At 41.6% G+C, this 57,671-nt stretch carries 44 protein-coding genes (1 of these 44 running past the window's edge); 19 read left to right on the top strand and 25 right to left on the bottom strand.

Translation table 11 applies throughout. The features are described from left to right. The 3 genes from V7L31_RS05990 to dnaA all read right to left on the bottom strand — a co-directional run. Nucleotides 1-194, bottom strand: partial view of a PAS domain-containing sensor histidine kinase gene (locus V7L31_RS05990; protein WP_334695400.1) — the 5' portion only. It extends 1,660 nt beyond the left edge of the window; 194 of the gene's 1,854 nt are visible here — the first part of the coding sequence; its start codon is at nt 192-194; the stop codon falls past the left edge of the window. A gap of 63 nt (nt 195-257) precedes the next feature. Further along, nucleotides 258-2,933 (bottom strand): sensor histidine kinase, encoded by a 2,676-nt coding sequence (locus V7L31_RS05985; protein WP_334695399.1) that lies wholly within the window; start codon nt 2,931-2,933, stop codon nt 258-260. Nucleotides 2,934-3,321: 388 nt separating this feature from the next. After that, nucleotides 3,322-4,704 carry a chromosomal replication initiator protein DnaA gene (gene dnaA, locus V7L31_RS05980; RefSeq protein WP_334695398.1) on the bottom strand — a complete coding sequence of 461 codons (1,383 nt, stop codon included), beginning with the start codon at nt 4,702-4,704 and terminating at the stop codon, nt 3,322-3,324. A gap of 151 nt (nt 4,705-4,855) precedes the next feature. Here dnaA and V7L31_RS05975 point away from each other — a divergent pair, with 151 nt between their 5' ends. Next, entirely contained in the window at nt 4,856-6,118 is a 1,263-nt protein-coding gene (locus V7L31_RS05975) for an HhoA/HhoB/HtrA family serine endopeptidase (protein ID WP_334695397.1), read from the top strand. A 79-nt stretch (nt 6,119-6,197) separates the two neighbouring features. Continuing rightward, entirely contained in the window at nt 6,198-6,728 is a 531-nt protein-coding gene (gene def / locus V7L31_RS05970) for a peptide deformylase (protein WP_334695396.1), read from the top strand. Between the two features lie 230 nt (nt 6,729-6,958). On the opposite strand, the gene V7L31_RS05965 is transcribed toward def, so the two are convergent. Continuing rightward, nucleotides 6,959-8,650, bottom strand: coding sequence for an NAD-binding protein (locus tag V7L31_RS05965; RefSeq protein ID WP_334695395.1), 1,692 nt, complete (start codon nt 8,648-8,650; stop codon nt 6,959-6,961). Nucleotides 8,651-8,960: 310 nt separating this feature from the next. Between V7L31_RS05965 and V7L31_RS05960 the strand changes: the two genes are divergently transcribed. Then, on the top strand, nt 8,961-12,563 hold the full coding sequence (locus tag V7L31_RS05960; RefSeq protein WP_334695394.1) for an AAA-like domain-containing protein: 3,603 nt from the start codon (nt 8,961-8,963) through the stop codon (nt 12,561-12,563). A gap of 401 nt (nt 12,564-12,964) precedes the next feature. On the opposite strand, the gene V7L31_RS05955 is transcribed toward V7L31_RS05960, so the two are convergent. The 3 genes from V7L31_RS05955 to V7L31_RS05945 all read right to left on the bottom strand — a co-directional run bounded on the left by V7L31_RS05955 (nt 12,965) and on the right by V7L31_RS05945 (nt 16,147). Continuing rightward, complete coding sequence (locus tag V7L31_RS05955) at nt 12,965-14,068, bottom strand: response regulator (protein ID WP_334695393.1); 1,104 nt, start codon at nt 14,066-14,068, stop codon at nt 12,965-12,967. Between the two features lie 677 nt (nt 14,069-14,745). Next, nucleotides 14,746-14,886, bottom strand: coding sequence for a hypothetical protein (locus tag V7L31_RS05950; protein ID WP_334695392.1), 141 nt, complete (start codon nt 14,884-14,886; stop codon nt 14,746-14,748). Between the two features lie 769 nt (nt 14,887-15,655). Beyond that, the gene (locus V7L31_RS05945) at nt 15,656-16,147 is read right to left on the bottom strand and encodes a hypothetical protein (RefSeq protein WP_334695391.1); all 492 of its coding nucleotides are present in this window, start codon (nt 16,145-16,147) and stop codon (nt 15,656-15,658) included. A gap of 1,694 nt (nt 16,148-17,841) precedes the next feature. Between V7L31_RS05945 and V7L31_RS05940 the strand changes: the two genes are divergently transcribed. From V7L31_RS05940 to V7L31_RS05920, 5 genes are all read left to right on the top strand, one after another. Continuing rightward, nucleotides 17,842-19,071, top strand: a complete 1,230-nt coding sequence (locus V7L31_RS05940) for a sedoheptulose 7-phosphate cyclase (protein ID WP_334695390.1) — start codon at nt 17,842-17,844, stop codon at nt 19,069-19,071. A gap of 4 nt (nt 19,072-19,075) precedes the next feature. Continuing rightward, entirely contained in the window at nt 19,076-19,909 is an 834-nt protein-coding gene (locus V7L31_RS05935) for an O-methyltransferase (protein ID WP_334695389.1), read from the top strand. Between the two features lie 280 nt (nt 19,910-20,189). Then, nucleotides 20,190-21,218, top strand: coding sequence for a D-alanine--D-alanine ligase family protein (locus V7L31_RS05930; RefSeq protein WP_334695388.1), 1,029 nt, complete (start codon nt 20,190-20,192; stop codon nt 21,216-21,218). A gap of 16 nt (nt 21,219-21,234) precedes the next feature. After that, the gene (locus V7L31_RS05925) at nt 21,235-22,614 is read left to right on the top strand and encodes an ATP-grasp enzyme (RefSeq protein ID WP_334695387.1); all 1,380 of its coding nucleotides are present in this window, start codon (nt 21,235-21,237) and stop codon (nt 22,612-22,614) included. Between the two features lie 259 nt (nt 22,615-22,873). Then, entirely contained in the window at nt 22,874-24,202 is a 1,329-nt protein-coding gene (locus V7L31_RS05920; RefSeq protein WP_334695386.1) for an ATP-grasp enzyme, read from the top strand. A gap of 222 nt (nt 24,203-24,424) precedes the next feature. Here V7L31_RS05920 and V7L31_RS05915 read toward each other — a convergent pair whose 3' ends face one another. Both V7L31_RS05915 and V7L31_RS05910 read right to left on the bottom strand, forming a co-directional pair. After that, on the bottom strand, nt 24,425-27,010 hold the full coding sequence (locus V7L31_RS05915) for a GAF domain-containing protein (protein WP_334695385.1): 2,586 nt from the start codon (nt 27,008-27,010) through the stop codon (nt 24,425-24,427). Between the two features lie 363 nt (nt 27,011-27,373). Further along, nucleotides 27,374-27,514, bottom strand: coding sequence for a hypothetical protein (locus V7L31_RS05910; protein WP_334695384.1), 141 nt, complete (start codon nt 27,512-27,514; stop codon nt 27,374-27,376). 445 nt (nt 27,515-27,959) lie between these two features. Between V7L31_RS05910 and V7L31_RS05905 the strand changes: the two genes are divergently transcribed. The 3 genes from V7L31_RS05905 (at nt 27,960) to V7L31_RS05895 (ending at nt 32,491) form a co-directional block, all read left to right on the top strand. Further along, complete coding sequence (locus tag V7L31_RS05905) at nt 27,960-28,853, top strand: hypothetical protein (RefSeq protein ID WP_334695383.1); 894 nt, start codon at nt 27,960-27,962, stop codon at nt 28,851-28,853. Between the two features lie 12 nt (nt 28,854-28,865). After that, complete coding sequence (locus V7L31_RS05900) at nt 28,866-29,843, top strand: SDR family NAD(P)-dependent oxidoreductase (protein ID WP_334695382.1); 978 nt, start codon at nt 28,866-28,868, stop codon at nt 29,841-29,843. A gap of 311 nt (nt 29,844-30,154) precedes the next feature. Then, nucleotides 30,155-32,491: a cation:proton antiporter domain-containing protein gene (locus tag V7L31_RS05895; RefSeq protein WP_334695381.1), complete on the top strand. Its 2,337-nt coding sequence runs from the start codon at nt 30,155-30,157 to the stop codon at nt 32,489-32,491. Between the two features lie 222 nt (nt 32,492-32,713). Here V7L31_RS05895 and V7L31_RS05890 read toward each other — a convergent pair whose 3' ends face one another. Beyond that, nucleotides 32,714-33,835 (bottom strand): glycosyltransferase, encoded by a 1,122-nt coding sequence (locus tag V7L31_RS05890; protein WP_334695380.1) that lies wholly within the window; start codon nt 33,833-33,835, stop codon nt 32,714-32,716. Between the two features lie 579 nt (nt 33,836-34,414). Here V7L31_RS05890 and V7L31_RS05885 point away from each other — a divergent pair. After that, nucleotides 34,415-34,546, top strand: a complete 132-nt coding sequence (locus tag V7L31_RS05885) for a zinc ribbon domain-containing protein (RefSeq protein WP_442944364.1) — start codon at nt 34,415-34,417, stop codon at nt 34,544-34,546. A 137-nt stretch (nt 34,547-34,683) separates the two neighbouring features. Here the strand turns inward: V7L31_RS05885 and V7L31_RS05880 are convergent, their stop codons facing one another. Next, nucleotides 34,684-34,902 (bottom strand): Hfq-related RNA-binding protein, encoded by a 219-nt coding sequence (locus V7L31_RS05880; protein WP_334695379.1) that lies wholly within the window; start codon nt 34,900-34,902, stop codon nt 34,684-34,686. A 69-nt stretch (nt 34,903-34,971) separates the two neighbouring features. Between V7L31_RS05880 and dapF the strand changes: the two genes are divergently transcribed. After that, on the top strand, nt 34,972-35,829 hold the full coding sequence (dapF, locus tag V7L31_RS05875; RefSeq protein WP_334695378.1) for a diaminopimelate epimerase: 858 nt from the start codon (nt 34,972-34,974) through the stop codon (nt 35,827-35,829). Between the two features lie 255 nt (nt 35,830-36,084). Here the strand turns inward: dapF and V7L31_RS05870 are convergent, their stop codons facing one another. Next, nucleotides 36,085-36,825: an SDR family oxidoreductase gene (locus V7L31_RS05870; RefSeq protein ID WP_334695377.1), complete on the bottom strand. Its 741-nt coding sequence runs from the start codon at nt 36,823-36,825 to the stop codon at nt 36,085-36,087. A gap of 154 nt (nt 36,826-36,979) precedes the next feature. Beyond that, nucleotides 36,980-38,287: an efflux RND transporter periplasmic adaptor subunit gene (locus tag V7L31_RS05865; protein ID WP_334695376.1), complete on the bottom strand. Its 1,308-nt coding sequence runs from the start codon at nt 38,285-38,287 to the stop codon at nt 36,980-36,982. A gap of 522 nt (nt 38,288-38,809) precedes the next feature. On the opposite strand from V7L31_RS05865, the gene V7L31_RS05860 reads away from it, so the two are divergent. Further along, nucleotides 38,810-39,655, top strand: a complete 846-nt coding sequence (locus tag V7L31_RS05860; protein ID WP_334695375.1) for an endonuclease/exonuclease/phosphatase family protein — start codon at nt 38,810-38,812, stop codon at nt 39,653-39,655. Nucleotide 39,656: 1 nt separating this feature from the next. Beyond that, entirely contained in the window at nt 39,657-41,099 is a 1,443-nt protein-coding gene (gene cls / locus V7L31_RS05855; protein ID WP_334695374.1) for a cardiolipin synthase, read from the top strand. A gap of 515 nt (nt 41,100-41,614) precedes the next feature. Here the strand turns inward: cls and V7L31_RS05850 are convergent. The 8 genes from V7L31_RS05850 to V7L31_RS05815 form a co-directional block, all read right to left on the bottom strand. After that, nucleotides 41,615-43,249 carry a mucoidy inhibitor MuiA family protein gene (locus V7L31_RS05850; protein ID WP_334695373.1) on the bottom strand — a complete coding sequence of 545 codons (1,635 nt, stop codon included), beginning with the start codon at nt 43,247-43,249 and terminating at the stop codon, nt 41,615-41,617. Nucleotides 43,250-43,455: 206 nt separating this feature from the next. Continuing rightward, the gene (locus V7L31_RS05845; protein WP_334695372.1) at nt 43,456-44,397 is read right to left on the bottom strand and encodes a LysR family transcriptional regulator; all 942 of its coding nucleotides are present in this window, start codon (nt 44,395-44,397) and stop codon (nt 43,456-43,458) included. Between the two features lie 244 nt (nt 44,398-44,641). Next, nucleotides 44,642-45,430 carry a BMC domain-containing protein gene (locus V7L31_RS05840; RefSeq protein WP_334695371.1) on the bottom strand — a complete coding sequence of 263 codons (789 nt, stop codon included), beginning with the start codon at nt 45,428-45,430 and terminating at the stop codon, nt 44,642-44,644. A 57-nt stretch (nt 45,431-45,487) separates the two neighbouring features. After that, a complete protein-coding gene (locus V7L31_RS05835) occupies nt 45,488-46,261 on the bottom strand; it encodes a transferase (protein ID WP_334695370.1) in 774 nt (257 codons plus the stop codon). Between the two features lie 166 nt (nt 46,262-46,427). Next, the gene (locus tag V7L31_RS05830) at nt 46,428-48,428 is read right to left on the bottom strand and encodes a ribulose bisphosphate carboxylase small subunit (protein ID WP_334695369.1); all 2,001 of its coding nucleotides are present in this window, start codon (nt 48,426-48,428) and stop codon (nt 46,428-46,430) included. Between the two features lie 94 nt (nt 48,429-48,522). Beyond that, entirely contained in the window at nt 48,523-48,825 is a 303-nt protein-coding gene (locus V7L31_RS05825; protein WP_334695368.1) for a EutN/CcmL family microcompartment protein, read from the bottom strand. Nucleotides 48,826-48,831: 6 nt separating this feature from the next. Further along, nucleotides 48,832-49,176, bottom strand: coding sequence for a carbon dioxide-concentrating mechanism protein CcmK (locus V7L31_RS05820; protein WP_010995041.1), 345 nt, complete (start codon nt 49,174-49,176; stop codon nt 48,832-48,834). Nucleotides 49,177-49,270: 94 nt separating this feature from the next. Then, nucleotides 49,271-49,579, bottom strand: a complete 309-nt coding sequence (locus V7L31_RS05815; protein ID WP_012410633.1) for a carbon dioxide-concentrating mechanism protein CcmK — start codon at nt 49,577-49,579, stop codon at nt 49,271-49,273. Between the two features lie 658 nt (nt 49,580-50,237). On the opposite strand from V7L31_RS05815, the gene V7L31_RS05810 reads away from it, so the two are divergent. The 4 genes from V7L31_RS05810 (at nt 50,238) to V7L31_RS05795 (ending at nt 55,816) form a co-directional block, all read left to right on the top strand. Further along, the gene (locus tag V7L31_RS05810) at nt 50,238-52,094 is read left to right on the top strand and encodes an NAD(P)H-quinone oxidoreductase subunit F (protein ID WP_334695367.1); all 1,857 of its coding nucleotides are present in this window, start codon (nt 50,238-50,240) and stop codon (nt 52,092-52,094) included. 81 nt (nt 52,095-52,175) lie between these two features. After that, nucleotides 52,176-53,681: an NADH-quinone oxidoreductase subunit M gene (locus tag V7L31_RS05805; RefSeq protein WP_334695366.1), complete on the top strand. Its 1,506-nt coding sequence runs from the start codon at nt 52,176-52,178 to the stop codon at nt 53,679-53,681. 127 nt (nt 53,682-53,808) lie between these two features. Then, nucleotides 53,809-54,939: a CO2 hydration protein gene (locus V7L31_RS05800; RefSeq protein ID WP_334695365.1), complete on the top strand. Its 1,131-nt coding sequence runs from the start codon at nt 53,809-53,811 to the stop codon at nt 54,937-54,939. Nucleotides 54,940-54,961: 22 nt separating this feature from the next. Then, nucleotides 54,962-55,816 carry an oxygenase MpaB family protein gene (locus tag V7L31_RS05795; protein ID WP_334695364.1) on the top strand — a complete coding sequence of 285 codons (855 nt, stop codon included), beginning with the start codon at nt 54,962-54,964 and terminating at the stop codon, nt 55,814-55,816. Here V7L31_RS05795 and V7L31_RS05790 read toward each other — a convergent pair. The 4 genes from V7L31_RS05790 to V7L31_RS05775 are packed head-to-tail and all read right to left on the bottom strand — an operon-like array spanning nt 55,813 to nt 57,317. Beyond that, nucleotides 55,813-56,514 carry a Uma2 family endonuclease gene (locus V7L31_RS05790; RefSeq protein ID WP_114082846.1) on the bottom strand — a complete coding sequence of 234 codons (702 nt, stop codon included), beginning with the start codon at nt 56,512-56,514 and terminating at the stop codon, nt 55,813-55,815. The two genes, V7L31_RS05795 and V7L31_RS05790, sit on opposite strands and share 4 nt — an antisense overlap. 4 nt (nt 56,515-56,518) lie before the next feature. After that, nucleotides 56,519-56,782 carry a DUF3368 domain-containing protein gene (locus V7L31_RS05785; protein WP_334695363.1) on the bottom strand — a complete coding sequence of 88 codons (264 nt, stop codon included), beginning with the start codon at nt 56,780-56,782 and terminating at the stop codon, nt 56,519-56,521. Then, the gene (locus V7L31_RS05780) at nt 56,775-57,032 is read right to left on the bottom strand and encodes a hypothetical protein (RefSeq protein ID WP_334695362.1); all 258 of its coding nucleotides are present in this window, start codon (nt 57,030-57,032) and stop codon (nt 56,775-56,777) included. Before V7L31_RS05780 ends, V7L31_RS05785 begins: the two co-directional genes overlap by 8 nt. 33 nt (nt 57,033-57,065) lie before the next feature. Next, a complete protein-coding gene (locus V7L31_RS05775) occupies nt 57,066-57,317 on the bottom strand; it encodes a UPF0175 family protein (protein WP_334695361.1) in 252 nt (83 codons plus the stop codon). Nucleotides 57,318-57,671 lie beyond the last annotated feature (354 nt).

Genomic DNA, 57,671 nt, shown 5'->3' with positions numbered 1-57,671 from the left:
CGCAAAGTAAAAGAAAACAGACAAATCAGCGCCAGCCATAACCATAAACGTAATCTCTGCCACAAGAAACGGTTACGCCAAGCTTTGTAAAGAGTAGTGATTTGATCTGTTGTTGGTGCAGAAAAGGTTTTTCTCCACCAGCTTTGCACTGTTCTAAATGGAGTAGCCATTAGCATCCGAGCAACTTTGCCCATACCTTGAGGGTGTTTCCCTTACTCAACATTGCCATAATTAACACCCTCTCATTTTTTGGTGATTTATGGGTGAATTGTCGCAGATGAAGTTGCTAAAGGTAGTGTAAACCAAAAAGTTAATCCCCGCTTGCGGTTACTAATAACACCAATGTTGCCGCCATGCGCCTTAATAATTTTCCGACAAAGATACATTTTTAAGCCAATGCTTGTAGAGCAACAGTCTTGGGGATCGCGGACATGGAGATCGAAGAGGCGATCGCACTCTAGTTTACTCATTACTACACCGTCATCTTGAATCTGAGTGCGAATCATTCCCGCCTCAACGGTGGCACTGAGGGTAAGGTTTAATCCTGGTGGATTATTGTGCAAGCTATGTGTGATTAAATTTATCAAAACTTTTTGCAACTTAGTCCCATCTGCCATTACTAACGGTAAATCGGCAGGAACCAAGTTCTTCAGAGTCGCTTGATTTTGTGTCAGCATTGGTTCCAACTGGGCAAATGTTCCTCCCAGTATGGTGCTAAGTTGCACGGGTTCGTGTTTGATTTCAATACCCTGTTTTTCACAGGAATTAATTTCTAGCAATGAGTTAATCATTGTTAGTTGGCGATCGTTGCCTTGAACCATCCGCTCGATAATTGAGCGAGATATTGGGATTGGGGATTGGGGATTGGGGATTGAGGAAGGTGGGGTCCCCTCTGAGGATAAGGGGTAATGGGGATTGAGAAGAGACAAGGGAGAGACATCTTCAATAACTCGTCCTTGTGCCCTTTTTACCTGCTCCCCAGTCCCTAGCCCCCAGCCCCCAGCCCCTACTCCCTGATTTAACAAATTCTTTAATACCATCAAGTTACCCATTACCGAAGTTCGTAAATCGTGGGCAACAGTATGCAAAACAACATCTTTGACGCGATGCAAGTTTTCAACTTCTTGCATTTTCTGTTGCAATTGTGCTGTTCGTTCTTCTACTTGGTGTTCTAAATTAGTGTTAAGTTCTGCTAATTTTTGGTATATCTGGCTTTGGTGAATGGCGATCGCTACCTGTTCTGACATCTGCTGTAACAAATCAATTTCTATTGGCTGCCAATGACGTGAACCGGAGCATTGATTGGCAATTAAGGCCCCAAATAATTCGTCACCTAGCATAATTGGTATAGCCAGACTAGCTTTCGTTTGGAATTTCTCGCAGTGTGCTTTGACTTTCGGAGATATGGTTAGTTGCGTTATGTCTTCAACGACACGCACGAAATTATCTTTTAGTAAGTTTCGCAATTCTTGTAGATAAGCTTCGTCATTAGTAGACCAACCTGAGACTGATGGATACTTGGGATCTACTGATTCGGCAAGAGTTCTGATTCCCAAGTTGGCATTGTTTAAAGCAATAAAAACTCGATCTGCTTGCAAAAATTGCCTGACTTCCGTCACGGTGGTTTGCAGAATTTCTTCTAAGTTAAGGGAAGACCGAATTCGCACCAGGGTTTCTGCCAACAAGCGATCGCGTTGGGCACAAAGGCGTAATTGTGCTTCTACCTGTTTGCGTTCTGTAATGTCGTGATGCACTGCTAAAATGCAGGAAATGCCATTTAAATCAATGACTTCGGCTGAAAGCAGCGCTGTAATTATCTCGCCGGACTTTTGCCGAAATTCAATTTCCAAGTTCCGAGCCACTCCTGTAGTTTGCAACTCTTGTACTAAGTTTTGGCGATCGCGATCGTGTACCCAAAGATTTAACTCAAAAGCAGTTTTACCAATCGCCTCATCTCGTTCATAACCTGAGAGTTCCACAAAACTGTCGTTAACTTCGATGAAACGTCCTTCTTGGAGCGTGCTAATGGTAATTGAATCGGGGCTACAACTAAAAGCTTTGGCAAATTTTTGAGCAAGATTTTGTAAAGCGACTTCTCCTTGTTTCCGATCTGTGATATCTCGAACAATTGCTAAGACTTCATCTTGACCACTTACTACCAACCGCGCCTCATAATCTCTGATTCCCAAAGGCGTTGGTAGTTTATATTCACAAGTTTGTAAAGTTCCAGAATCTAAAGTTTTAGCAATGGCTACTTGGCTAATAGCTGCAACATCACTAGGCAATAACTCTTCCAAATGTTTGCCAACTATTTCTTCTCGCGAAAGAGTGACATTTGCTCCGTCATTTTTCAAATCTAGATACTCGCCATCACGGCTGATACGAAACATCAAATCAGGGATAGCATCTAAAATGGCTTGATAGCGCGCCTCACTCGCTTGCAATTTTTCTTGGGCTTGTTTTTGCTCTGTAATATCCATAACTAAGCCATTCCAAAGCAAATTGCCTGCTTCTTGTAGTATGGGTTGCGAAGTAACTTGAATCCATTTAAGTTTTCCACTAGGTGTAACGATCTGACCTTCCCAATACAAAGGTTTACCAGTGGTGCGACAAACAGTAATAGATTCTACAAAAGCTTGTATATCCTGTGGATGAATCAGTCTATATAGCACCTGATAGTCTGCCTGTATAGCTTCTGGTTCTAATTCATACAAATATTTACAACCAGAACTAATATAAGGGATAAATATAGAACCATCCTGCCGTTGCAGAATTTGAAAAATTATCCCCGGTAAATTGGCAGCAGTTGTTTCCAAGAGAGTGATCTTCTCTGGTGAAAAATCTGCTTTATGCGGTGATTTTACAGTTTCATCCACTCTTAGACCCTTTGATATATAAGCAATTGGCATAATATTCAAGGCAATCATAGCCATTGTGAAAGTTTTTTAGCTGTCGGCAAGATCACTAACAGCAAAAAAAAGTGGCTCTACTTTCAGAGTAGTTCTGGATGTTGCGATCGCATACACCCAATCGGGTGAACCATTTGTCAGGGTTAGAATCAGTTCAGTTGTAGTCGTTAGGCAAGTTGCTTTACATCTGTGGAAAACTTGTGGAAAAACTCTGATATTTTTCCACAAGGTAATTATACTTAATTAAGTTTAACCAGGAAAATACGAAGTTTTCCACAGTTTTTTCCACAATTTCAGTTAAATTTAATCAATTTTTATACGTTACTTAATATTCTTGACTAATTCTTGACTAATTCTTGAGCCATCTAGACAAATGATTCAGAGTGCGGGTTGTGGAAAACTTGATCTATTTTTATGATGGTTTTCGGGAACGGCTAGTGATATTGATGCGATCGCTCAGTTGGCGTAGGGTTTGTGCTAGAGTGCGATCGCTCTGGTGAAGTTGGGTAATTTTCTCACAACTGTAAATCACCGTTGTATGGTCTTTACCACCAAATTCCTCGCCAATTCTCGGCAAACTCAAGGATGTATGTTGACGCATTAAATACATCCCTATTTGACGCGCCCAGCTAATCTCTCTTCGGCGCGAGTTTCCTTTAAGGTCGTCTATTAAAACATCAAAATTATCCGCCACAACCTTTAAAATCGCTTCTGGGGTAGCTGCCATTTTTTCATTAGGCGGTTCTAAAACTGGTGTAATATTTTCTACCGTCATCGGTAAGCCCCAAATAGAAATATAAGCCACCGCCCGAATTAAAGCTCCTTCTAATTCTCGAATATTAGAAGTATAGTTAGAAGCAATATACTCAATCACATCGCGGGGAAGCAGAATATTTTCATCTTCAGCTTTTTTCTGCAAAATTGCCATTCTCGTTTCTAAATCCGGCTTTTGGATATCCGCGATTAACCCCATAGAAAACCGAGAACAAAGACGTTCTTGTAAACTAGGAATCTGGTTAGGAGGACGGTCAGAAGCAATGACAACTTGTTTTCCAGCCTCATGTAAAGTATTAAAAGTATAAAAAAATTCTTCTTGAGTGTATTCTTTTCCTTCTAAAAACTGAATATCATCAACTAATAAAAGATCCGCGGCTCGGTAATGCTCTCGGAAACTCTGCATACTATCCTTCCGAATCGCTGTAATTAAATCATTAGTAAACTGCTCAGTAGAAACATAAAATATTTTACAATCAGGACAAATTTCCCAGCGATAATGACCAATAGCCTGCATGAGATGAGTTTTGCCCAAACCGACGCCACCGCATAAAAACAAAGGATTGAACTCTTTCCCTGGAGATTCTGCAACTGCCAAAGAAGCTGCGTGAGCCATCCGATTGTTAGCACCAACTACAAATCTGGAAAAGACATATTTAGAGTTTAGTTCAGTAGTTTTATGATTGTGATTAGGAACAGCTTCAGAAATAGTATTGGGATTTGGTGATTCCCAAGAAACCTCTCGTTCACTAAAATGAGAAACTTCTTCACCTTGAGCAACAGTAATGTAAATTCCTACCGGATGACCGAGAATATCTTGTACTACATGAGCAATGGTATTGATGTAATACTTCTGCAACCAATTACGAGCAAATGGGTTAGGAGTGCGAATAACCAAGCAATTATTTTCTAATCGCTCCGCACTAGCAGTTTTAATCCAAGTTTCAAAGGTAGGTCGGGATAATTCAAGCTTTAGGCGCTCTAGTACCTGACTCCACAGACTTTCTATGGGAATTTCCATTATCCACCACGTCACAATAGAAGAGAAAGCATCAATTTAGCATTGAGACACGCTAGACCTAAAATAAGCTTTTAAGTTGTAATCATTTTGGGACATACCCAGTAGGCAAGATCCTAACACCCACTGACTGACAAGGGAGAAGCAACGACACATGAAGACAACAAACCATCACTCAGCGCCCAAAAAGATAAATACCAGGTCTTTACCCCACAGATGGGGGGTAAATAATATTCTGGGAATGCTCTCATCCGGGGTAGCAGTGGTGTTCCTGGGGAGCTGCTCTCTTCTACCTGCTAAGACAATTGAGGCTCAACAAAACCAGACTCAAGCCCAAAAGACAATAGAACCCAATTCGGCAATTGTCCCCCCGCCGATTTTCTCTTCATCTGGAGATCCTAATTTTATAGTGAAAGTAGTGCAACAAGTGGGGCCTGCGGTAGTTCGCATTGATTCTTCTCGAACAATTACTTCTCGCGTACCAGACGAATTTAACAACGATCCATTTTTCCGGCGGTTTTTTGGAGAGGGAACCCCACAGGCTAGACAACGTGTAGAGCGGGGTAGTGGCTCTGGATTTATTATTAATTCTTCAGGTCAAATTGTCACCAATTCTCATGTAGTAGATGGTGCTGATAGAGTGACTGTCACACTTAAAGATGGCCGGACTTTTGATGGTAAAGTTTTGGGTGAAGATCCGGTAACGGATGTGGCTACGATTAAAATTGATGCGAATAATCTGCCAACTTTATCTGTGGGTAACTCCGACGCTTTGCAACCAGGAGAGGCTGTAATTGCCATCGGTAATCCATTAGGCTTGAATAATACCGTCACTTCTGGGATTATTAGTGCTACAGGTCGTTCTAGTAGCGACATCGGCGCTAGTGATAAGCGGGTTGATTACATCCAAACGGATGCTGCGATTAACCCTGGTAATTCTGGTGGCCCATTGCTCAATGCTCGTGGTCAAGTGATTGCGATGAACACAGCGATTATTCGAGGCGCTCAAGGTTTGGGATTTGCTATCCCCATTAACACTGTGCAAAGAATTGCCCAAGAATTAATCGCTACAGGTAAGGTGGATCATCCTTATTTGGGTGTTCAGATGGTGACATTGACACCAGAAAATAAAGAAAGAATCAAAAACGTCGCAGGCGATCGCTTAAATCTTACAGCAGATGAGGGCGTTTTGCTGGTAGAGATTGTGCCGCGATCGCCTGCATCTATAGCCGGACTACGAGTTGGTGATGTAATCAAAAGCATTAACAGCCAGCCTGTAACTAAAATTGAAGAAGTACAAAAGCTAGTAGAAAAGAGCAAAATCGGTACTAAATTACCAATAGAAGTAGAACGCAATGGCAAAATTGTCCAAGTAGGAGTCCAACCTGCTGCTTTGCCCGTAAGACGTGAAGGATGATGTTAGTCATTAGTCATTAGTCATTCGTCATTAGCCCAATTCCCAATGCCCAATGACCATTAATTAAAGGAGTTTTATCATGACTGAATTAGCGCCAATAATTCAATTAGGGAATCCAACATTACGCCAAAAAGCTGCTTGGGTTGAGAATATTCAAGATGAGCAAATCCAAAAATTAATTGAAGACTTAATCGCCACCGTGGCCAAGGCTAACGGCGTGGGAATTGCTGCGCCTCAAGTAGCACAATCCTATCGTTTATTTATCGTGGCTTCCCGTCCTAATGCCAGGTATCCCCACGCCCCAGAAATGGAACCTACAGCCATGATTAATCCCAAAATCATTGCCCATTCAACTGAAGTTGTCAAAGATTGGGAAGGTTGTTTAAGTGTTCCTGGAATTAGGGGGTTAGTTCCTCGGTATAAATCTATTGAAATGGAATACACTGACTCTCAAGGCAATTTACAAAAACAAGAATTAACCGATTTTATCGCTCGGATTTTTCAACACGAGTACGATCATCTTGACGGGATCGTATTTGTAGATCGCCTAGAAAATACTCTCGATATGATTACTGAGCAGGAATATCAACAACGAGTAGTTAACAAATAAATGAGAGTGAGGACAATACGGTTAGGTTAAGGTTTTCTGATGAAAATTTTAGATTGCTAAAGATACTAGAAATCATCACAAAGACGCGATAAATCGCCGTCTCTACAATAACCAGTTTTTTGTAGAGACGGCGATTCATCGCGTTTCTGGCCTTAACCGAACAGTATTAGGTGTAGGAAGTGTTATGTTACAGCAGTTTTCATGTATTTAAAACTGGTATTACGAATTATTTAAATGTGTGATTCACAAACTCGCTCGTCTCGCCACAATTGATATAGCCGCGTTGCTGGCATTGTCATATATAAAACGTCACCATCACTGAGATTGGTTTCTAACAAATCCCAGCCATGAAGGGTTTGGTGATTAGTTTCTACGTACAAAGGTACACAGTCAGCAGACATGGCTACATCTTTCACCCACTGACCACAAAAGGCGTGTGAAGCTGTAATCACAGTGGCAAAAGCCACCCAAAGACTATCTGCTGTGATGCCATTGCCGAGGATGCGTCCCCCTAGTGCAGCAGCAGCAAAAGCTGGGGCTGCTAGTTCAGCCGGACTCAGTACGGCCTCGAAGCCAAATAGCTGTTGCGCTATGCCAGCAAAATCGGGATCGGCATAATGAACAATCACTGGAATGCTGGGTGTCAAACCTTTGGCTTTGAGGGCAATTTCTAGATTGGTAGCATCATTACTAGTCACAGCTAGCACTGCGGCGGCAGATTCTATATTGCTGGCTTTGAGTATTGTACGAAAGCTAGCATCGCCCTGAATCACGGGAATACCCAGTTCGCGGGCGGTGTTGATATATTTACTGTTGGAGTCGGGTTCAACTACTACAACTTCATGTCCGCTGGCGTGGAGTTGCTGGACAATTCTCACGCCAATGCCACTCAAGCCACAGACAATGTAGTGCGATCGCTGGGGAATTCGGGCTGCATCCCAAAATTGCTTAAAGCGGCTTCCTAAGACAAAATCGGTGAGCATGGCATACCAAATACCAATCACCACTGCTCCAACCAGCATCATCACAACAGTAAATAACTTAATACTGTTAGGAGCATTCTCTACTACTTTATCATTACCACCAGCTCCGGTAATCATGCCTACAGAAAAATATAGAGCATCAACAGGAGACAAACTCAACTCAGCCGACATATAGGTGAATGTAGCGATCGCAATCACCGCCAATAGTGCAATCGCACCCAGCACTACCGATCGCCCGTGTTCTTGAAACTGCCTAAAATTAGTCATAACTTTCAGCAGTTTTCTAATCAACGATCGCCGGGGAGAACGGATGCGGGGTTGAGTGCCTATAATTATGCGATCGCCTACTTGGATTTCTTGTCCAGAGATGACAGCTGACACCAAATCCATCTCGCCTTTGACTGGCAAATAATAAATTAGCATCCGCGATCGGTCTTCCCACAATTCACTCAGCTTTCGACCCTTCCAGAAGTGATTTTCATCAATGTATTCTTCGTGAATTGGCCAATTTTGCTGAAATAATTTGATTTGTCCGATCGCTCGGTTTCCCATTGCTGCAAAGGTGAATACGGGTGCTGCTAATCCGACAACACTCATACTCAAATGGTCTGGCAAACTTTGATCTAAGCGCTCTCCTAAATTTGTATTATAAAAACGGTTGATAATCCGAATCTGGGGATTCAGTACCCGCGCCTGCATCATAATAGACAAATTCAAAGCATCTTTAGATCCAGCGATTACTATAGTATGTGCCTGTTCAATTCCTGCTGCTGTTAGGGTAGAAGCTGCTTGTAAATCGCCAACAATCACATCTCCTGCCGTTTCGCCAGGGATAGATTGATGATGAATACCAACAACGAAGGCTCCCTGATGTCTCAGCAGACGAAAGGTTTTATATCCGGTACGTCCTAAGCCACAAACAATAATTCGGGGTTTCATGAAACGGCAGCATCTTTCTACAGGTAGGGCTGCATTTCTAGTTATTTACGAATATTGTTGCCTACTTTCTTAGAATATAACTGTAGCTGACAACACGATTGCTTGAAAAAGGGACTGGGGATTGGGGACTGGGGATTGGGGATTGGGAATTGGGAATTGGGGACTGGGATTATAAAGGTATAAAGATAAGAGCAAAAGGTTTTAATTTTTCTTTCTGTCTCCCTAAACAAAATTCAGAATTCAGAATTCAGAATTCAGAATTCTTCACTTATTGTTTTTATATCTTCCTTTTTTCTAATCACACTTTTGCATGAGATACCAAGTTGGCGGTAGCCTCCACAGTGACGATCCCACTTATGTTGTGCGTCAGTCAGACGAAAAGCTTTATACCAGTCTAAAAGGTGGTGATTTTTGCTATGTCTTTAACTCTCGCCAAATGGGTAAGTCATCGCTACTACAGCGAATAAGTCGTCGTCTCAAGTCAGAAGGCTATAAATGTGTTTACCTAGATGTAACTCAATTGGGTAGTGAGGATACCACATCAGCACAATGGTATAAAGGAATCATTGTTAGCATGTTCTACGGGTTAAATCTGGCGGAACACGTCAACTTTAAGCAATGGTGGGATATACAAGTAGGTCTTTCTCCTGTACAAAAACTACACCAGTTTGTTGAAGAAGTTTTGCTGCCAAATGTCAAGAGCGATTTTGAAACAGACGGCAAAGCCAAAGGCATTTTCATTTTCATTGATGAAATTGATAGTTTGCTGAGTTTGAATTTTCCGGTCAATGACTTTTTTGCCTGGATTCGTCATTGCTACAATCAGCAAGCACACGACCCAAATTTTCAACGCCTGGGATTTGCATTGTTTGGAGTAGCTAGTCCATCTGACCTAATTGCTGACAAACGCCGGACACCTTTTAATATTGGGACGGCTATAGAGTTATACGGCTTTCGATTGCCTGAAGCTAGCCCATTGCTAAATGGGTTAAAGGAGGCAATCAGTCAACCAGAAGTGGTGCTGCAAGAGGTGATTTACTGGACAGGGGGACAACCGTTTCTCACTCAAAAACTCTGCCAGTTGGTTCTCCAAACTGCCTCAAACTCATCAGATCGGAAAATTGTTTTATCGCCAAAAACTGAGGCGTATTGGGTAGAAGAATTGGTGCGATCGCACATTATTCAACACTGGGAATCACAAGATGAACCCGAACACCTCCGCACTATTCGCGATCGCTTACTTTTCAACCAACAACAAGCCGGACGATTGTTGAGTCTTTATCAACAGGTATTGCAAGCAGAGGAAATCGAGGACAAGGGGACGCCGGGATGGGGAGATGCAAAAAATAAAGACACTAACGACTCCTTACATCCTCTACCTCCAATATCCCCCGTGCCTATTGATGATAGTCGAGAACAAACGGAGCTTTTACTATCGGGATTGGTTGAGAAATACAATGGCTATCTCAGAATTAAAAATCCGATCTACCGCAGTATTTTTAATTCCGAATGGGTGTTAAGACAGTTGGACAATCTGCGTCCTTATTCACAGCCATTCAATGCTTGGGTAGCATCAGATTTTCAAGATGAGTCACGCCTGCTAAGGGGAAATGCCTTACAAGAGGTATTGGATTGGACTCAGCGTAAAAGTCTCAGCGATTTAGACTATCGATTTTTAGCAGCTAGCCAGGAATTGGAACGTCGAGAATTCCAACAAAAATTAGAAGTAGAACGGCTGAAAGAAACCGAGGCGAGATTGGCAAGTGAACAAAAAAGCGCCCGCCATCAGCAACGACTACTAATAGGGGTAAGTATAGCTCTAGTAGCAGCTATTATCCTGGGGATCGCAACCCTCTATGCCGATCGACAAGCATCATTGAGTGAGGTACGGGCGATCGCAGCTGCCTCCAATGGTAGTTTTAATTCTAATCAACGCTTAGATGCACTGGTACAAGCAATCCAAGCTAGACGGAAATTTCAACAGCTCGATCTGCAAAATTTTGCAGATGCCAATGCTCTGGATCTCCAAACCGACAAAGTGTTACAACAAGCTGTCTACGGTGCTGATGAATTCAACCACCTGTCAGGGCATCAAGGGATTGTCTTAGGGGTTGATTTTAGCCCCGATGGTCAGTGGATTGTCTCATCTAGCATCGATCGCACAGTCAAGCTGTGGAAGCGGGATGGAACACTAGTAAAAACATTACCACATACTGCAACCATCCAAAGTGTCCGTTTTAGCCCAGACAGCCAGCTGATAGTGGCTGCCGGTATTGATGGCGCTATCCGTCTTTGGACGATTGATGGTAAATTATTAACTATTCTCAAAGGGCATAAATCTGCGGTGTGGCGAGTTGCTTTTAGCCCAGATGGAAAAACTATCGCTTCTGCCAGTGGCGATTTTAGCGTTAAGCTTTGGCAACTAGATGGCACTTTAATTAGAACTATTAAACATGAACGTGGTGTATGGGGAATTGCTTTTAGCCTCGATGGTCAAACCCTCGCTTCTAGTATGGTAGGCGGCACGAATCAGCTGTGGCGATTGGATGGAACACTAATCAAAACATTCACAGCCGGAAAGGCAACTGTTTGGAGTGTAGCTTTTAGCCCTGATGGACAAACTTTAGTATCTGGCGGTGCAGATAAGATGGTGCGATTGTGGAATCGAGAAGGCACTCTCCTGAGAACTTTTAAAGGACACAACGCTGAAATATTTAGTGTAGCCTTTAGCCCTGATGGACAGACCATTGCTTCTGGTGGCGCTGATAAAACCGTGAGACTCTGGCGGGTAGATGGTACTCTATTAAGAACTTTGCAGGGGCATACCGCAAATGTTCAAACCGTCGCCTTCAGTCCTGACGGAGAAACCGTCGCCTCTGCCAGTCACGATAACACTGTCAAACTCTGGAGAGTCCACTCACCCTTAGTTAAGCTACTCAATGGTCATCAAGAAATGGTCTGGCGGGTGGCATTTAGCCCTGATGGGCAACGCCTAGCCTCTGTTGCTGGCAAAGAAGTCAAACTCTGGAAACGCGATGGTTCTTTAGCTAAAACTATTGTTGAAGACGATTCCCGAATGCTTAGTCTCGCCTTTAGCCCCGATGGTCGGACTTTAGCGATCGTTGGTTCTAAGGGTGTTGTGAGACTATGGGAACTAGACCGCAATCAGCGAACCATTTTGAAGGGGCCAGGTATCGGTCTTTTAGGGGTTAGCTATAGTCCAGATGGTAATCGGCTAGTGACTGTGGGTTTTGATTACAAACTGAGACTCTGGCAACGCGATTCTAATGGAGAGTTCCAATTGCACCAAGATATCCAGGCGCATACAGGCCGAATTTGGGACATTGTTTATAGTCAAGATGGGCAGTTTATCGCCTCTGCCAGTGCTGATGGCACTGTTAAACTTTGGACTTCAGAAAATCGCGAACGCCTCTTAGAGAAACCCAATCGCATCTTAGAAGGGCACAAGAGTGAAGTTTTTGGAGTTGCCATTAGCCCCAATAATCAATTTATTGCCTCCGCTGGTGGAGATGGTTGTCTGCGACTTTGGAAACGCGATGGCACTCTTGTGAGAATTTTTGATGGTAAAAGTATTGGTTTAACGAGAGTAGCATTTAGTCCAGATGGTAAAATGTTGGCGGCGGCAGGTTTTGACAATACGATCAAAATCTGGAAGATCGATGGTAGTTTGCTTGTCACCCTGAATGGACATACTTCTAATGTGAGCAGTGTTGCCTTTAGCCCCGATGGCAAAACCCTCGCCTCTGGTGGAGATGACCAACTTGTGATTTTATGGGATCTACAACAAATTTTCCATCTCAACTTGCTGAAATATAGTTGTGAGTGGGTTCAAGATTATTTAAAAACTAATATGACAGTGGAAAAGAGCGATCGCTCTCTTTGCAATCACTAACAAAACTTCCACAAAAATTTTAACTAATTTATGGAAAACACTGTAGGGGTAATTCATAAATTACCCCTACAGGTGGGATAAAGCATTGTACAATGCCAAACAAGAGGGGGGCGATCGCTATTATAATGAGTGAAATATTCTTTATGGTAATACCTTCATCTTCGGCATTACTACACCAGCAACAATTTTAGCGCCGTTTCTTCTAAGATTATTTCTAGAGCTTTTTTAGCACTAGCTGTCTTAATAAAATTTTGTTCTCTATCTGTAAGATAATAACTAATTAATTTAAATTCACTCAGACAATCTTCTATAAATAAAATGGTAGCAATCCAGATAATACTCAACCTCAAATCTCCAAAATCATAGGTTATTTAAGTAGAGTTGCTTTTTATCACAGGAAATTAAACAATATGTTGAAAAATTACTTTTAGTAAATCTCCTTGTGTAAAAGGCTTAGTTAAATAGCCTGATGCTCTGACCATCTTAGCTTTAGCTCTATCTATAAATCCTACTTTTTCTGACACCAGAATCACAGGTGTATTCTTAAAGTGCGAGTGTTTACGCAGTAAAGAACAGAGTTCATATCCGTCTAAATTAGGCATCGAAATATCCAACAAAATTATATCGGGTTTTATACGGACAATCTGCATTAAAGCTTTTAACGAATCGGTAACTCCCATAACAGAAAATGTTTGCTCATCTAAATAACTTTTAATAGCATTCATGACTGTAGGATTGTCATCAATACAAAAGATTGTGTAGATTTTTTTGTCAGCAGGCGGTTGAATAATTTGCTGACCCCTGTATTCATTACTCCTAATAGAGTAGGCTGCTGGTTTATAGCTGTTTATTTCAGGCAATTTTGGTGTAGTTTTGGCTTTAGATTGTAGCTCATTTATTTGGAAAAATTGTGAGGGATGCGATTGAGAACTTGGTGATGTTTGACGATAAGCTACTTCTCTACGAGAGTCTTGGTCAAAGCTTTGGGGTGTTAGACATTGTTCAACTAGTAAGCGGAGATTTAGATGACAAAACTTTGGCATATCATCCAGAAAGCTTTCAGGAATAAATTCATAACTCCCCTCCTCTAAGTTCAGAAATGACTCCAGAACTTCTAGCGCCAATTGCTCTATCAGCATTGCTGCTTGAGCAGGACTGATATATTTCTGATTGACTAACCAACAAATAGCTAAATAATCTGGATTCGGTATTGCCTGATTTTCAATACCAGTTTCAAATATCGCCCGCAATTGGTCTTTGATTCCGTGAGGGAGAGTAGAAATTTCCTGACTCAAGCACTGCAAATTTCTGTAAAGCGGCTCAAACATTTTCTCTGAGTAGCAAGCATAAATTAGTTTACCCTCATCTACATATATTGACCAAGAGCCTGATGTACTAAACACCTGCAAACAACCAGTAACCGACTTACCAGTGATTTTTTTTAACAACGGTAGGGGCTGAAGCTTTTGGAAAAATCTGTATCTACTAATCGGAAGTGTCTTCATTGGAATTGCTTTGGAATAAAATTAATATTTGCAGGCGAAATTAGTGAATAACCTTTTCGGAATTCACTGCGACTTTGTTAGAAGCACTATCAGATAAATATAGTGGTCACATTAGAGTTAGTACAGAGATTCCACACCCCCCAACTCTTAATTTACCAATCTCTGTTAAGCTATAATCCGCGAGTTACAACTAAACCAATTTATGCTACTGACCAATAGCAAAATTGCCCGACTAGTTGCCAGGATATAGTATTTCAAAAATTAGATTGGTTTTCTGTATCTTTAGCTAATCTAGCCAATCTAACAGTAACTCAAGTGCCACCTATACACAATTGGCTCTCGCCCATCAGTCACAAAAGCATCATTGCTATCCGTATTTTGCAGCCTAAAATTACAGATACTTTAGTTCTCTTGCAAAATTTCTTTTGCTCACAATACTAAAATCTAAAGTAACCCAAATCTACTGTCATATAGACGTAAATGTTACTAAATCAAGGCTTTTAGGCATTCAGTCCGCACTGATGAACTATGTTTTTGCAGTCGTGACGAAAGTGGTAGGGTACTTTTTTAAGAAGTTTATTCTTGAGGGAAACTCCTTCTAGAGAAAAAGTATGATTAAAAACTAAGCATTCAAAAAACTCAATATCTTACTTAGGTTGGTGATTGTAGAGCAACTCTTAATGTTGGGATTGGGCAAAATTATCGCACAACAAGAATGGTAAACCTCCGGCCAAGGATGAGTTAGCTGATAATTGTCGCCATGATGGTGTGTAGTGAGATGCACAGGCAGACAAATCAGCAGAAGGGAATCTCTTCATAAGTACTGCAAACGGGTTCTAATGTTGTGTGGGGCTGGGGCTAAATAGTCACCTGCACAATTTAGAGTGACAAATTCAAGAATTTACAGCGAAATTCTTCATTGGTAGTAAATACCTGCAAAATAGCTGTTTTCAACTAGATGGTAGATAACAAGCAAAGTACTCACTAAAATTCAGGTTACTATAATTTTCAAAAAAAGTTAGCAGAAATATATAAACTTCATGATAAATCGGTAAAGCAAACATGAAAACTAATTAATAGCATCTTCCAGAAAATTGTCATAAATATTTATTTGTTCGGATGTTCGGAAAGGTTGAAAATGTACAGTGAAAGATAATTATATAAGAGTCCGATTTGTTTTTTGAAATACACGTAGCGTATGAAAACTTAAAATAGTGCATTAGACGTAGGTTGGGTGGAGCGGAGCGCAACCCAACATATAGGACTCATATCTGATTTTTGAACAAGATTTCAGATAAAACCCTTATAAAACAGGCTTTTCAGTCTCAGTATATTTCAAAAACCAAATATGAGTCCTTCCTATATCAGGATGTTGGGTTACGCAAAGCCTCCACCCAACCTACAATTTTTTTATTGAAAATGTACAGTAAATGATAATTATAAATGCTTATTTAATTACACAATTACTCTAAATATTTTTGTTTTTCTACTTAAGATATATGTAGCAAAAAGACGCAAATAAATGATTTGCGTCTTTGGCGTGAGATTTATAATTAGACATTCTCACTGTTATATTTCTCCATCGACTTAAACTTTTTCCCGCCAACACCAGGTTAAAAGCGTACCAGATGCTACCAGCTTAACTACTTCCAGTAGCCAATAACTGCCGTGCAGTAAATTCATTGTCGATGGAATAGCAGCAGCAGCTTCAAATAGGTTGAGTTGAACTCCTATGGCGCACATCTGCGGAGTTAAGAAATAGGTGTCAAGCATAGCTATAGTTAGCAACAGCCCAGATAAAACAATACTGCCAATACGCCAGTGATATTGAGTTTTTCTTAAAGCTAGTGCCCCAGTCAATACGATCGCAGCAGATAATAACTCCATCCGATTGAAGTTCCAAAAAATCGTATAGCCTGCTGTCGTAAAACCAGCTTGGCTCATCATTCCAGAAAGATAAAGGCTAGGCATAATTACCCAGTCTAAGACTAGACTTGCACTGAGCCAAAAGCCCAAAGTCAATATGATTGCGGTTTGCCAAATTGGTCGTTTGAATTCAAGGTTAGAAATAGCAGTCATAAAATAATTGCGTGTGTTGTATTTCTTTAGTTTCTAACTTTACTCGCAGTTTGACAAGAAATATCAACTAACCTTTACAAAGCGATCGCTACTTAATTATGAACTCAATCCCAAGATTTTTTAAACTTAGTTGAGAAATATTAAGATTTTATAAAAAGTAATTTAAATAGATTTTGTCTGTTAGAAATACTCAATTTTTTATATCACAAGTAACTAAGCGATCGCACTCGCAAATTCCCACATCTAGTACGACAGTAAAATTGTCTATTTTAAACGCAGACATGATATAAAAACAGTGTGTTTCATTATGTCTGAGAGTGCGCCACCTGCGATCGCATATCCTGGTAGTAGTTTTCTATTTATGGCAATTAGTCGCAATCTTCTACCCGCGAACCATACCCGCAAAAGATAAAACAGGAGTCAACCCCTTCTCTGCGAGACGCTACGCGAACGCAGAATCCAAAATTACAATCCCCATAAATAAATTTAGGGGCTTGAAACTGACTCCTGAATTCTTTCTATAGAATATCTTGCTGTATAAAGTATCTATCTTTAGACAGATTATTTGCAGATGTCTGCTTATTCAGTACACTTCGCACGGTGGATTGACTTAAATATATTTACAGATGTTATGATTTGTATTATTGTAATGTTATGATTTGTGTTGTACTTTTCAGTTACCAAGTAGTAAATTGTTGCTATTGGTAACTGAAAAGGGTTAATTTAGCGATAATAAGGCAATTAAAGCAAACTGAGAACCCTCTAACAGACAGAACCATTCCTTAGAAAAGTTAAATTTTTGTTACAAAAGCCTTAGATATATCTAAACTCTGAATTTTCAGGAGTTACTGAGGTAGGGAGATAAATCACTGAGTATTAAATTAACTCAAACAAAAAGTTATTATACTTATGCTCCAAATGAAATGCAGTGAGTCATCTGTGTTTTTAGCCATTTTCTGGTTTAAGACTAATGCAAAAACACAGCGAGATTGGGATTAATCATGTTTGTGATATCAAATGTCAGTCTAGAGATAGACAATTATAAATAAGATGAGTAGTTTACTGAGATATGAGTTTTGTAAAATCTAACGATCGGAAAATTGCTAGAGACAAATATATTGGAGTTAATAGAAATTTAGTGAGCTTCCTAAAAGTCTACTGTTATTCCGAAACAAATAGAGTGTAAAAGATTTAGTAATATAAGGCTTTAGATTAGTGCTAAAAAACAGCGAACTAACAATTAATCAGGGTTCTAACCTCAAATTGAAACTTGGAGAACAACGATATCATCAGTTGTCTAGGCTAGAATTTTTGCGGAATCGGACAGTTGGAAAGCCACTATATTTAAATATAGTGGAATAAATCTGAATTCAGATTAATTTCCCCAATTTAAAGTCAATAACCCACAGAAAAAGCAGGCAATTACTATGCAATATATTGCTAGGGGGCTAATTGACTTGTTTTTGGTTATCCCGTATTAAAGGTTAACCAATTTACAGAATTTACTCAAATGAATGGTGTTGTTTAAAAACATTACCAGTCAGTCATAGAAGCTAGCTTTTTATTGAAAGCTAATTTTTTCCTGTCTTTTATCTGAAAAGGTAAAAATCATAGTTGCTTGCTGGCAGACATTAGGGTAAATCGCAATTATTACCGAAATCTCGCAATTTTTTAATTGGAATAAGGGCAACACAATGAATAAGGTTCAAGCATCATTTGAAGCTACGGAAGCTGCGTTTCACGTGCAAGGTTACGAAAAAATCGATTTTAGTCTTGTCTATGTGAACGGTGCGTTTGATATTGAAAACAGAGAAATTGCAGATAGCTACGCAAAATTTGGTCGCTGTCTGACTGTAATTGATGCCAATGTTCATGAGCTTTATGGCGATCAGATCAGGTCATATTTTAGACACTATGACATTGAACTGACGGTATTTCCGATCATCATTACAGAGCCAGCTAAAACCCTGGCAAGCTTTGAAAAAATCGTTGATGCTTTTTCGGACTTCGGCTTAGTTCGTAAAGAACCAGTCTTAGTTGTCGGTGGTGGTCTAGTTACTGATGTGGCTGGGTTTGCTTGCGCTTCCTACCGTCGCAAGAGCAACTATATTCGCATCCCTACCACGTTGATTGGTTTAATCGATGCAGGTGTGGCGATTAAGGTAGCAGTTAATCATCGCAAGTTGAAAAATCGCTTGGGAGCATATCATGCACCTTTGAAAGTGATCCTGGATTTCTCATTCTTGAAAACCTTGCCAACGGCTCAAGTTCGCAATGGGATGGCAGAGTTGGTGAAAATTGCGGTAGTTTCTAACTCCGAAGTCTTTGAACTGCTATACGAATATGGCGAAGAACTGCTGTCTACCCACTTTGGACACGTGAATGCGACACCAGAAATTAAAGAGATTGCCCATAAAGTCAACTACGAGGCAATCAAAACCATGTTGGAGTTAGAAACTCCTAACTTGCATGAAATAGACCTCGATCGCGTCATCGCCTACGGTCACACTTGGAGTCCTACCCTAGAATTAGCACCTCAGATACCCCTATATCATGGTCATGCGGTCAATATAGATATGGCTTTGTCTGCAACCATTGCAGCACAACGGGGCTATATCACCACAGGAGAGCGCGATCGCATCCTAGACTTGATGAGTCGTATCGGTTTATCACTCGATCATCCTCTACTAGATGGAGATTTGCTCTGGGATGCTACCCAGTCTATAAGCTTGACACGAGATGGTAAACAACGTGCAGCTATGCCTTCTCCGATTGGTGAGTGCTTCTTTGCCAACGATTTGACTCGTGAAGAACTTGATGCAGCCCTAGCTGAACACAAACGTCTTTGTGCTAAATACCCTCGTGGCGGAGAAGGTGTTGACGCATACATCGAAAGTCAAAAAGGCAAGCTAGTGGGGGTGTGAAGATATGACCAGTGTTTTAGGACGAGAAACAGCTAGACCGATAACGCCACATAGCATTTTAGTAGCCCAGCTACAGCAAACCCTCAAATTAGCAGAAGAGAACAACATTCCCGTAGAGATATTAGATTCTTTGCGGCAGGGAGTTCAATTAGCGGCGGGTTTAGATCCCTACTTAGATGATTACACCACGCCCGAATCGAGCGCATTGACAGCATTGGCGCAGAAAACTAGCAAAGAAGACTGGAGCAAACGCTTCAGCGATGGGGAAACAGTGCGTCAACTAGAGCAGGAAATGCTCTCAGGACATCTGGAAGGACAGACATTGAAAATGTTTGTCCATATCACCAAGGCAAAGCGCATTCTAGAAGTAGGAATGTTCACAGGGTATTCAGCTTTAGCAATGGCAGAAGCATTACCAAGTGATGGGCAACTGATCGGTTGCGAAGTAGATACCTACGTTGCTGAATTTGCTCAAGCTTGCTTTAGTGAGTCTCCCCACGGCGACAAAATTGTTGTGGAAGTAGCACCTGCCTTAGAGACACTCCACAAGCTAGCTGCCAGAAATGAAGTATTCGATCTAATCTTCATTGATGCGGATAAAAAAGAGTATGTAGATTACTTCCAGACCATTTTGGATAGTAACTTACTGACTCCCGACGGGTTCATTTGTGTGGATAACACATTGTTGCAGGGACAAGTTTACCTACCACCCGAACAACGTACTGTTAATGGTGAAGCGATCGCTCAGTTCAATCGTGTTGTCGCCGCCGATCCTCGTGTAGAGCAAGTTCTCTTACCCATCCGAGATGGTATAACCCTGATTAGACGCGTTGTGTAATCTACAAATGAGCAGAGAAGTTTAGACTTCAAAGGGATGAAGAAGATAAGAAGGAATAATTTCCGCTTACTTCCTCATCTCTTCTCAAGAAATTTTTGCGATCGTAGTAGGGAACTCCAAGAAATAAATTATTCCACTTTGTGGGGTGGGCATCTTGCCCGCCCAGTCTGTATGGCGGGCGAGACGCCCACCCCACAAGAACCCCACAAGAGTTAATTGAATATTTTTTTATTTGGAAGTCCTTTGTATAAAAATACAACGGTACTTAGGAAGATGAATCATGCCAGTACTTCGTATCCTTCATTTAGTTGGATCTGCATACAATGATTTTTACTGTCAGTTGTCACGCAATTACGCCCAAAGCTGTCTGGTAGCTACAGCAAATCCATCGCTCTATGACTTTCTGATTGCATACATCACACTTGATGGTCAATGGCGATTTCCTTCCTCTCTCAGTCCAGAAGATATTGCTGCCGCTAAACCGATGCCTCTATCAGATGCCATACAGTTTATAACAGCGCAAAACATTGACCTGATGTTGCCACAAATGTTTTGTCTCCCTGGAATGACTGACTACCGGGCATTATTCGACTTGCTTAAGATCCCTTATATAGGCAATACTCCAGATGTGATGGCAATCACGGCTCACAAAGCCAGAACTAAAGCAATTGTCGCAGCAGCAGGGGTGAAAGTACCTCGTGGAGAATTGCTCCGCCAAGGAGACGTTCCGACAATTACACCTCCAGTAGTCATCAAACCCGCAAATGCCGACAACTCTTTGGGAGTGTCCTTAGTCAAAGAAAAGAGTGAGTATGACGCTGCCTTGAAGAAAGCATTTGAATTTGCTTCGGAGGTGATTGTAGAAACATTCATTGAAGCCGGTCGAGAAGTCAGATGCGGCGCCATTGTCAAAGATGGGGAGCTAATTGGTTTACCCCTTGAAGAGTATCAAATAGACCCGCAAACCAGACCCATCCGCAGCTATACTGACAAATTCAAAATACCAATCGAGGGCGACTTAGCTTCAACTGCTAAAAATTATGTTCCAGGTTGGATTGTAGATATTAATGACCCGATTACCCAAAAGGTTCAGCAAGAAGTTAAGAAGTGTCATTTGGCTTTGGGCTGTCGCCATTATAGTTTATTTGACTTTCGGATCGACCCACAGGGACAACCTTGGTTTTTAGAAGCTGGATTATTTTGTATTTTTGACCACAACGCGGTGATTGCCTGTACGGCGAACGCAGCGGGAATTCCTTTAAATGAGTTATTTACAACGGCAATCAATGAAGCGTTGAGTATAATCTAATGTCACAATTACAACTATGAGGGAGAAGATTTTTGCAATATTCCAAAACTTGGGTACTCTTGCATTACTGGCGATCGCATTTCCCTTTAACTGCATCGTCGTACTAGCATTGCTACTGTGGAATTTTTTCAGCCGATCGAATGCTAATCTTGTGGTTTTGAACGAGAATCCTAAAAATATCTTGATCGGTGGCGGTAAAATGACCAAAACCCTTCAGCTGGCGCGATCGTTTCACGCTGCTGGGCATCGAGTCATTTTATTCGATCTCGAAAAATACTGGTTCAGTGGTTATCGATTTTCTAACTCTGTGGCTGGCTTTTACACGGTTCCTGACTCATACGAAGACAAAGATGGCTATACTCAAGCCGTGCGTGCGATCGCTAAAAAGGAAAACATAGACTTTTTTGTGCCGGTAGGTATTTTTGCTGCCAGCTACTTTGACTCGGAGCGCAAGCCAGTGTTATCAGGCTATTGTGAGAATTTCCACTTCGATGCTGATACAATGAGTATGCTCGATAACAAGTTTACCTTTGCGGAAATTGCCCGCTCACTGTCGCTATCTGTTGCAAAAACCTTCTTAATTACAGATTCCGAACAAGTTCTTAAATTCGACTTTACCAACGAAAAGCGCAAGTACATTCTCAAAAGTATTGTCTATGACTCTGTTTTACGCTTGGATCTAACTAAGCTACCAATGGATTCTCAAGGGAAAATGGCGCTTCATGTCAAAAGTAAGCCAATTAGTAAAGATAAGCCTTGGGTATTGCAAGAGTTTATTCCTGGAACAGAATACTGTACTCACAGCACAGTGAGAAATGGTGAATTAACGGTACACTGCTGCTGCAAATCATCTGCTTTTCAAGTCAATTACGAAAACGTCGATCGCCCAGAAATTAAAGAATGGGTGAGTCATTTTGTCAAAGAACTACAACTGACTGGACAAATTTCTTTTGACTTCATTCAGGCGGAAGATGGAACGGTTTATGCGATCGAGTGCAACGCCCGTACTCACTCTGCAATTACAATGTATTATAACCATCCAGGTTTAGCGGCTGCCTATCTTAGTAAAGAGCCTCCATCTGAACCTCTGCAACCTCGGAGTGATAGTAAGCCTATTTATTGGCTTTATCACGAACTTTGGCGACTTAATGAAATTAGATCGTTAAATCAGTTGCAAAAGTGGTTTAAAAATATTTGGCAAGGAAAGGATGCAATCTTTGAAGTCAACGACCCACTACCGTTTTTAATGGTACATCACTGGTACATTCCTTTACTATTACTCGATAGTTTGCGCTCCTTAAGAACTTGGGTGAGGATTGATTTTTGCATCGGCAAACTCATACAGTTTGGAGAAGACGTAAAATATAAAGCCTCTATCTCTGCAACCCCTGAGTGATACAGCAGTATGAGGTACAAAGTCACTGCTTTTGAGGCAGAAGGCAGAAGAATAATTTGATTTGTGAATTCTTTGTTCTGTACCTCATTTAGTTGCAAACTGCTGTAATAAGCCTATTTATTGGCTTGCTCACGAACTTTGGAGATTTAATGAATTAAATCCTTAAAAAGGAAGCAAGAGCAGGATCGCATCTCCTTGTCTCTTTAACTTCTTCCTATGCACCAGCCACGGATTCCACTATCATGTCAAAATTCTAACTATGAGAAAGCATATTTTTGTAGTGTTCCAAAACTTGGGCACTCTTGTATTACTGGCACTGGCATTTCCCTTAAACTGCATTGTTGTCTTAACATCGCTACTATGGAACTTTGTTAAGCAACCATTCGGTAAGTCAATTGTTGTCAACCCCAATTCCAAAAATATCTTGATTGCTGGCGCGAGAATGACTAAAACTCTTCAGCTAGCGCGTTCATTTCATGCTGCTGGGCATCGGGTTATTATAATTGACATTGAGAAATTCTGGTCAAGTGGTAATAAATATTCCAACTCTGTTGCAGGTTTTTATACCGTTCCCGATCCCAGCAAAGACTTAGAAGGCTACGTTGAAAGCCTACACGCGATCGCCAAAACAGAAAAGATCGACTTTTTTATCCCGGTAGCCATTTTTTCCGTCATTCACTACGATCGAGGCCAGCCACCATTACCAGATTTTTGTGAATTTTTCCACTTCGATGCTGATGTCACAAAGCTCCTGGATGATAAGTTTGCCTTTTCTGAAACAGCGCGATCGTTCGGTTTATCTGTCCCCAAATCCTTCAAGATTACCGATCCCGAACAAGTCCTCAACTTCGACTTTTCTCAGGAGAAGCGCAAATACATTCTTAAAAGCATCCCCTACGATCAAATACGTCGCTTGAATCTCACCAAGCTACCTTGCGATACCCCGTCAGAAACCGCAGCATTTGTCAATAGTCTGCCCATTAGCGAGAAAAACCCCTGGATTATGCAGGAATTTATCCCTGGAAAGGAATACTGCACTCACACTACCGCGCGAGATGGAGAGTCGAGAATGTACTGCTGCTGTGAGTCATCCGCCTTTCAAGTCAACTACGAAAACGTCGAGCAGCTAGAAATTATGCAATGGGCGAGTCATTTTACCAAAGAATTGGGAAAAACCGGACAACTTTCCTTTGACTTCATCGAGGCAGAAGACGGAACTGTTTACGCGATTGAGTGTAACCCCCGGACTCACTCCGCCATTACTATGTTTTACAATCATCCAGGAGTAGCGGATGCCTATCTTGGTAAAGAACCTCTGGCTGAATCTTTGCAACCTCTTGCTGATAGTAAGCCAACCTATTGGCTGTATCACGAAGTTTGGCGACTAAATGAGATTAGATCGTTTAAGCAACTGCAAACCTGGGTAAGAAACATCAGACGGGGGAAAGAAGCAGTGTTTGAAGTGAGCGATCCCTTACCCTTCCTGATAGTACATCACTGGCAGATTCCCTTACTCATTCTCGACAACTTACGAAGACTCAAAGGTTGGATAAGAATAGATTTTAATATGGGCGAGCTTATAGAGTGATAAGCTAATCAGCATTAAAGTTGCATAATCAGGGCGGGCAAGATGCCCACCCCACAAGACATTGAGAAAATTTTAATATGCAAATTAAATGTGTTTTAGCTTAAATAGGAGGAAAAGCCCCCTTTTTTAAGGGGAGTTGGGGGAGCTCCGAAAGCCAAATATACTAACCGAACCGTATTGACATTAGAGCGGGCTTTCTTAATTTTGAATTGTGAATTGGTATTATTTTTCCTGAAATGTCCAGACTCCTTCATCCCAATCTGATTCTGTTGGGGGTGATTGTAACCAATGTTGACAACGCAATAAGTGCAACATTGCAGCTTTGTCCTGGCTATCGGCTGCCAAAACATTAGCAAACTCCGCTCTAGCACGAGAAAACTGCCGCTTGAGGTAATACTCACGTCCTTTATGATAATGCTCAATTACTTGCAATTTTTCGCTTTCAATTGGATTGGAACGCAAACCCAATAATTCATATATGGCTACTGGTTCGTTTCTACCTTTAACACGAATGTAATCTAGTTCTCTTGCCCAAATTTGATCTTGGCATGGTTGAAAAGTATTATGGCTAATAATAATATCGCAACCATACTGCTTACTAACACTTTCTAAGCGGGAGCCAAGATTAACGCCATCACCAATAGCGGTAAATTCCATCCGCTTACTAGAGCCGATATTTCCACTAATCACGGTATCGGAGTTGATGCCAATGCCGATTTTAATTTTGGGCTTATCATCTGTATGGCGACGTTGATTAAATTCGTGCAGGCGAACGCGCATTTCTAAAGATGTTTGCACTGCCATCCATGCGTGTTCTTCTAATGGTAGAGGAGAACCAAAGACAGCCATGATAGCGTCGCCGATGTATTTGTCAAGAGTGCCTTTATGTTTAAAGACTGCTTCCACCATTGATTCAAAATATTCATTGAGCATACTTACCACTTCTTCTGCTTCTAAGTTTTCTGTCAAAGTGGTGTAGCCACGAATATCCGAAAATAAGATCGAAACTTCTTTGCGATCGCCTCCTAGTTTAGCATCATCTAATTTCAGCAATTCTTCCGCTAATTCCTGGGTCATGTAGCGGTACATCGTACTCTTGAGCCGCTTTTCATCACTGATATCTTCCATCACCACCAGCGCCCCCCGGACTTGCTCTTGGTCGCTAGCATCGGCAATGGTGTTAATCGACAAATTAATACTATGCTGTTCTGTACCAGTGCTAATAAGTGTGCGATCGGGGTAATATTGCTGACGACCCTTTAAGTCAACTGCATGTAAAGCATCCTGATACCACTTGCTAAAGTCACCTTCTTTGATGCCAATGACATCATTAACTAATTTACCTTCTAAACGGTCATTTATTCCCAGCCCTAGCAAACGTTGGGCGCTTTCATTGGCAGCGATAATTAACCCAGTTTTATCAGTGGAAACTACTCCATTGGAAAGACTACGCAGAATATCCCGTTGCATTTGTTCTTGTTGCTTGACTGTGGCAAACAACTGGGCATTTTGCAGCGCTACTCCCGCTTGAATATTAAAAGCTTCCATGAATTCTTCATCGTTGCGGTCAAAGCTAGCTTGGAAGCAGTCGGGAGCTTTCGGCCAATCAGCTGGATTATAAGGGGGAAAATCACCATTTTTCTTTTTATTTACGAGTTGGGTAACGCCAATCAGTTGTTGATCGGCATTAAACACTGGCATACAAAGTAAGCTACAGGTGCGATAGCCATTTTGCTGATCTAGTTGTTGGGCTGTTTCTGAGTCAGGATCGTAGTACAAATCAAAGCCAATATTCAGCTTTTTGCCAGAAACCGCGACGATCCCAGCAAAACCTTTACCTACGGGGACTCGCAACTCTTTTGTTGAACCATCATCTTGAGTGATTTTCGTCCACAATTCATGCCGATCGCGGTCTATTAACCATAGTGTACTGCGATCGGCATTCATCAGTTCCTTAGCTTCATCCATCACCCGTTTGAGGGTGTCTTCTAAATCGAGACTACTTTGAGAAAGGGACTTAATTGCCTTCATCAGCGCCGCCACCGCTCTTTGTTTTTGGGTAGCTACATAAAAAGAGCGCGAAGACTCTAAAATCAGGCGAATTGAAGGGGCAAATTCTTGAAATAATTGTTCGTCAGCACAGCTAAAACCTTTGGTATCAATGCGCTGTGCAAGTGCAGCATCGTGGTTATTTCCAGATTTTAATTTATTCAGTAATTGCACTACTGCAACTAATTGCCCATGTTCATTTAAGAGTGGCAAAGCTAACATAGTGTAGGTGCGATAGCCAGTTCTTTTTTCTTGTTCTTGGGCAAAATGCGATCGCGGATCGTTATAAAAATCAAAGGGAATATTAATAACTTCTTTAAAAGTGGCAACTTCACCACCAATGCCTTTATTTGCGGGGATGCGAATTTCTAAAGAGCGACCGCCTTCACCCTCAGCTAAAATTGACCAGAGTTCTTGTTTTTCTTCATCCAATAAAAATATCGTTGTTCGGTCTGCTCCCAGTAATTCCCCGGTTTTTAAGGTAATCGAATGCAACATTTCTTGCAGAATGGTTTCAAACCCATGAGAATCCAGCATTGACAGGGTTTGATGGACAATCTGTAATTTTTGCTCGACATCCTTAACTACTTGTTTAAAGGTATCCTGAGTCAGGGGAGCAAGAAACGTAGAAAAAGTTCCTTGTCTTGTGGCAAGAGCGCCCACAGGAGCAGAATTCGCTTGTAATTCGAGGTTTTCTTGGTTGTGAACACCAATAATCACATCAGTGGTCTCCCCATAACTTCCTTGATACGCTGACATAACTGGTATTTTATATAGCAGGATGAGATTTTAGATTTAACAATGAGATTAAATTTATGTAAGTGGTGTTAAAAGCAACAGTTCCTCGACATTATCCATAGTTTAATCGCTTGTTCAGCCAGCGTCATCCTGTGAAGTTAGGCAGAAGTTGATTACTAATAAGGATGAGTTGACCAAAACCCCTTCCCACAAATGATAAATAGAGGGTCAGACCCCTCATATAAATGAGAAAACAATGTTTTTGACAAGCGATCGATTGTTAGTCTTGCCTTGTAATTACGTTGTCGAGGCAGACAAATTAACATTCCCGTCTCTGTAGGGCACGATCTATTTTCTTGAAAATTATAAGTAATATTACTGACATTAGATTAGGTCTAGCTCAACTGCGATCGCAGATATAAATAGACCACACAGTAGGGGCACAGCAATGCTCATCGGTGTCAACTTAACACGAAACCGCTTGTCCGCCGGGAATTGAAATTCCCGTCTCATAGCTAAAGTCATCTGAAGATGACTAAATATCGCCAAAAATCTCCAGTCTACTTCAGTAGACTTAAGCTATTAGCCCGAAAATTTATTTTTGAAGTAATAAGTAATAAGTAATAAGTAATACTCATTACTCATTACTCATTACTCATTACTCATTACTTATTTATTTCCGGGCGGGCATGGAAGCGAACAGATAAGCTATTTCCATCTGAAGTTGACACCAATGAGCATTGCTGTGCCCTGACGACAGAAGTGGTTCAATAATCTGTTGTGATGTCTGTGGCAAATAACCAGATTGTAGATATTTATTTTTATCCAGATAAAGTTAATTAAAAATATTAAGCACAATATTATTTCAGCCAAACATAAATATAAAATCAGATGCAATCTTTGAGTTTATCCCATATTTACATGGGATAGAACATATACCCGATTGTTGGAAATCCACAGGATTATTTTGATGAAAAAATTGAAGGCTCAACTACTTTTAGGCTTGACAGGCGCATTTTTAGCAGTAGGATACTCTGGGTTGTTGGCTAGAGAAATTCCCATACAGAATACATCAAATCTGAGAAAAAGTCTCTTAGCACAATCAGAAATTAACCCAAATGTCAATGAGTATCTGGATAAAAATAAACCAGAGAGTTATCAAGCTCTTAAAAAGCAGTTAAATGAAGCGATTGAAGATGCAAAAAGACCGAGTAAAGATAAAGTGGTAAACAATCTTTGGCCATTATCAAAAAGTAATGCTCAAATAAAGTGGAGAGAGAATAACGGCAAAATTGAATATCTAATGGCGAATTGGAAATATGTCAAAAACCCAACTGAAGATTGGAAAGTAGGTACAAAAAAAAGTATAGAAGCACGGAATTGGTTAACAGCCGTTCCTCAAGTTAAAGAATTTTGTCAAAATTGTAAGGGTATCGGCATAAATATTCCCGGTAATATTATGCTTTCTCTGAGATTACAGCAGTATTTAGGCTTAATTTTAAATAGAAACTCAAAGAAGACGCATTTCATAGAAATGTGGGTGAAAGCCGAAGATTTAAGTAGACCATGCGTCGATCCAGAAATTAATGATTCTAGTTGTAATGTTTTTAATATCCCGATTCCTGCTAGTTATCCGATTTTGCAAGAGATATACACAACTTCTTATGCAGCGGCTAATCAAGAACATTATCCTTGGACAGGTTTAGGTTATACCTATGATTGGGGAAATCCGAAAAAACCTCGTGCAGGAGCTAGTGAGTTTCTCATTGATGGAACTAAAGAAAAACCGATAGAAGTAGAAGTTGTTTCAGTCACAGCGACGAAAGAATATTGTAATAATCAATATTTAACGGTCAAAAATTAGAAATGAGCTATCATGAAACACCTCGAAGGGAAAGTGGCTTTGGTAACAGGTGCTACGCGGGGACTTGGTAGGGGAATTGCCATTGGCCTTGGTGAAGCAGGTGCAACTGTATACGTAACGGGCCGTAGCCTCAATAACTCTTCTAGTGATGGGGTTTCAGGGAGTCTTAGCGAAACTCAATTAGCCATTGAGGAAGTCGGTGGTGTATGCATTCCCGTCCAAGTAGACCACAGCGATGATGAGCAGGTACGCTTGCTGTTCGATCGCATTCAAGATGAGCAGAATGGACAACTCGATCTACTGGTAAATAATGCTTACTCAGGAGTTCAGGCAATAAGAGACGCTTTTGGGCAAACATTTTGGGATTGTGAGCCTAGTCTTTGGGATGCTAGTAATAATGTTGGTCTTCGTAGCCACTATGTTGCAAGTATTTTTGCTGCCCGAATGATGACTAAGCGTCACTCTGGACTAATTTGCACCATTTCTTCGTGGGGTGGGATGTCTTATATTTTTAATACAGCTTATGGAGTTGGCAAAGCAGCTTGCGATCGCCTAGCTGCTAACATGGCTGTTGAACTCAAACCCCATAACGTCACTTCTGTTTCAATTTGGCCGGGTATTGTTGGTACTGAGCTTTTTTCGCGTTTTGCTTCTGAGATGAATCAAACCAATGGTACTGAAAAGAATTTCTCATTTTTAAGTGATCGCTACAATTGGGAAACTCCCTTATTCACTGGACGGGCGATCGCTGCACTTGCTGGTGAAGCAAATGTTATCCGCCATACAGGACGTGTGCAAATTGTTGCCGAACTGGCTAAAAAATATAATCTTGTCGATGAAAATGGCGATCTTCCTGCCTCATTACGCTCTCTGCGTTTTGTGTTGCCCGCCGCATTGCCCGTACTGAGAAAGTATTCATGGCTTATACCTGATATTAAAATGCCGTGGTCACTGCTATTATTGAGTACCCTCGGCTCACCTAAAATTTAATGAGGATTGGGCATTCGGGTAAAAAATATCCAATTAACTCTTGTGGGGTGGGCGACACGAGAGCCCAGTCTATAGGGCGGGCGAGACGCCCACCCCACAATATTGGATAATTTGTTTCCTGGAGTTCCTTTATTGTAGAGACGGCGATTCATCGCGTCTCTTGCCTTAACCGAACCGTATTACGGAATGAGGGGACAAGAGGACAAGGGAATAACCAATCCCCAATCTCCTTTTCCCAAACAAGCTGTTTGAGGGCATAAAACTTTGTATCCTGAATTAATAGGTCTTAATTAATAGTTTTTTTAAAACTGGTGCAAGAAGATTTTAGGCTAATTGTTGATTTAGTTTCAGTTCTAGCCGTTGCAGCCTGTGGTGGACTGTTGGCAGCACTTCTGCGACAACCGGTGTTGCTAGGATATCTTATTGGCGGGATGATCATTGGGCCAGCCGGACTGGGATTGATTAAAGAAGTCATTCAAGTAGAGACTCTGGCACAGTTCGGGGTCGCCTTTTTGTTATTCGCTTTGGGTGTAGAATTTTCCTTTACGGAACTCAAGAAGGTAAAAGCGATCGCTCTTGGCGGCGGTGGACTCCAGATTGCTTTGACAATTCTAGTCACAGTTGCAATCTGCGGGTTAACTGGAGCCTGGGGAGCTTTACCTGCTAAAGGTATGTTTTTAGGGTGTATTCTGTCTTTGTCTTCCACAGCCGTTGTTCTCAAGTGTTTGATGGAGCGCAACGAAACAGAAACGCCTCACGGGCAAGTGATGCTGGGAATTTTAGTTGTACAAGACTTGGCACTAGGACTGATGTTAGCAGTCTTACCAGCCCTCAACCAACCAGCAGAAACCATTGGTATCGCTGTGCTAACGGCGCTAGTTTTGATTGGTTTATTTGCTGCTGGGGCGATCGCTGCGGGGATTTGGCTGATACCGCCTTTATTGCGACTGTTAGCTCGTACCGAAAGTAAAGAACTATTCTTATTAGGAGTTGTAGCCCTGTGTTTGGGCATTGCCCTATTGACAGAGCATTTGGGGCTATCCATTGAAATGGGGGCATTTGTCGCGGGTTTGATGATTTCTGAGGTGGAGTACGCCGATCAAACCCTGACTTATGTGGAACCACTGCGGGATATCTTTGCCAGTTTATTTTTTGCCGCCATTGGGATGTTAATTGACCCAGTGTTTTTGTGGAACAACCTAGAATTGATTTTGGGGTTGGTGGCAATAGTTTTCGTAGGTAAATTTTTGATTATCACGCCCCTAGTGAAATTATTCCGCTACCCTTTGAAAACAGCCATAATTGCCGGTTTGGGACTGGCGCAAATTGGGGAATTTTCCTTTGTTCTTGCTAGTGAAGGGCAGTCTTTGGGGCTGGTGTCGCGACAAGTATACTTATTAATTTTGGGAACCACCGCAGTCACTCTCATGCTTACCCCTTTTGTACTGCGGTTAGTGCCATTTTTATTTAACTTTGCCGAATCAATGCCTTGGTTGAAACCGTATTTAGAAGAAGATGAGGCGCGAGATGTATCGGAAGATTTGCCCTTCAAAGACCATGTGGTAGTTTGTGGCTATGGGCGAGTGGGTAAGAATTTGGTGAAGTTGTTGCAGCAACATCACCTACCTGTGGTAGTAATCGACCAATCGGAGAGCAGAATTCAGCAGTTGCGTGAGGCTGGAGTGTCTTATGTATATGGTAATTGCGTGAGTTTGCATGTTCTGGAAACTGCCGGCGTGAATCATGCCAAAGGAATGGCGATCGCACTCCCAGACCCCATGAGTACCCGTCTTTGCTTGAAACGCGCTTTGGAGTTGCACCCAGAATTAGATTTGGTTGTCCGTGCTACCCAGGATAAAAATATTGAAGTGCTGTATCAATTGGGAGCCAGAGAAGTTGTGCAACCAGAGTTTGAAGCCAGTTTAGAAATTGCAACCTATTTATTAACTGGCTTAGGCTTGTTGTCACCACCTGTCGTCCAACGAGAAATGCAGCAAATCCGCAACGATCATTATTTAGATTTGCGGCCAGAACGTTCTGCTACTGAAGTTGCTCGTGATTTACGCCAAGCAACTCTCGATTTAAATCAGCGCTGGTATCCTCTTCCCACTGCTTCACCTTTAATTGGTATGACTATAGAAGAAGCAGATATGCGCTATTTAACAGGAGCAAGTTTAATGGCAATTCGCCGCGCTAACGGCGATGAAATCGATTATCCCAATAATCAAACCAAATTAGAAGAAGGCGATCGCTTGCTGGTTGTGGGAGCAGATGAAGAACTGGCAGCTTTGGCAGAATTCGCCAAGGGACAAGCTGCTGTACCGGGAGAAAATAGTGCTTGTCAGTGGGTTACAGTCAATGCAGATGCGCCAACACTAGGTAAAACTCTTGCAGATTTAGATATCGCCAAGCGATATGCAGTACAAGTACAGGCGATCCGGCGAGATGGCAAGTTTATCCGCTATCCTGATGGCGGTATGGATTTGCGAGTTAGCGATCAAGTATTGTTGTGTGGTAATTTGTCAGGTTTGAGTCAATTAGAGCAGTTATTTGCGATCGCTAATTCAGTACCCCTTTCTATCCCCGTGGTGAAAGCTAGTGAGGTAGAAGCGCTCAAAGACAGTAGACCGAAAACTTTTGGAAGTTGATTGAACAATGAGGGTTTCAGCCGTTGGTTTTGGAACTGGAAACCATGACCTATCGAAACAGAATATATGCGTCAGTCGCCAGAATACAAGAAAGGTATTCTGTGCGACTGGTGGATAGCGCAGGGTAAAGCCTTCATCTACAAGACGCTATGCGAACGCTTAGAGCGAGTATTCAAGCGTCCCCCGTCTGAATTCTGAATTCTTCTTCAACCACGACTCTCATTAATTGCTTACTGAATCATAAATATTTTCTAACTTGGCAGTTTGTTTGCGAATATCAAAATTTTCGCAAATAAACTCTCGTCCTTTAGTACCCATATTTTTAGCCAAAGCACGGTCAGACAAGAGGATATCTAATTTTTCTGCCACAGCTTTATCGTCTTTTTCTGCAACTAAAAAACCAGTTTCTCCATCTATAACAGCATCGGGAATAGCACTATGCCAAGTAGAAACTATTGGCAAACTACAAGCAGCAGCTTCCAAGATTGCAAGCGGTAAACCTTCACTATTACCGTCCTTTGCTGTTTGACTAGGTAGAGAAAATATTTCTGCACCTCGCACCATTTTTTGAACTACTTCATAAGGTTGTGCCCCTAGAAAATTTACTCTGTCACTAACACCAAGCTCACTTGCTAGAGTTTTCAATTTTTCTGTCATTGGGCCAGTTCCCAATTGAAAAAGTGATACATTTGGATGCTTGTTTACAATACGTGCAAAGCCTTTGATTAGAGTATCAATTCCTTTTTTTTCAACGTGTCTTCCTACACACATAATATATCTTTCATCTGCCGATTCAGTTTTTGGGGCAAACTTTTGTAAATCTATGCCACTATTGTGTTGAATAATTTTATCTTTTGGATAGCCATACTCAATCATCTTTTTATACAAAAAGCTAGAAAAAGCAATAAATTTCGATGCTTTTTGCTTCATTTCTTGCTCATACAAAAGAAATTGATAAAATGCCGGGTTCCCCGACAGCCACATATTTTTACGCGTCAAGGTAATATCATAGCCGTAAAATGTAACTATGAAAGGAATATTTAATTTTTCTGCTAATCGCATTCCATAAATACCATCCGGGCCAAAATGAGCGTGAATTAATTTTAATTTTTTTAACTCATCACTGTTTTCAAACATATTTGTTGAAGCAGTTAGTACATAAAATAACTGTTTGATATTCAAGAAATCATGATCGCTAACGGCAACATGATCAAAAGGGATTTCTTTTAAAAGGCGACAACTAACAAATAAAGGCTTGTATCTTTGTAAATTATGGGCTTGCTCTCCAATAAAAGTTTCTGACACTCTTGGATAAGCTCGGCGATACATACCAACTAGGTTCATGATGTTACTCCTAATTTCTTTAAATTTAGTATTTTCTTTCCCTAAATAAACAAGATTTTGGCTACAAAACTTGTATTATATCCTTTCTAACTTTTGAATTATTGACTTATTTGTATTATCATATTACTCAAACATACATATTTTTTGAAATGATTATTCAGGAAATATTTTTAATGGATTTTTATATAGCAATTCTAAATTAGATGTGAGAGCAAAATGGCTAAAAATCTTATAAATACGTATTTTTATTTCCGATTTTCCTCATATTTTAATTCGGATTACTATAGAGGAAACTAGCAGAAAAAATAGAAATATGCTAAACTATTCGCTCAAACCCGATGGCGTTAGTGCTAGTCTCCCTTTCTCTATCGCAATTATTTGCTAACTATCTAAATACAAACATGCAAAATATAACACATAATCATTTCCTATAGTCGTAGCGGATGCTTGGTTTAAGTATGCCTAAATAAAATTGGTAAGCTGTTCCATATTCAAATTGCATAAGCTGGCGCTCATGTTGCCCACCCCACAAGAGTTATGTTTAATTCGATTATGCAAATTAGATGTTTTTAGCTTAGTCTGCCTCTAGATGTACGTAGCCAGACTTGTTCCAACTGCGACACTAAGCACGATAGAGACGTAAATGCAGCTACTAATATTCGAGATGAAGGGACGCGTTTACTAGCGTTAGGGACTAGCGCTAGGGGCTAGTGGAGAGAGTGTAAGAGTAGAAATGTTGCTATATGTAGATTGCAGGTTCTTAAACTCTTTAATTTACGATAAAAAACTCCGTGCCACTTGTGGGATGGAGTTTTTAGTCATTAGTACCAATGACTAATGACTAATGACTAACTTATTTTTGGTTTAATATAAGCGATCGCTTGTTTCCAAATAATGATTTGCTGACTGTTTTCATCAACAATACAGATACACTGTGTATCTTGCCATAAAACCTTTCCTGTCAGCACATCCTGAGTTAGCAGCTTTAACTCTACTGGCGTTGTTTGTTTAATCAGGTTTTGGACTTGTCTAATACTGGGTAAAGTGGTGTCAAATTCGGTAAGCATTTTTAGTAAAGATGAACCTACAAGGCAAAATAAAGAGTAACTAATCCTTGATAATTCATCCTTGAAGAAATGGCAATCGAATTTACTAAGTATCATGGTCTAGGCAACGACTTTATTTTGATTGACAATCGCTCGTCATCTATGCCTGTATTGACTCCAGAGCAAGCGATCGAGTTGTGCGATCGCCATTTTGGTATCGGTGCTGATGGTGTTATTTTTGCCCTACCCGGTGAAAACGGCACTGATTACACCATGCGGATTTTTAATTCTGATGGTTCCGAACCGGAAATGTGTGGCAATGGCATTCGCTGTTTAGCTGGCTTTTTAGCAGATTTAGAGGGACTGGGGACTGGGCAAGAATTTTCCCAATCCTCAATCACATATCGCATTCATACCCTAGCTGGTGTGATGATTCCCCAAATCCTTCCTGATGGTCAAGTAAAGGTGGATATGGGTTTACCCAGGTTACTCGCTGGCGAAATTCCTACCACCCTTGCATCTGCTGAAGAAAAAGTCATTTCTTTGCCGTTGGAGGTGGCGGGGCAAACTTGGGATGTCACTTGTGTAAGTATGGGTAATCCCCACTCTATTACCTTTGTGGAAGATGTCGCAGCAATTGAGTTAGAAACCATCGGCCCCAAATTTGAGCATCACTCAGTTTTTCCGCAACGCATAAATACCGAATTTATTCAAGTAGTGCGCCGTGACTATCTAAAAATGCGGGTATGGGAACGAGGTGCTGGAATTACATTAGCTTGTGGAACTGGTGCTTGCGCTTCCTTAGTCGCTGGAGTGTTAACTGGAAAATGCGATCGCACTGCCACTATAGAATTACCAGGTGGCCCCTTACAAATTGAATGGTCAGAAGTAGACCAAAGGGTTTATATGACAGGCCCAGCCAAGAGGGTATTCACAGGAAAATTGTAAAAATTATTTCCTCTCTTATCGAACAGAATTCAGGAGTCAGGAGTCAGGAGTCAGAATTCAGAATTCAGAATTCAGAATGAATTTTGACCGAAAAAGCGAATAGCGTAGCGTTAGCGAGTTTTCTCCCTTGGCGTTAGCCTCTCCCTTTGGGAGAAGGGGAGAGGCCAAAGGCGAACGAGCGTCGCGTCTTGATTCTGACTCCTGAATTCTGACTTCTGAATTCTTCTTCAACACTGTGTTCTCTGTGCCTTAAAATCAGGCGATTCCACCGTTTACACGAATATTTTGCCCAGTAATCCACCTGGCTTCATCGCTAGCGAGAAACGCTACTACATCGGCGATTTCTTGCACATCTCCCAGTTTGCCAAAAGCAGCCATTTGGGCTAAACGGTCTATCTGTTCTTGTGTTTTACCTTCTCGGAATAGTTCTGTATCGGTGGGGCCAGGAGAAATAACATTAACTGCGATCGCTTTTGTACCCAATTCTTTAGCTAATACCCGCGTGATTTGTTCTACAGCACCCTTGGTTGCGACATAGGCACTATAAGTTGGCAACATCATCACCGTCGTTGATGAGGAAAAGTTGATAATCCGTCCTCCTTCTGACATGTGTTGTGCGGCTTGTTGGCAAGTAAAATAAGTGCCTTTGACATTAATTGCATAAATCCGATCAAACTCTTCTTCTGTCACCTGAGTAATTGGTTTATAAAAGGCGATTCCGGCATTGTTGACTAAAATATCGAGTTTACCAAAACGTTCTAGTGTTTGCTCAAACAACCGTTGAATATCGCGTACTTTGCTAATATCAGCTTGGATAGCGATCGCCCCTACCCCCAACTTTTCAACTTCTGCAACAACTTCCTGTGCTTTGCCTGCATTACCCGCATAATTAACGACAATAGATGCGCCGTTACCAGCTAATTTTAGTGCGATCGCTCGTCCAATCCCCCGCGATGCACCAGTGATAATTGCAACCTTTCCTGCCAAAGATGCCATAGATTAATCTGCTTTTATTTTGGTTCACTAAAGTCATTCGTCATTAGTCATTCGTCATTCGTCATTGGGGACTGGTATTGGGCATTGAAATCAATAGTTTTCCTTCCCCTGCTTCCTCATCCCCCACTCCCCACTCCCCACTCCCCAGCCTTCATTAAAATTCTGGAACGATCGCAACACCATCCCTAAGATTGAGCAATCCTGAGATAATAACTTTATCTTCTGGCTGTAATCCTTCGATAACTTGGTAATTATTACCTTTGATCTCGCCTAGCTTCACTTGCCTTTGTCGAGCTACTTGTTGCAATACACCTTGAGGAGATTTTTCGGTTTCAACTACATAAACAAAAGTGTCCCCACCGATACGAGTCATTGCTGTTGTGGGGATTAAAACTCCGGGGCGCTGATTCCAGAACACTCTAGCTCTTACCAATTGATCTGCCCGTAATTGACCGTTAGGGTTATCAAAAAGTGCTTTGATTAATATCGTTTGTGTTTCACTACTGGCGGTAGGTGCGATGAAAAATACCCTACTTCTACCCAGCTTTTGACCTTGTGTATTCATAACCTCCACTGGCATTCCCTTACGCAATTGGGCCCCTTGCTGTAGTGGCACAGAGATATTCACTTCCAAAGGTCGATTTTGGGTGATATTAACTAATTGTGTAGAAGTATTAACCAAATCACCAACTTTCACAGCCATATTACCAATAGTGCCATTAAAGGGAGCGATAATTTTGTCGTACTGGATCTGCTGTGTTTGATTTACATTAGCTTGCTGTAAGGATTTTTCAGCTTGCAAGATGATGGCTCGTTGTGCTTGAATCCTGGAATCAATTGCATCAAGACTAGTCTTAGCATTGGCGAGTCTGTCAGCAAATTGATTGCTAGTCTGTCGAGATATGGCTCCTTGTTCAGCTAGGTTGACAAACTTTTGGTAGTTCTGCTGGTACAATCGCACATTTGCAAGGTATGAGGGTCGTTCTGCTTCCAGAGATTTGAGTGTTGCGCGGGCATTTGCCAGTTGCAATAAAAATGCTTGAGGCACAGTATTGTTAAGAGCGATCGCTGCTTGTAGTGTACGATCTACTTGGAGAATTGCTGCTCCTGCGGGGACTGGATCTCCAGATTTGACAAGTATTTGGGTAACTTGGCCCTGAATCTTCGGCTGGAGCGTGACTGAGCGCTGAGATTTTAGGCTAGCAATAAAATCTGAACTTTCCTCAATTATGCCGCTTTGCACTGTCGATATTTTGACTCTTACCCCTTGAGGTTGAGTGTTAGCAGTTGCGGGTGCTGAATTTTGCGGAGTGAGCAAACGCCAAACTATAGCTGCTCCGCCCCCTAACGATAGTAGTGCTGCTAAAAATAACCAAAGCCACCGCCGTTTTCCAGAAGGTGGCTCAAATGAGGTTTGTGGAGCTTTTTCTCCAAAATCGGTTTGAGGCTCAGGGGATGTCATGGCTTATGAGGAATTTAAGGAACAAATTAACTAGAATTCAATCAAAATTTCATCTGTTGATTGTAAATTACTGATTTGGCATGAGGTTTTATCGCAAATTATGTGTTATACCATCCAAATATACAGTTTTGATGATTCTGTCTAAATCTACCGAAAGGTGAATCCCCTCAAAATAAATCGCCGTCAAGACGCAAGACTGATTATTGTAAAGACTGCGATTCATCGCGTCTCTTGTCTTAAGTGAACAGTATTACAAGTTGTTTTACTTACAGCAATTTTGATTGACAATGCAATTCCCGATGCCAAGCGATCGCTGTTATTTCAACTAACATTAGGATTATTTGCCAGAACCTTGGGCACAACCAGATTTCAAATAACCTAAAAACTGGCTATCATGCCCTTGGAAACTTTGCTGATCCTGCTACCAAAACCGCAGTTTGGGATAGCCTTACAAGTGCGCCATTTTTATGTGACAATTATTCAATAGCGTTAAGCTAAAAGAAATCCATTTTAATATTAGTGATGTCTAATATTCAAGAACACGTAAATACTCTCGTAACGAGATTTGTTCCAGGTTATAGATTTCTGCGTTTGCAAGAACTGACGATTGATAAAAATAATTCCCTCCAAACAGAAATTGATAGTAAATCAATTAAAGTTCTTAGCTGGAATATTGCTAAACAAAACTATAATCAAACTTGGGTAAAAGATTTTTTAAAAATTATTGATACTTATCAACCAAACCTGATATTTCTACAAGAATTTTCTCTCAAATTAGAAGCCGATGAATGGGGAAAATGGCTGAAAATGAATTGGAGCTTTGCACCTAATTTTGTAGATATTCATCATCAAACCTATTCAGGGATTTTCACAGCAGCTACAATCAGTCCAATAACCAAACAAGTTATCACTACTCGACATCATGAGCCGATTGTGAGAACTCCTAAAATTTCTTTAATTACTGAGTATCTGTTATCTGAACAAAGCACAACTCTCCTGACAATCAATAGCCATTTGATAAATTTTGTAGATTTAAATAAATTTAAAATACAACTGCAAGAATTAGAGCTAGCGTTATCTATACATCGCGGACCACTAATATTTTCAGGTGATTTTAATACTTGGAGTCGAAAAAGAGCAGTTATCCTCAATCAAGTAACAACTAAATTAGGGTTAACGCCTGTAGTTTTCGCACCTCATCATCAGTATAAAATTAAACGTTTTCTATTATCACCTCCTTTAGATCATATCTTTTACCGAGATATCAGTGTGAAGAAAGCCACTGCAAAAGTGCTAGACGAAATTTGTTCATCAGATCACAAACCATTGCTGGCAGAATTTACTTATACCAATACTCAAAAAAATTAAGATGCTTGTAGATAGTAGTGTTCTCGCAATTTTTAGCACAGCGACAGTTGTTGTTCATTTCGTGGGAGTTATACATGCTGCCCATGCAGTGATGAATGTGCGTTCTTCCCAAGGGGCAATTGCTTGGAGTATTTCTCTAATTACCTTTCCCTGGCTAGCAATTCCGTTGTATTGGATTTTAGGAAGAACTAAATTTCATGGATATGCTGAAACACTGCGCTCAGTCTATGCACAACACTACAAGCTTTTACATCCTACTTATAACGAACTGATTAAATTTCAAGTTGCGCCACCCGATAATCTCGCTGAATTACAACCATTAGCGGAGACTTTTACAGATATTTCTTTCACATCAGGGAATGCTGCCGAATTACTGATTAATGGTCAGCAAACCTATGAAGCAATGCTGAAAAAGATTGCAGCGGCGAAAAATTATATTCTGTTTCAATTTTATACTGTTAACGATGACCAATCAGGTAATGAGTTTAAAGAAGCGTTGATTGCTAAAGCCAAGCAAGGAATCAGCATCTATTTTCTCTACGATGAAATTGGTTCAAAAAAACTATCTCGCCCTTATATCGAGTCTCTACAACAGCATGGAATTGCAGTCAGTGCATTTAACACCACCAAAGGTCAGGGTAATCGGTTCCAATTTAATTTTCGCAATCATCGGAAAATTTTAGTGGTGGATGGAGAAATAGCATTTGTTGGTGGACTGAATATTGGTGACGAATATTTAGGAAAAAATCCTCGCTTGAGTCCCTGGCGCGACACTCACATGATGCTTGAAGGCCCAACTGTAAAAAGCCTACAAAATTCCTTTGTGCGAGATTGGTATTGGGCGACTCGAAAACTTATCGAAGTTAATTGGCAGGTAAAAGTTAATCAGGAAACTAATCAAACTGCATTTATACTTCCTACCGGCCCCGCAGATAGTTTGCCAGCTTGTAAGCTTTTTTTCGTCGAACTAATTAATCAAGCTCAAACTCACCTCTGGATTGCTAGTCCATACTTTGTGCCGGATGAGGCAACATTGTCGGCTTTAAAACTGGCAGCAATGCGAGGTGTAGATGTGCGAATCATCTTACCAAATCGACCCGATCACTTATTTGTTTATTTATGTTCCTTCTCTTACTATACCGAAATGGAAACAATCGGTATCAAATTGTATCGTTATAAAAATGGGTTTATGCATCAGAAAATTATAGTAGTTGATCGGAATCTCGCAGGAGTAGGAACTGTGAATTTAGATAATCGCTCTTTTTCTCTAAATTTTGAAGTTATGGGTTTTGTTACCGAGCCTCAGTTTGTCCAAAGTGTGAAAAAGATGTTAGAGGATGATTTAGCCGTCTGTGTTGCTGTTGATCTTCATGAGTACGATAAAAAACCTTTTTGGTTTAAATTAGCCGTGAGAGTCTCGCGATTGCTGACTCCTTTACTTTAATGTGAGTAAGTCTTATGGCTTCCCGACTTCGAGAACTAACGGGACTTCCAAAAAATAAATTATTCCAAATTATTTGTACGACCCCCCACCCTTAAAAGATTGGTTTGGAGTTGCTTTCCCGCGCGGAAATAAATTTCGGGCTAATAGCTCAAGTCCGTTTCAACGGACTGAAATCAGAGTAATGATGGGTTAGACTCTCTATTAATTCGCCAACAGTCTCATATAGCTAGTAAGTTACACTCGTAGGGAACATACCGCATTGGTTTCAACTTAAAGTGAAACCGCTTGTCCGCCGGGAATTGAAATTCCCGTCTCATAGCTGAAGTCATCTGAAGATGACTAAAAATCTCACAGTCTACTTCAGTAGACTTAAGCTACTAGCCCGAAAATTTATTTCCGGGCGGGTATGGAAGCCAACAGATAAGCTATTTCCAGCTTAAGTTGACACTAATGGCAAGATGCCCACCCTACAAGAGTTATGGTTTTTTAGCAGAAAATTTACTTTTTGGGATTCCCTAAATATCTAACCCAACTACCATTAAATCAGGCGAATGTTCAACATTAAACTGGTAATATATCTCTCGCCGTTCTTGGGGTGGAAGAGTTAATAGCCACTCTAAAATTCCCATTTCACCAAGTTGAATTTGTGGGTTACTGCGACTAAGACGCACTTTTATTTGCTCGTTGCGGCTAACTGGCAATTGTTCAGTTAATTTCAGATTTAGTTCTTTGTCGAGTAAGTTAGTAATTATCAACCGATAACTGTAAGTAATCCGGCGCTGGCTACTAATTAATCTTTTATCTACCAAACGCTCAACTAAGTCGCGCTCTATTTTTAAACCTTCATCAATTCCTAAATTCAGTTTGAATTCTTGCCCTGGGGCAATATTGTCTAACCCAGTAGTGCCGACAAAAACGTTATCGCGGAAAATATTCGCTTTACCTGGTAACAAAGTTGCACCGTTGGGATTATTTTTCACATTCGCTTGTAGATAGGCAAAGCTTACCAAGCGTGGCATTGCTACATAATCAAAGCTACAAGGATAATCATCGTTGAAAATCGTAGTTTTATGGGGTGCGCCATCACTGGGAATGTTACCACCACCATTCAGTTTAAAGGTAACTACACTCCCTTGTTTGGATACTTCTGCTATAACGGTTTCTGCTGGAATGAGACTATCCTCGGCAACTTCGTCTTGTTCTTGCCAATCTGTTCTGGCGGCGGTAGCAGGCGGCTCTGGTATGCTAGGCAGTAGTGGTGGCTGGGCGGCAGCTAGTCGAGATCGCCGCACTCTTTGAGGAAGTGGGGTATCAATATACCAGGGTTCAAGTTTGGGTGGAAGTGTACCTAATCCTGGTTTAGCGGTAGAAAGGGTGAGATTTGCACCAATCCAATCTTCGCCAGTGCTTTGAGTGATTTCTGCAAGGTAGCTCAGATGCACAATATCGCTGGTAGTGCTAAAACGCAAGTCATAAAGCGGATTCCAGCTAGCGCGATTTACTATGTAGGATACCTCTAATTCAAATTCGCCTTCACCCCCTACTTCAACTGCGACAACTAAGCTAAAACTCTCTTTCGGATGGGGTGTTTGGATTTTTTGCAATGAGGTGTGGAGTGCTTGCAGTTGTTTGTCTAATTCCTGCTGTTGAGTTTTGCACTCTCCAGATGCGATCGCATATTCACTATACTGGCTTCCGAGAAAGTTCAGGAAATCCAATGTTTCACTCAGGCTGAGATTTTTCCGCGACAAACTCTGGGAAAAGGGTTCTTCTGTTTTTTCACGTAAGCCGGCGATAAAACTAGATTGTAATGCTAAAGCATCCACTTGGGCTTGCAGGTGGCGTTTTTCTGCTTCTAGTTGCTGAATTTGCCTTGTTAAATGTGCTACTCGCTCCGCTATCGGTTCAGTAGTGTAAATGCGATCGCTACTAACTCCCAGCAAGCGCACCCCTACCGTACCCGTACCACTAACCCTGACAGACTCAGTTTCTAGAGTTATTGGCACTGGGGTAATTACTAATTCCTGTTCAATTCCTGTTAAATTAACAACACCCCGCCGTGTAACCAATGCTCTGTCAGCATACACGGTAACAGCTACAATCTCGCTTTGCACTGTTTTGCGCCAAGACGGTAGTTCCGGGTTAACCATTGCCAGTTTTCCCCCATTTTTAATGATTCTGCTGGTTAATTGTCAATGTTTCCCGGTCTAAGAGTCAACCCCCCTTTAGGTAATTCGTAATTAGGGACTTCCAAATAAAAAAATATCCAATTAACTCTTGTGGGGTGGGCGACACGATAGCCCAGTTCATAGGTAATTCGTAATTCATAATTATGAATTACGAATTACGAATTATTTTACCCATGAATTGGTTCGAGCGTACTAGAAGTAGTATCAGTGTTTTGCTCGACAAAATCCTTTGCCGCAGTTAGTAGATAGTCATAATAGGCACGAGCGACGATAGAGAGCTGCTTGCCAGATGGGTAAACCATGTACCAATGTCGCTGAATGGGGAAGTGTTGTACATCTAAAATGCTAAATTCTGAAGTGTCTGATAGTAAGGTATGACGAGATAAAACGGAAATACCTAAACCACCTGCGATCGCTTGTTTAATTGCTTCATTACTTCCCAATTCTAGCTTGACTTTTACTACTACCCCTTCTTCTTCAAATAGCTTTTGGACGGCGCGGCGTGTTCCTGAGCCAGGTTCCCGCATAATGAAAGGTTCGTGAGACAAGCGTTGGATAGGAATATTTTTTTCTTTGGATAACGGATGACTAGTCGGTGCAAATACGATCAAAGGGTTTTCTAAAAATGGTTCACAAGTCACATCTATATTGTCTGGAATTTGACTCATAATATATAAGTCATCCAAATTTTGACTCATCCGTTCTAAAATTTGTTCGTGATTTGTTACTTGTAGCGAGATATCAATCCCTGGATAAAGTTCGCAAAACGGCCCTAACAAACGTGGGATAAAATATTTTGCTGTTGTAATCACTGCCAAGCGTAATTGTCCCTGTTTTAGCCCTTTTAAATCTGCCACCTTCATTTCATACTGGGCTATGTTGTGAAAAATCTGCCGGCAAGTGGCAAATAACTCCCGTCCGGCTTCGGTCAGATACAATCGCTTCCCTACTTGCTCAAATAATGGCAGCCCTACCGTTTTTGTAAGTTGCTTGATCTGCATAGAAACAGTAGGTTGGGTGAGAAACAATTCCTCAGCAGCACGAGTAAAGCTACTGTGCCGTGCCGCCGCCTCGAACACCTTTAACTGGTGCAGCGTCGCTTGGTTCAAGGGTGATTCTCCTGTATATAGCGATTAATAGATATAAAACTAGTATTGCTGAACACTGGCAAATGATGTGGTGATGCTCACAGAAAGTTACGAGTTTTATCATAGATAAAACTCTATTGTTCATATTATAATAAGGGTATTTTATTTATGGATTCAAGAAGGTATTATCAGAACAGCTAAAGCGTAAGATGCCTTCCATCTCCTGATGAATGATGAATAAGGATTTTTCAAAATTCATCTATCATCATTCATCATTCCATAATTCTTCTGCAACTTTTGTCGGTAGCTTGGTTAAGTCTGGTAATCTTAATACTTCGATTTCGGCAACTTGTTCTTTAATATTCACTGGCAAGTTTAACGGTTCCCGTTCTTCTATCCAGCAGCTTGCCAATGGCAAGGTTAACTCCATTTCATCAAGGGGTCGAGGAATTACCATCACAGCATTCAATTCCCCAATACGTTCTGCTTCAAACATTCCCGCCTCCACTGCTACCGCCACATTTGCTACGGAACCACGGATAATCGCTGTACACAAACCAGCACCAATTTTTTCATAGGCTGCTAAATGAACATCAGCAGCTTTGAGCATGGCATCACATGCTCCCACCATTGCGGGAAATCCTCGCGTTTCTACCAAACCAATTGCTTGATTACTCAGACGGCTGTAATTGCCCTCTTGCATCAATTTAGTGAAACGGGTTGTGATGGGAAGCACTATATCTAGGTTGGGATAAGGTCGGGGAATCACCAAACTAGAAACCAACTGACCAAACTGTTCAGCTGTTTGCACGCCTGATTCTACCGCCAGACGCACGTCAGCAATTCCACCCCGAACGATCGCAGTACAATGACCACTACCAGTTTTTTCATACCCAACGAGGTGAACTCCCGCCGATTTCAGCATCATATCCGCTGTCCCCACGATCGCAGGAAAGCTGCGGGTAGAAACTAAACCTAAAGCAGTATCCTGAAAGGTTTCTTGACTACTCGCCCCTTGGTTGGTGCGAGTAGACCGTTGATTATATGTTTCCATGATGAATTCTCCAAAATACGGAAAAAGCCGACACCTTACAATTAACACTTACTCGAACTAATCGTCAGAGTTTGGGTTGCTCAAGGATTGTCTATGAGGAAACAATGTAGTCAACAGTCTGCTGATGCTCCCTTGTCCATAAATTTGAGTCCCGAAACCATTAGGGGATTCTGTAGTTGGCTGACTGGGGTCTGAATGATATTCTGTAGACTCTTGGGCGGCTGACTCCAAGGTGGAGTTAGCCTCATTGGCAGGTTCCTCCACGGGAGGAGACTGAGTTTCGGGAGTGGCGGGAGATTTAAAATAAGAAATCGACTTGTTTTGTTTGAAATCTACAAAAGCCGCAGCTGAGAAGTTAGTTGAGGAAGTTACCTTTTCCTTAACCTCACCTGAGCCATTTTCCTCTTCCTTTGGTGGTACTGCATTTGTAGAAGTAGGGTTATTTGTAGATGGTTCTGGTTCTTTGATTTGGCTAATCTGCCGACTGGTGTCTCCTAAAATTGAACCAGGTGGTACTACTTGTCCAGGTTCAACCGAATAGTTAAAAACTGTTGTTGCTGAACCAATACAAGCATTTGCTCCAATTTTGCCTTTGCCAACCATCAAAAAACCGGCTCCCAGGTTTGCACCTGCTTCTACCTCTAGAGTGCCTTCATGGACTTGGAGAATTGCTCCCATACCAATGCAGACCCCTGGCCCAATGATGATCTTGCTATTTACAGCCGCTTGGAGGATCACCCCAGGTGCAAGTACCGCGCTTGGATGAATAGTCACCTCACCACTAATGTAAGAATCAAAGTTATTGCTGAGGCGCAGTGGCGGCACAGACATGGAAATTTTAACCTCAGGTGGGGGGTGGGGAGTGGGGGTGGGGAGTGGGAGTGGGGGTGGGGAGTGGGGAGTGGGGAAAGACTTGCTGCAACTTCTCTCCTACCTCCTCATCTCCCTTATCTCCCCCACTCCCTATTCCCTATTCCCTACTCCCTATTCTCTTTTACTACGGACGTTGAATAATCGTTTCTAATACTCGACGCTTGGCTTTGGGGTCAACACCAATTAAGCGTACATATTCCCCTGAATATTCACCGAGTTGTCCTTCTACGGCTGCGATCGCTTCTCTTTCTGAGGAGGCTTGAATTTGACCTGTACTAGTCCAGGAACCTGTACGGAATCGCCGTTGATCTACATGCTCAACGCTAATTTTATACCCACCAGCTAATAGTTGCCGGAGTTGTTCTACTACTTCAGTACTCAAGCGGGTAGCGGTAGCTGTTGATTTTGCAGAGGGTGTTGCACTAGTGGTAAATGATTTTTGACTGCCAGAGGAGGCTACTTGACCGTTTGGACGTTGGATAATAGTTTCTAATACCCGGCGTTTGGCTTTGGGGTCAATACCAATTAAGCGCACATATTCCCCTGGATATTCGCCGAGTTGTCTTTCTACGGCTGCGATCGCTTCTCTTTCTGAGGAGGCTTGAATTTGACCTGTACTAGTCCAGGAACCTGTACGGAAGCGGCGCTCATCTACGTGTTCAAGGCTAATTTTCGAGCCACCAGCCAATAAATGCCGGAGTTGGTCTACCACTTCTGTACTTAAGTGGCTACTGGTAGCTGTTGCTGTCGCAGAGCTAGCGTTGGTATGAAATGATTTCTGACTACCAGAGGAGGCTACTTGACCGTTTGGACGTTGGATAATGCTTTCTAATACCCGCCGTTTGGCTTTAGTATCAATACCGATTAAACGCACATACTCGCCTGGATGGCTGGCGATACATTCTTCTAAGGCGGAGATGACTTGATTTGTGGAAGTTGCTTCAATTGGCTTGCAACTAGTCCAAGAACCTGTGCGGAAGCGCCGCTCATCTACGTGTTCTACGCCAATTTTGTAACCACTTGCCAAAAGTTGGCGAATTTGATCTAGAGTTTCGCCACTAACTTTGGCACTGCTAGATCCATTACCGTTACCATTACCATTACTGCTGCTGTAGCTGCCATTGCTATGGCTACTAGTTGGAGCTTTAAAACTGGTAGCTGGTTTGGCATCACCATCTGGACGTTGGATGATGCTCTCTAGCACACGCCGTCTACCTTTGTCAATGCCAAACAGGCGGACATACTCGCCGCTATGGTCATTTAGACAGCTTTCTAAGGCTGCGATCGCTTCACCGATCGATCTCGGTTCAATTGGTTGACAACTAGTCCAAGAACCTGTACGGAACCGTCTTTGGTCTACGTGCTCCGTACCAATTTTATAACCTTGCTGTAATAGATACCGCAACTGATCTATTGTTTCTGCACCCAAGCTATTGCTCGCCACTTCACTACTCCTTTCCAACTCTAAAACAGTAATACCATTACCTGTATAAGATTTAGCGTTCTCATCCCGAATGGGTGCTATACATTTGCTATCCGCAGCACAGAGATAACCCGCTCGTAATGCCTGATTAATCCCAACCACATGATGAGCAAATTCTTTATCTTGATCTTGCACATCTGGCAAGCGGTCAGCTTGCTGCTGGCTAGTAATTATCGCTCCCGAAGGTACATACTTACCGGCGGGAATCTCTACGTCTTGAATTAAAGCGTGCATCATCACGATGCAACCTGCACCCACTCTGGCATTAAACACCGTCGAGCGAAAGCCTATGAAGGAATTATCCCCTACATAAGCTGGCCCGTGAATTAGAGCCATGTGGGTAATGCAAGCGTTTTTACCAATCCATACCGAGTATTTATTTTGGTCATCACCAATTACTCGTCCTTGCTCCAACCCATGAATGACAACACCATCTTGAATATTGGTATTTTCACCAAGATAAAAGGGTGTACCTTCATCCGCTCTAATCGTAGTCCCCGGAGCAACGATTACATTTGCACCTATTCGTACATCCCCAATCAGATTGGAGAATGAATGTACAAAGGCAGTTTCATGGACTTTGGGTTCAGCTAAATTCCTTGACCACGGGGTTGGGGGTGCCGCCGTGCTGCGGACTGCCATCGCGAGATTCCTCCTGTATTGTCGTCAGTTGTCATTTGTCCTTTGTCCTTTGTCGAGAGCTAATGACTAATGACTAATGACCAATGACTAATGACTATCGATATTGATCTTTTTTGCTGTAAATGAGGCGATCTTCAACGTAAATAGTATCGATGATCGCCACCACTGCTGCATCCAATGGACGCTGTTCATTGCCAACAACTTGACGAGCGGCACTACCACGAGTGATGAGTACCCACTCATCTACTCCAGCTCCCACAATATCTGCTGCTACTTCATATTCTGGTAGGATGTTGCCGTTTTCATCTACTAATTGTAACAACAGTAGTTTCACACCTCTAAGACTTGGCTCTTTTTGGGTGCTAACTACTGTGCCGCGAACTTTGGCAATTTGCATTACAAATTACGGTCTTCTACCGAAAGGACGAATTGCATTTACATTTTCCCGGAACTGCTCTACATCTTCGGTATAACGAATTGGTAGAACGTATTCTAAGTTTTCGTGAGGACGAGCAATGATGTGAGTAGACAGTACTTGTCCGCCATTGACTCGCTTTACAGATTCAACTCCTGCGGCCACAGAAGCTTGAACTTCGGAAACGTCACCCCGAACAATTACCGTTACCCGACCACTACCAATTTTTTCATAACCTACTAAAGTAACGCGAGCCGCTTTCACCATTGCGTCAGCAGCTTCTACCACTGCTGGAAAGCCTAGCGTTTCAACCATTCCCACTGCAATTGACATTAGTTTTAATCCCTATTTAAAGTTTTTAGCCTTGGACAACAAAAGTGATGCTCTTTTCAGGTAAAGAGCGTTAATTACTTTGTTTAAACAGCTTTTAAGTACGGAATTGTTCTACCGCTTCTGTGTAACGTATCGGCAATACGTATTCCAGGTTTTCGTGAGGACGAGCAATGATGTGAGTGGATAACACTTCACCACCGAAGACTCTTTTCGCCGCTTCAACCCCAGCTGCTACAGAAGCTTGAACTTCCGATACATCTCCCCTAACTATGACGGTGACACGAGCGCTACCAATTTTTTCATAGCCCACTAAAGTGACACGGGCGGCTTTCACCATCGCATCAGCAGCTTCTACAACTGCTGGAAAGCCTTTCGTTTCAATCATCCCAACTGCAATTGGCATCGCAGAACTCCTACAAAATGAATCAGATCGGTACTGTTGTTTGAAATTTTTGACGGGGAGAGGTTTATCTTATAGCTAAGAAAACACTTCCAAATTAAGCATAGGAAAGCTTGGCGTCCCTGCCAATATAAATTACTATAATAGTTTATGATAAGAAAGTTTTAAAAAACTTAACAAAAAGTTATCTGTCCTTCTAAGCGATTAAAGTTCACTAATTCCTAGAGAGGCCACTTATGCTTTATAATTTCTTTATTACATTGACAAAACGACATTCATAACCAGGGCTAATCCGATCTGTCGAGGGAGAAACATCGGCTGTAACTTTTGCTGCATCTATCTTTTGTTAAAGATTGCTACATCTAGAATGACTAGGTAAAAAATATATAACTTTTTCAAATATATTGTATAAAGTACTTTGGTTAAAATAGAAATACAAATGTAAAAAGGTCGGTGGTGTTAAGGCAAGTAAATGCTTTTGCTTATGTAAAGTTATATTTTACTTATGTTAAATAGGATAAAGCTAGGTAAAAGTACTCGCCAGAATGTAGCTGAAACAATATTAAAAAAACATCGATATTTTGGTAAATTAATTTTATTAAATAAATAATTGTTTTAGAGCTTTTTTAAAATCAAGGCTAAGTCGTCAAGGAAAATTTAAATGGATCAATTTCTATTTTCAACAAGTTGGTTTGTGCCTTTTTATAGCTTATTGGGCGCAATTTTGACCTTGCCGTGGGGAATAGGAATAATTAGGCGAACAGGGCCAAGACCTGCGGCATATATCAATTTGTTGACGACCGTTTTAGCTTTTATCCATAGCCTGTTTGTATTTAAAAGTATCTGGTATAGAGAACCAGAAACTTTACTGGTGAATTGGTTCAAAGTTGCGGATTTAGACTTATCTTTTGCCTTGGAACTGTCACCAGTTAGTATTGGGGCAACAGTTTTAATTACAGGGTTAAGCTTACTGGCACAAGTTTACGCTCTGGGTTACATGGAAAAAGACTGGTCGTTAGCGCGTTTTTTTGCGCTGCTGGGATTTTTTGAAGCAGCTTTGAGCAGCCTAGCAATCAGTGATTCTTTATTTCTCAGCTATGCGCTTTTAGAATTGTTGACCCTTTCGACTTACTTGCTGGTGGGGTTTTGGTATGCTCAACCGCTAGTAGTGACGGCGGCGCGGGATGCGTTTTGGACTAAACGGGTGGGAGACTTGTTGCTGCTAATGGCTGTGGTAACACTTTCTACCTTAGCCGGGAGTTTGAACTTTTCAAATTTATATGAATGGGCGCAAACAGCTAATTTAAGCCCAATGACATCGACATTGCTGGGGTTGGCGTTAATTGCTGGGCCTGCTGGTAAATGTGCCCAATTTCCCCTGCACCTGTGGTTAGATGAGGCAATGGAAGGGCCAAACCCCGCTTCGGTAATGCGGAACTCGCTGGTAGTAGCTGGTGGCGCTTATTTACTGTATAAATTTCAACCATTGTTAGCCCTCTCGCCAGTTGCCTTAAATGCCTTGGTAGTTATGGGGACGGTAACGGCGATTGGAGCCACATTAGTATCTATAGCTCAAATTGACATTAAGCGATCGCTATCTCATTCCACCAGTGCATACATGGGCTTAGTATTTTTGGCCGTAGGGTTGCAGCAAGGGGGTGTAGCCTTAATGTTGCTGTTAACTCATGCGATCGCCAAAGCATTATTATTTATGAGTTCTGGTTCAGTCATTTTGACTACCCAAAGCCAAGACTTAACAGAAATGGGCGGTTTGTGGTCACGGATGCCAGCTACCACCACTGCCTTTGTAGTCGGTGCAGCCGGAATGATCACACTACTACCATTGGGAAGCTTCTGGGCAATGTTAGCATGGGCTGACGGTTTCGTAAGTATTAGCCCTTGGGTAATTGGGGTTTTAATATTAGTTAATGGTTTAACAGCATTAAACTTGACCAGAGTATTTAGATTAGTATTTTGGGGTAAACCGCAACAAAAAACCCGTCGCACCCCAGAAGTTGGTTGGCAAATGGCGCTACCAATGGTAATTCTGACAGTACTAACTCTGCTTCTACCTCTGATGTTACAGCAATGGTACTTGCTACCCGATTGGGAAAGTATTAATTGGTATGTAGCGTTAGCGTTGTTTGGTTCTACCGGGGTGGGAGTAGGTGTAGGGTGTACGGTTCATCTGCACAAAGCTTGGTCACGATCGAGAATCTTGGCGTGGAGATTTGTGCAAGACTTGTTAGGTTATGATTTTTATATTGACCGAGTTTATCTTGTAACGGTGGTAAGCGCAGTTGCACTGCTATCTAAAATTTCTGCTTGGAGCGATCGCTATTTGGTTGATGGTTTTGTAAACTTGGTTGGGTTTGCAACAATTTTCGGCGGACAAACTTTAAAGTACAGCATTTCTGGACAATCTCAGGGCTATATGTTGACCATCCTAGCAGTCGTCAGCGTCCTGGGTTTTTTCATCAGCTGGTCGTTGGGTTTACTAGATAAATTGCCTTTTTAAAGATATTGTCATTGGTCATTTGTCATTTGTGATAGGGTAAGAGTTTTTTCCCAGTCCCCATTCCCCATTCCATACCTACTTATGCTTAGTGTTTTAATTCTAGTGCCGTTAATCGGTGCAGCTTTAATTGGTTTCTCGCCCTCTGGCATCAGTGGGAAATTCGCCCGTGGGGTGGCTTTGGTCTTTGCGACTATCGCATTTTTGTGGACAATCGTACTAGCAATTCAGTTTCATCCAGGAGAAATTACTCAACAGTTTGCCGAGTCTGTCCCTTGGATAGATGCTTTAGGGTTGAATTATAACCTTGGGATAGATGGTTTATCTTTGCCATTGTTGGTTTTGAATGGATTGTTAACTGCCATTGCCATCTACAGCAGCGATGAATCCTTACAGCGTCCGAAATTTTATTACTCTTTGATCTTATTATTAAGCGCTGGGGTGACAGGAGCCTTTCTGGCACAGGATTTACTGCTATTTTTCCTGTTTTATGAATTGGAACTAATTCCGCTGTACTTGTTGATAGCTATTTGGGGTGGCGCGAAACGGGGTTATGCTGCAACTAAATTTCTGATTTATACAGCCGTTTCAGGAATCCTGATTTTAGCAAGCTTCCTCGGCATGGTTTGGTTGAGTGGTTCCTCTAACTTTGCACTAGCAACCTTGAACGCGACAACTTTACCTCTAGCAACACAACTTTTATTGCTAGCGGGAATTTTGATCGGTTTTGGGATTAAAATTCCCTTGGTTCCCTTTCATACTTGGTTGCCAGATGCTCACGTTGAAGCTTCCACACCGATTTCAGTCTTGTTGGCTGGGGTGTTATTGAAGTTGGGAACTTACGGCTTACTGCGATTTGGCATGAACTTGTTACCAGAAGCTTGGAGTTATCTGGCTCCCTGGTTAGCCACTTGGGCGGTGATAAGTGTGCTGTATGGTTCATCCTGCGCGATCGCTCAAACCGATATGAAAAAAATGGTAGCATACAGCTCCATTGGACACATGGGTTATGTGCTTTTAGCAGCGGCAGCGGCCACACCTTTAAGTGTGTTAGGTGCTGTGATGCAAATGATTAGCCACGGCTTGATTTCCGCAATGCTGTTTTTGCTGGTGGGGGTTGTGTATAAAAAAGCCGGAAGCCGAGATTTAGAAGTCATCCAAGGATTGCTGAACCCAGAACGGGGGATGCCAGTAATCGGTAGCTTGATGATTGTCGGAGTTATGGCTAGCGCTGGTATACCGGGAATGTTAGGGTTTATTTCCGAATTCGTAGTTTATCGGGGGAGTTTTCCAGTTTTTCCAGTGCAAACCTTGCTATGTATGCTTGGCACTGGTTTAACAGCAGTTTACTTCTTAATACTCGTCAACCGCGCCTTTTTTGGTCGCCTTTCTGCACAAGTTACCAGCTTACCACGAGTGTATTGGAGCGATCGCATCCCAGCGGTAATTTTAGCTGTGCTGATTGTGATTTTTGGCATTCAACCTGCTTGGTTAGTGCGCTGGACTGAACCAACAATTACAGCAATGGTGAATAGCCAAAACGTAGTAGTAGCAGTGTCCTTGGATAAAGCAATGGGGAGTAGGGATTAGGGGCTGGGGACTGGGGACTAGGGGCTAGGGAAGATTTTTTTAATACATAATACCCAATCCCCAGTACCCAATCCCCAGTACCCAATCCCCCAATCCCCCAATCCCTATACTTTTCGGAGAGATGGTAATGGTAACTATTAAAAAGAAAGCAACTCACAATCCCTTAGCTGAGTATATTGAACGTCTGCAAAAAGGAGATGCATTACTCCCCGATAGTCCAGAAAATGTACTGGAAGTTGTTGGTATTCTTAAAAGCTATGGCGTAGTTTTAGATGCCTACTCAAAAAATCTTAACTATATTGCCGAGCATCAATTTTTAGTATTTTTCCCATTTTTTAAATATTTTAATGGAAAGATTTCTTTGCAGAAATTACTCCGTCACTGGTGGCATAACCGAATTAATTTTGAATATGCCGAGTATTGCATGAAAGCCATGATGTGGCACGGTGGCGGCGGACTAGATACGTATTTAGATACACCAGAATTTCAAGAAAGAGCGCAAGCCGTTGTTGCCGCAAAATTTAAAAATAATCCCTTCATTCCAAGTATAAACCAACTGTTTCCAGATTTCTTGACAGAACACTTGCGCGTCTCTGCTTACTACACAGGTTTAGGTCAATTCTGGCGAGTCATGGCTGATATCTTCCTCAGCTTATCAGACCTCTACGATCGAGGCAAAATCAAATCGATTCCCCAAGTTGTAGAACACATTAAAGCTGGGTTAGTGGCAAATGCATCAAACCCAATTACTTACACAGTCAAAATTCGGAATGAAGCCTATGACATCATTCCCAAAAGCGTTGGTTTGACTTTCTTAGCAGATACAGCCATCCCTTATGTAGAAGCAGTATTCTTCCGAGGAACTCCTTTCCACGGTACAGTTTCATACAACGCCCAAGGATATCAAATTCCCCCAGATCAAACTCTATTTCAATATGGCGCATTGTATGCCGATCCTTTGCCCATAGGTGGCGCGGGTATTCCTCCCACCTTATTGATGCAGGATATGCGTCATTATCTTCCAGAGTATCTGCACGAAATTTATCGTCGTAGTCTCCGGGGTGAAGATGATTTGCGGGTACAAATTTGCATGAGTTTCCAAAAATCGATGTTTTGCGTGACGACAGCAACCATTTTGGGACTGATGCCTCATCCTTTGGATACTAAAGATCCAAATGAGCAAAAAATTAATCGAGTTTATTTAGAGAAGTGGATGAGTCGGTTACAAACTTCGCGGTTGCTAGATGTGAATAAATGAATTGAATACCAAGAAATTTTATATGCTTTTCAATCGCTATAAAAACCTTCATGTAATTCAGCAACTTGATCCAGTACAAAATCATTGCCGGATTTATAACTTGATGAATGGCTATGAGTTTCCTTGGGATATGACGCGATCGCTCGAAGTTGCTTTGATGCGAACTTATTGCGTTCCTAGTATTTCTAAATTGCTGAATCAGACAGGAGAATTTACCCATTGTCCGCAAAAACGCTATGATGATACGTCAATCATTGTTGGAGAGATGATTAAGTGGGGTTATGATAGCGATCGCGGCAAAGAAGCCCTGCAACGCATGAATGCACTCCACGGACGCTTCAAGATTGACAACAACGATTTCCTGTATGTACTTTCAACCTTCATTTTCGAGCCTATCCGTTGGAATGTGCGGTTTGGTTGGCGGCTGATGTGCGAACAAGAAAGATTAGCGTCTTTTTACTTCTGGCGAGAAGTAGGTAAGCAAATGCAGATTCAGAATATCCCTGAAACCTACGAAGAATTCGAGCGCTATAACCTGGATTACGAACGCCAAAAATTTCGCTATTCAGATACAAATTGCCGAGTTGGGGAAGCTACACGCGATTTATTTTTGAGTTGGTTTCCTTCGTGGATGCGTTCTGCCATCAAACCAGGTATCTACGCTTTACTTGATGAGACAATGCTCGATGCCTTTGGTTTTCCCTATCCCTCGCCATTGCTGCGATCGCTTATGGTAAGTCTACTCAGAATCCGAGCTAAATTAATCCGGTTATTCCCACCTCGGAATCACCCTAATTTTTATATTGACTCTCCTATCCCCAGCTATCCCGCTGGCTATGAAATCGCAAAAGTGGGGCCACTTCATCCAAAAATCTAGGCTTCTGGTTCAACACCTAGCGATCGCAATTGAGCAGTCAAGCGATCGGCCCTTTCTTCACCAGTCAACAACAAATTACCTTGCAAATCCCACCAGCGTAACCAAGGTAATTCCATATTATAATATTGCCCCTGCCAAATCCCTAACTCAACTCCCAAAGGATGTATGGGATAATGCCCACGTTCATTTGCTGTTAATAACTGATATTGTCCACCAATTAATTCATAAACTTCCACACTAGCTTTATTCACTTCATAAATGCCGTAGAAGGGCGGACGAATCACCTGCTCATAAATCCAAAATTTCCCCTTCCACGGAGTTTTGTCTCGCTCCTCACTACCATCGCCAGAAACAAATTCTAATGCAATCAATGGGGCAATAAACTCTCGCCAGAGTACATAAGATCTGCGCGTTTGCCCATCCAGAGTAGGTGGTACATTCCCTACATAAAACCAGTCTGGTGCTTCTGCGCCTTTTTCTGGAGGGTCAGTAATCCGCCAATAGATACCGCTATCTTGACCAATACAGTATTGTCCATCAGGATGACGTTTTTGCAATATCGGTTTAATTGAATCCGTTAGGAGAATGCTTTGGGGATGTTCCTGAAAGTTTTTCACGAATGTACCATCAGACTCAGGTAGCTGTGTATGGTCTGGAAACGGAGTGAGAGCGGTGGATGGATCGGTTGCAGAGGTCATAAGATTACCTTTGCAGAATGTAAGGGTTGTTTTTTAGTTTAGCAGTGGAAGACGAGATGGAGCGATCGCTTACTACTCGCCGACTAATGCCAGTGCTTGATTGATCAACACGGTCAGAAAGATACATTCCTGATGAACGTAAATTCTCTATAACTGGTCGTGCCATTGTTATTTTGCCGCGTTGCTTTGCTGTCAAAACTATACCTAATGTTCCTCGTACAGGAATTCCCAGTACTGCTGCACATCTACGAGCGGCAAGATCATCCATAATTGCTTTTGTACCGGGGTGGGTATAAGCCCAAGTCAAAACTAGATGATTCGCCTTTACCTAAATCCCAAGATTGGATAATCTCAGGAGTTGGAGGTGCTTCTACAACTGTTAACCAGTTTGTTTGTGAAAGTGCTGCAACAGTCGGGTCTTCTACGCCTCTTTGCTGAATTTCAACAGCTACGGCTGATGGAACTAAAACCTCTTCACCCAATAACTGCAACAAATCCAGGAAGCTACTTCTAGACAAAATATGAGAGGTGAAGCATTAATTACAGGTGGTTCAGCCACGTTCTAATTCCCGTTGTAAGTCATCAAAATCAACAATAAAAGCATCCATTTGTTCACGGGATAGAGCCAAGAGAAAATCTGTTCTATCTAAATCGGCGATATTAGCTGCTTTCTCTTGGGAAATTTCACCACGTCCATACCAGTGTATGGCCGCAGCCAAACGCAATTCACGGACAAACTCATTAGGTGACAGGCGCAGAGCAGAGAATATTTCTTCAGGTAGCTCTAAGGTGACAGTAGTCATAAAAGTTATGTGGAGTGCAAGCCTATTCTAGAATTCACTTTAGCAATTTTAGGGTGTGGGAGAAAAAAGCGTAGGCGTAGCACATCGTAGACATCGCTCTCCTTCTCAAAGCTAACTTAGCTTGTCAAGATTCAATTGTGTGAAAATTAATACAAATATATTGGGAGTTGCAAAGATGGCTTGGGTAGCTGGCGATCGCTTGCAAGGTGGAAAATACACCGTAGAACTTTTGCAAAAGTGTTTTGTGGTATGATTAAGGGTTTGGCAATTTGCAATTAGGACTTTGAGGAGCAGTGAAAATAGAGAACGCCAAACAGCTTACTGCAAAAAAATTTAAGCGAATGACTGGAGTGA

Origin of the sequence: Nostoc sp. (assembly GCF_036916655.1) — a bacterium.
Lineage (GTDB): Bacteria > Cyanobacteriota > Cyanobacteriia > Cyanobacteriales > Nostocaceae > Nostoc.
Note: the sequence above shows the minus strand (reverse complement) of the source record. Positions and strands in the feature narration are given on the sequence as shown.

Bases quoted from the DNA above. Each gene is read 5' to 3' on its own strand.
- V7L31_RS05945 (WP_334695391.1), bottom strand. From the start codon at position 16,147: ATGACTGCTATTTCTAACCTTGAATTCAAACGACCAATTTGGCAAACC.
- V7L31_RS05785 (WP_334695363.1), bottom strand. From the start codon at position 56,782: ATGGATGATCTTGCCGCTCGTAGATGTGCAGCAGTACTGGGAATTCCT.
- V7L31_RS05800 (WP_334695365.1), top strand. From the start codon at position 53,809: ATGGTAACTATTAAAAAGAAAGCAACTCACAATCCCTTAGCTGAGTAT.
- V7L31_RS05935 (WP_334695389.1), top strand. From the start codon at position 19,076: ATGACCAGTGTTTTAGGACGAGAAACAGCTAGACCGATAACGCCACAT.
- V7L31_RS05805 (WP_334695366.1), top strand. From the start codon at position 52,176: ATGCTTAGTGTTTTAATTCTAGTGCCGTTAATCGGTGCAGCTTTAATT.
- V7L31_RS05830 (WP_334695369.1), bottom strand. From the start codon at position 48,428: ATGGCAGTCCGCAGCACGGCGGCACCCCCAACCCCGTGGTCAAGGAAT.
- V7L31_RS05965 (WP_334695395.1), bottom strand. From the start codon at position 8,650: ATGAAACCCCGAATTATTGTTTGTGGCTTAGGACGTACCGGATATAAA.
- V7L31_RS05940 (WP_334695390.1), top strand. From the start codon at position 17,842: ATGAATAAGGTTCAAGCATCATTTGAAGCTACGGAAGCTGCGTTTCAC.
- V7L31_RS05950 (WP_334695392.1), bottom strand. From the start codon at position 14,886: ATGAAGAGATTCCCTTCTGCTGATTTGTCTGCCTGTGCATCTCACTAC.
- V7L31_RS05825 (WP_334695368.1), bottom strand. From the start codon at position 48,825: ATGCAAATTGCCAAAGTTCGCGGCACAGTAGTTAGCACCCAAAAAGAG.
- V7L31_RS05860 (WP_334695375.1), top strand. From the start codon at position 38,810: ATGTCTAATATTCAAGAACACGTAAATACTCTCGTAACGAGATTTGTT.
- V7L31_RS05850 (WP_334695373.1), bottom strand. From the start codon at position 43,249: ATGGTTAACCCGGAACTACCGTCTTGGCGCAAAACAGTGCAAAGCGAG.
- V7L31_RS05820 (WP_010995041.1), bottom strand. From the start codon at position 49,176: ATGTCAATTGCAGTGGGAATGGTTGAAACGCTAGGCTTTCCAGCAGTG.
- V7L31_RS05815 (WP_012410633.1), bottom strand. From the start codon at position 49,579: ATGCCAATTGCAGTTGGGATGATTGAAACGAAAGGCTTTCCAGCAGTT.
- dapF (WP_334695378.1), top strand. From the start codon at position 34,972: ATGGCAATCGAATTTACTAAGTATCATGGTCTAGGCAACGACTTTATT.
- V7L31_RS05810 (WP_334695367.1), top strand. From the start codon at position 50,238: ATGGATCAATTTCTATTTTCAACAAGTTGGTTTGTGCCTTTTTATAGC.
- V7L31_RS05925 (WP_334695387.1), top strand. From the start codon at position 21,235: ATGAGGGAGAAGATTTTTGCAATATTCCAAAACTTGGGTACTCTTGCA.
- V7L31_RS05900 (WP_334695382.1), top strand. From the start codon at position 28,866: ATGAAACACCTCGAAGGGAAAGTGGCTTTGGTAACAGGTGCTACGCGG.
- V7L31_RS05960 (WP_334695394.1), top strand. From the start codon at position 8,961: ATGAGATACCAAGTTGGCGGTAGCCTCCACAGTGACGATCCCACTTAT.
- V7L31_RS05905 (WP_334695383.1), top strand. From the start codon at position 27,960: ATGAAAAAATTGAAGGCTCAACTACTTTTAGGCTTGACAGGCGCATTT.
- V7L31_RS05985 (WP_334695399.1), bottom strand. From the start codon at position 2,933: ATGGCTATGATTGCCTTGAATATTATGCCAATTGCTTATATATCAAAG.
- V7L31_RS05790 (WP_114082846.1), bottom strand. From the start codon at position 56,514: ATGACCTCTGCAACCGATCCATCCACCGCTCTCACTCCGTTTCCAGAC.
- V7L31_RS05775 (WP_334695361.1), bottom strand. From the start codon at position 57,317: ATGACTACTGTCACCTTAGAGCTACCTGAAGAAATATTCTCTGCTCTG.
- V7L31_RS05840 (WP_334695371.1), bottom strand. From the start codon at position 45,430: ATGGAAACATATAATCAACGGTCTACTCGCACCAACCAAGGGGCGAGT.
- V7L31_RS05975 (WP_334695397.1), top strand. From the start codon at position 4,856: ATGAAGACAACAAACCATCACTCAGCGCCCAAAAAGATAAATACCAGG.
- V7L31_RS05920 (WP_334695386.1), top strand. From the start codon at position 22,874: ATGAGAAAGCATATTTTTGTAGTGTTCCAAAACTTGGGCACTCTTGTA.
- V7L31_RS05910 (WP_334695384.1), bottom strand. From the start codon at position 27,514: ATGACTTTAGCTATGAGACGGGAATTTCAATTCCCGGCGGACAAGCGG.
- V7L31_RS05915 (WP_334695385.1), bottom strand. From the start codon at position 27,010: ATGTCAGCGTATCAAGGAAGTTATGGGGAGACCACTGATGTGATTATT.
- V7L31_RS05880 (WP_334695379.1), bottom strand. From the start codon at position 34,902: ATGCTTACCGAATTTGACACCACTTTACCCAGTATTAGACAAGTCCAA.
- V7L31_RS05930 (WP_334695388.1), top strand. From the start codon at position 20,190: ATGCCAGTACTTCGTATCCTTCATTTAGTTGGATCTGCATACAATGAT.
- V7L31_RS05835 (WP_334695370.1), bottom strand. From the start codon at position 46,261: ATGTCTGTGCCGCCACTGCGCCTCAGCAATAACTTTGATTCTTACATT.
- V7L31_RS05890 (WP_334695380.1), bottom strand. From the start codon at position 33,835: ATGAACCTAGTTGGTATGTATCGCCGAGCTTATCCAAGAGTGTCAGAA.
- V7L31_RS05870 (WP_334695377.1), bottom strand. From the start codon at position 36,825: ATGGCATCTTTGGCAGGAAAGGTTGCAATTATCACTGGTGCATCGCGG.
- dnaA (WP_334695398.1), bottom strand. From the start codon at position 4,704: ATGGAAATTCCCATAGAAAGTCTGTGGAGTCAGGTACTAGAGCGCCTA.
- V7L31_RS05865 (WP_334695376.1), bottom strand. From the start codon at position 38,287: ATGACATCCCCTGAGCCTCAAACCGATTTTGGAGAAAAAGCTCCACAA.
- V7L31_RS05955 (WP_334695393.1), bottom strand. From the start codon at position 14,068: ATGAAGACACTTCCGATTAGTAGATACAGATTTTTCCAAAAGCTTCAG.
- def (WP_334695396.1), top strand. From the start codon at position 6,198: ATGACTGAATTAGCGCCAATAATTCAATTAGGGAATCCAACATTACGC.
- cls (WP_334695374.1), top strand. From the start codon at position 39,657: ATGCTTGTAGATAGTAGTGTTCTCGCAATTTTTAGCACAGCGACAGTT.
- V7L31_RS05795 (WP_334695364.1), top strand. From the start codon at position 54,962: ATGCTTTTCAATCGCTATAAAAACCTTCATGTAATTCAGCAACTTGAT.